Source organism: Lysinibacillus sp. FW301-JW8 (genome assembly GCF_058788755.1).
Genome location: NZ_JBYTBB010000041.1, coordinates 1 through 50458, shown reverse-complemented (window position 1 = coordinate 50458; position 50458 = coordinate 1). Strand labels below are relative to the sequence as shown.

Annotated in this window: 54 protein-coding genes, 1 pseudogene and 2 riboswitches; of the genes and pseudogenes, 38 read left to right on the top strand and 17 right to left on the bottom strand. The window is 37.2% G+C overall.

From position 1 onward, the window contains the following. Positions 1-256: 256 nt before the first annotated feature. The 4 genes from AC3WOM_RS16635 to AC3WOM_RS16620 are packed head-to-tail and all read right to left on the bottom strand — an operon-like array spanning position 257 to position 2889. Complete coding sequence (locus AC3WOM_RS16635) at positions 257-1096, bottom strand: energy-coupling factor ABC transporter ATP-binding protein (RefSeq protein WP_492447652.1); 840 nt, start codon at positions 1094-1096, stop codon at positions 257-259. After that, positions 1096-1866 carry a cobalt ECF transporter T component CbiQ gene (cbiQ, locus tag AC3WOM_RS16630; RefSeq protein ID WP_492447651.1) on the bottom strand — a complete coding sequence of 257 codons (771 nt, stop codon included), beginning with the start codon at positions 1864-1866 and terminating at the stop codon, positions 1096-1098. The genes AC3WOM_RS16635 and cbiQ overlap by 1 nt, the downstream gene beginning before the upstream one ends. A 2-nt stretch (positions 1867-1868) precedes the next feature. Further along, positions 1869-2141: an energy-coupling factor ABC transporter substrate-binding protein gene (locus AC3WOM_RS16625; RefSeq protein WP_427539171.1), complete on the bottom strand. Its 273-nt coding sequence runs from the start codon at positions 2139-2141 to the stop codon at positions 1869-1871. A gap of 1 nt (position 2142) precedes the next feature. Then, the gene (locus AC3WOM_RS16620) at positions 2143-2889 is read right to left on the bottom strand and encodes an energy-coupling factor ABC transporter permease (protein WP_427539168.1); all 747 of its coding nucleotides are present in this window, start codon (positions 2887-2889) and stop codon (positions 2143-2145) included. 138 nt (positions 2890-3027) lie between these two features. Then, a riboswitch (cobalamin riboswitch) is annotated at positions 3028-3212 on the bottom strand. Positions 3213-3457: 245 nt separating this feature from the next. Further along, positions 3458-3641, top strand: a riboswitch (cobalamin riboswitch). 141 nt (positions 3642-3782) lie between these two features. Here AC3WOM_RS16620 and AC3WOM_RS16615 point away from each other — a divergent pair. From AC3WOM_RS16615 to AC3WOM_RS16500, 24 genes are all read left to right on the top strand, one after another. Next, a complete protein-coding gene (locus AC3WOM_RS16615) occupies positions 3783-4154 on the top strand; it encodes a (2Fe-2S) ferredoxin domain-containing protein (RefSeq protein ID WP_492447650.1) in 372 nt (123 codons plus the stop codon). A gap of 4 nt (positions 4155-4158) precedes the next feature. Continuing rightward, positions 4159-5829 carry a precorrin-3B C(17)-methyltransferase gene (gene cobJ, locus AC3WOM_RS16610; protein WP_492447649.1) on the top strand — a complete coding sequence of 557 codons (1671 nt, stop codon included), beginning with the start codon at positions 4159-4161 and terminating at the stop codon, positions 5827-5829. 14 nt (positions 5830-5843) lie between these two features. After that, positions 5844-6767 carry a sirohydrochlorin chelatase gene (locus tag AC3WOM_RS16605; protein ID WP_492447648.1) on the top strand — a complete coding sequence of 308 codons (924 nt, stop codon included), beginning with the start codon at positions 5844-5846 and terminating at the stop codon, positions 6765-6767. Then, positions 6764-7546, top strand: coding sequence for a precorrin-6A reductase (cobK, locus tag AC3WOM_RS16600; RefSeq protein ID WP_492447647.1), 783 nt, complete (start codon positions 6764-6766; stop codon positions 7544-7546). Before AC3WOM_RS16605 ends, cobK begins: the two co-directional genes overlap by 4 nt. Then, on the top strand, positions 7536-8195 hold the full coding sequence (locus AC3WOM_RS16595; RefSeq protein WP_427539157.1) for a precorrin-8X methylmutase: 660 nt from the start codon (positions 7536-7538) through the stop codon (positions 8193-8195). The genes cobK and AC3WOM_RS16595 overlap by 11 nt, the downstream gene beginning before the upstream one ends. Continuing rightward, entirely contained in the window at positions 8195-9328 is a 1134-nt protein-coding gene (locus AC3WOM_RS16590; protein WP_492447646.1) for a cobalt-precorrin-5B (C(1))-methyltransferase, read from the top strand. Before AC3WOM_RS16595 ends, AC3WOM_RS16590 begins: the two co-directional genes overlap by 1 nt. Beyond that, on the top strand, positions 9285-10505 hold the full coding sequence (gene cbiE, locus AC3WOM_RS16585) for a precorrin-6y C5,15-methyltransferase (decarboxylating) subunit CbiE (RefSeq protein ID WP_492447645.1): 1221 nt from the start codon (positions 9285-9287) through the stop codon (positions 10503-10505). Before AC3WOM_RS16590 ends, cbiE begins: the two co-directional genes overlap by 44 nt. Next, positions 10498-11205 (top strand): precorrin-2 C(20)-methyltransferase, encoded by a 708-nt coding sequence (gene cobI / locus AC3WOM_RS16580; protein ID WP_492447644.1) that lies wholly within the window; start codon positions 10498-10500, stop codon positions 11203-11205. The genes cbiE and cobI overlap by 8 nt, the downstream gene beginning before the upstream one ends. Next, on the top strand, positions 11205-11990 hold the full coding sequence (gene cobM / locus AC3WOM_RS16575) for a precorrin-4 C(11)-methyltransferase (RefSeq protein WP_427539145.1): 786 nt from the start codon (positions 11205-11207) through the stop codon (positions 11988-11990). Before cobI ends, cobM begins: the two co-directional genes overlap by 1 nt. Next, positions 11983-13104 carry a cobalt-precorrin 5A hydrolase gene (locus AC3WOM_RS16570; protein WP_492447643.1) on the top strand — a complete coding sequence of 374 codons (1122 nt, stop codon included), beginning with the start codon at positions 11983-11985 and terminating at the stop codon, positions 13102-13104. Before cobM ends, AC3WOM_RS16570 begins: the two co-directional genes overlap by 8 nt. A gap of 11 nt (positions 13105-13115) precedes the next feature. Then, the gene (locus AC3WOM_RS16565) at positions 13116-14483 is read left to right on the top strand and encodes a cobyrinic acid a,c-diamide synthase CobB (protein ID WP_492447642.1); all 1368 of its coding nucleotides are present in this window, start codon (positions 13116-13118) and stop codon (positions 14481-14483) included. Continuing rightward, positions 14476-15114 carry a precorrin-2 dehydrogenase/sirohydrochlorin ferrochelatase family protein gene (locus AC3WOM_RS16560; protein ID WP_492447641.1) on the top strand — a complete coding sequence of 213 codons (639 nt, stop codon included), beginning with the start codon at positions 14476-14478 and terminating at the stop codon, positions 15112-15114. The genes AC3WOM_RS16565 and AC3WOM_RS16560 overlap by 8 nt, the downstream gene beginning before the upstream one ends. Then, entirely contained in the window at positions 15111-15878 is a 768-nt protein-coding gene (gene cobA / locus AC3WOM_RS16555) for a uroporphyrinogen-III C-methyltransferase (protein ID WP_492447640.1), read from the top strand. The genes AC3WOM_RS16560 and cobA overlap by 4 nt, the downstream gene beginning before the upstream one ends. 23 nt (positions 15879-15901) lie before the next feature. After that, positions 15902-16462, top strand: a complete 561-nt coding sequence (locus AC3WOM_RS16550) for a nitroreductase family protein (RefSeq protein ID WP_427539130.1) — start codon at positions 15902-15904, stop codon at positions 16460-16462. Between the two features lie 14 nt (positions 16463-16476). Further along, the gene (locus AC3WOM_RS16545; RefSeq protein ID WP_492447639.1) at positions 16477-17013 is read left to right on the top strand and encodes a cob(I)yrinic acid a,c-diamide adenosyltransferase; all 537 of its coding nucleotides are present in this window, start codon (positions 16477-16479) and stop codon (positions 17011-17013) included. Positions 17014-17079: 66 nt separating this feature from the next. Then, a complete protein-coding gene (locus tag AC3WOM_RS16540) occupies positions 17080-18579 on the top strand; it encodes a cobyric acid synthase (RefSeq protein ID WP_492447638.1) in 1500 nt (499 codons plus the stop codon). Beyond that, positions 18576-19412, top strand: coding sequence for a class I SAM-dependent methyltransferase (locus AC3WOM_RS16535; RefSeq protein ID WP_492447637.1), 837 nt, complete (start codon positions 18576-18578; stop codon positions 19410-19412). Before AC3WOM_RS16540 ends, AC3WOM_RS16535 begins: the two co-directional genes overlap by 4 nt. Before the next feature lie 95 nt (positions 19413-19507). Beyond that, on the top strand, positions 19508-20440 hold the full coding sequence (gene rnz, locus AC3WOM_RS16530; protein WP_492447636.1) for a ribonuclease Z: 933 nt from the start codon (positions 19508-19510) through the stop codon (positions 20438-20440). 370 nt (positions 20441-20810) lie between these two features. Next, complete coding sequence (locus tag AC3WOM_RS16525) at positions 20811-22805, top strand: methyl-accepting chemotaxis protein (RefSeq protein ID WP_427539115.1); 1995 nt, start codon at positions 20811-20813, stop codon at positions 22803-22805. Between the two features lie 89 nt (positions 22806-22894). Further along, complete coding sequence (locus AC3WOM_RS16520; protein ID WP_427539112.1) at positions 22895-23125, top strand: acyl-phosphate glycerol 3-phosphate acyltransferase; 231 nt, start codon at positions 22895-22897, stop codon at positions 23123-23125. 100 nt (positions 23126-23225) lie between these two features. Then, the gene (locus AC3WOM_RS16515) at positions 23226-24623 is read left to right on the top strand and encodes a hypothetical protein (protein WP_492447635.1); all 1398 of its coding nucleotides are present in this window, start codon (positions 23226-23228) and stop codon (positions 24621-24623) included. Between the two features lie 116 nt (positions 24624-24739). Beyond that, complete coding sequence (gene cdaS / locus AC3WOM_RS16510) at positions 24740-25360, top strand: sporulation-specific diadenylate cyclase CdaS (RefSeq protein WP_492447634.1); 621 nt, start codon at positions 24740-24742, stop codon at positions 25358-25360. Between the two features lie 98 nt (positions 25361-25458). After that, entirely contained in the window at positions 25459-25902 is a 444-nt protein-coding gene (locus AC3WOM_RS16505; protein ID WP_492447633.1) for a MarR family winged helix-turn-helix transcriptional regulator, read from the top strand. A gap of 54 nt (positions 25903-25956) precedes the next feature. Further along, complete coding sequence (locus AC3WOM_RS16500; RefSeq protein WP_492447632.1) at positions 25957-26898, top strand: ring-cleaving dioxygenase; 942 nt, start codon at positions 25957-25959, stop codon at positions 26896-26898. 46 nt (positions 26899-26944) lie between these two features. Here AC3WOM_RS16500 and AC3WOM_RS16495 read toward each other — a convergent pair whose 3' ends face one another. After that, positions 26945-27190, bottom strand: coding sequence for a tyrosine-type recombinase/integrase (locus tag AC3WOM_RS16495; RefSeq protein ID WP_492447655.1), 246 nt, complete (start codon positions 27188-27190; stop codon positions 26945-26947). A 6-nt stretch (positions 27191-27196) separates the two neighbouring features. Continuing rightward, positions 27197-27370: a hypothetical protein gene (locus AC3WOM_RS16490; RefSeq protein WP_427539097.1), complete on the bottom strand. Its 174-nt coding sequence runs from the start codon at positions 27368-27370 to the stop codon at positions 27197-27199. A gap of 221 nt (positions 27371-27591) precedes the next feature. Here AC3WOM_RS16490 and AC3WOM_RS16485 point away from each other — a divergent pair, with 221 nt between their 5' ends. Continuing rightward, on the top strand, positions 27592-28056 hold the full coding sequence (locus AC3WOM_RS16485) for a GNAT family N-acetyltransferase (protein ID WP_492447631.1): 465 nt from the start codon (positions 27592-27594) through the stop codon (positions 28054-28056). A gap of 315 nt (positions 28057-28371) precedes the next feature. Here the strand turns inward: AC3WOM_RS16485 and AC3WOM_RS16480 are convergent, their stop codons facing one another. After that, the gene (locus AC3WOM_RS16480; protein ID WP_492447630.1) at positions 28372-28815 is read right to left on the bottom strand and encodes a GNAT family N-acetyltransferase; all 444 of its coding nucleotides are present in this window, start codon (positions 28813-28815) and stop codon (positions 28372-28374) included. A gap of 509 nt (positions 28816-29324) precedes the next feature. Between AC3WOM_RS16480 and AC3WOM_RS16475 the strand changes: the two genes are divergently transcribed. Both AC3WOM_RS16475 and AC3WOM_RS16470 read left to right on the top strand, forming a co-directional pair. Further along, positions 29325-29639 (top strand): hypothetical protein, encoded by a 315-nt coding sequence (locus tag AC3WOM_RS16475; protein ID WP_427539088.1) that lies wholly within the window; start codon positions 29325-29327, stop codon positions 29637-29639. Positions 29640-29901: 262 nt separating this feature from the next. Further along, the gene (locus AC3WOM_RS16470) at positions 29902-30027 is read left to right on the top strand and encodes a hypothetical protein (RefSeq protein WP_427539085.1); all 126 of its coding nucleotides are present in this window, start codon (positions 29902-29904) and stop codon (positions 30025-30027) included. Positions 30028-30668: 641 nt separating this feature from the next. On the opposite strand, the gene AC3WOM_RS16465 is transcribed toward AC3WOM_RS16470, so the two are convergent. Together AC3WOM_RS16465 and AC3WOM_RS16460 are read right to left on the bottom strand one after the other, a co-directional pair. Continuing rightward, positions 30669-31313 carry an NAD(P)H-dependent oxidoreductase gene (locus AC3WOM_RS16465; RefSeq protein ID WP_492447629.1) on the bottom strand — a complete coding sequence of 215 codons (645 nt, stop codon included), beginning with the start codon at positions 31311-31313 and terminating at the stop codon, positions 30669-30671. A gap of 41 nt (positions 31314-31354) precedes the next feature. After that, positions 31355-31828, bottom strand: coding sequence for a carboxymuconolactone decarboxylase family protein (locus tag AC3WOM_RS16460; protein ID WP_492447628.1), 474 nt, complete (start codon positions 31826-31828; stop codon positions 31355-31357). Between the two features lie 186 nt (positions 31829-32014). On the opposite strand from AC3WOM_RS16460, the gene AC3WOM_RS16455 reads away from it, so the two are divergent. After that, positions 32015-32863 carry a sigma-70 family RNA polymerase sigma factor gene (locus AC3WOM_RS16455; protein WP_427539076.1) on the top strand — a complete coding sequence of 283 codons (849 nt, stop codon included), beginning with the start codon at positions 32015-32017 and terminating at the stop codon, positions 32861-32863. Positions 32864-33379: 516 nt separating this feature from the next. Here AC3WOM_RS16455 and AC3WOM_RS16450 read toward each other — a convergent pair. Beyond that, positions 33380-34048: a MerR family transcriptional regulator gene (locus AC3WOM_RS16450; RefSeq protein ID WP_492447654.1), complete on the bottom strand. Its 669-nt coding sequence runs from the start codon at positions 34046-34048 to the stop codon at positions 33380-33382. On the opposite strand from AC3WOM_RS16450, the pseudogene AC3WOM_RS16445 reads away from it, so the two are divergent. Both AC3WOM_RS16445 and AC3WOM_RS16440 read left to right on the top strand, forming a co-directional pair. Further along, positions 33996-34184 (top strand): annotated as a pseudogene (locus AC3WOM_RS16445) (hypothetical protein); the annotation flags it as partial. The gene AC3WOM_RS16450 and the pseudogene AC3WOM_RS16445 sit on opposite strands and share 53 nt — an antisense overlap. A 168-nt stretch (positions 34185-34352) precedes the next feature. Further along, entirely contained in the window at positions 34353-34886 is a 534-nt protein-coding gene (locus AC3WOM_RS16440) for a dihydrofolate reductase family protein (RefSeq protein WP_492447627.1), read from the top strand. A gap of 244 nt (positions 34887-35130) precedes the next feature. Here AC3WOM_RS16440 and AC3WOM_RS16435 read toward each other — a convergent pair whose 3' ends face one another. Continuing rightward, on the bottom strand, positions 35131-36543 hold the full coding sequence (locus AC3WOM_RS16435) for an MDR family MFS transporter (protein ID WP_492447626.1): 1413 nt from the start codon (positions 36541-36543) through the stop codon (positions 35131-35133). Positions 36544-36699: 156 nt separating this feature from the next. Between AC3WOM_RS16435 and AC3WOM_RS16430 the strand changes: the two genes are divergently transcribed. The 3 genes from AC3WOM_RS16430 to AC3WOM_RS16420 all read left to right on the top strand — a co-directional run bounded on the left by AC3WOM_RS16430 (position 36700) and on the right by AC3WOM_RS16420 (position 38680). Continuing rightward, positions 36700-37275 carry a TetR/AcrR family transcriptional regulator gene (locus tag AC3WOM_RS16430; protein ID WP_427539067.1) on the top strand — a complete coding sequence of 192 codons (576 nt, stop codon included), beginning with the start codon at positions 36700-36702 and terminating at the stop codon, positions 37273-37275. Positions 37276-37492: 217 nt separating this feature from the next. After that, positions 37493-38116, top strand: a complete 624-nt coding sequence (locus tag AC3WOM_RS16425; protein WP_492447625.1) for a TetR/AcrR family transcriptional regulator — start codon at positions 37493-37495, stop codon at positions 38114-38116. A 12-nt stretch (positions 38117-38128) separates the two neighbouring features. Beyond that, the gene (locus AC3WOM_RS16420) at positions 38129-38680 is read left to right on the top strand and encodes a GNAT family N-acetyltransferase (RefSeq protein ID WP_492447624.1); all 552 of its coding nucleotides are present in this window, start codon (positions 38129-38131) and stop codon (positions 38678-38680) included. Between the two features lie 192 nt (positions 38681-38872). On the opposite strand, the gene AC3WOM_RS16415 is transcribed toward AC3WOM_RS16420, so the two are convergent. From AC3WOM_RS16415 to AC3WOM_RS16405, 3 genes are all read right to left on the bottom strand, one after another. Next, a complete protein-coding gene (locus tag AC3WOM_RS16415) occupies positions 38873-39292 on the bottom strand; it encodes a DUF1801 domain-containing protein (protein WP_492447623.1) in 420 nt (139 codons plus the stop codon). Positions 39293-39402: 110 nt separating this feature from the next. Beyond that, the gene (locus AC3WOM_RS16410; protein WP_492447622.1) at positions 39403-39966 is read right to left on the bottom strand and encodes a GyrI-like domain-containing protein; all 564 of its coding nucleotides are present in this window, start codon (positions 39964-39966) and stop codon (positions 39403-39405) included. 65 nt (positions 39967-40031) lie between these two features. After that, on the bottom strand, positions 40032-40985 hold the full coding sequence (locus AC3WOM_RS16405) for a helix-turn-helix transcriptional regulator (RefSeq protein ID WP_427539052.1): 954 nt from the start codon (positions 40983-40985) through the stop codon (positions 40032-40034). A gap of 814 nt (positions 40986-41799) precedes the next feature. Between AC3WOM_RS16405 and AC3WOM_RS16400 the strand changes: the two genes are divergently transcribed. The 4 genes from AC3WOM_RS16400 (at position 41800) to AC3WOM_RS16385 (ending at position 45150) form a co-directional block, all read left to right on the top strand. Next, entirely contained in the window at positions 41800-42990 is a 1191-nt protein-coding gene (locus AC3WOM_RS16400; protein ID WP_492447621.1) for a serine hydrolase domain-containing protein, read from the top strand. Between the two features lie 117 nt (positions 42991-43107). Beyond that, a complete protein-coding gene (ant(9), locus tag AC3WOM_RS16395; RefSeq protein ID WP_492447653.1) occupies positions 43108-43914 on the top strand; it encodes an aminoglycoside nucleotidyltransferase ANT(9) in 807 nt (268 codons plus the stop codon). A 284-nt stretch (positions 43915-44198) separates the two neighbouring features. Beyond that, positions 44199-44642: a helix-turn-helix domain-containing protein gene (locus tag AC3WOM_RS16390; protein WP_492447620.1), complete on the top strand. Its 444-nt coding sequence runs from the start codon at positions 44199-44201 to the stop codon at positions 44640-44642. 19 nt (positions 44643-44661) lie between these two features. After that, positions 44662-45150, top strand: coding sequence for an AraC family transcriptional regulator (locus AC3WOM_RS16385; protein ID WP_492447619.1), 489 nt, complete (start codon positions 44662-44664; stop codon positions 45148-45150). Between the two features lie 746 nt (positions 45151-45896). Here AC3WOM_RS16385 and AC3WOM_RS16380 read toward each other — a convergent pair. The 3 genes from AC3WOM_RS16380 to AC3WOM_RS16370 form a co-directional block, all read right to left on the bottom strand. Beyond that, on the bottom strand, positions 45897-46415 hold the full coding sequence (locus AC3WOM_RS16380; protein ID WP_492447617.1) for a GrpB family protein: 519 nt from the start codon (positions 46413-46415) through the stop codon (positions 45897-45899). Positions 46416-46541: 126 nt separating this feature from the next. Beyond that, positions 46542-47639 carry a helix-turn-helix domain-containing protein gene (locus tag AC3WOM_RS16375; RefSeq protein ID WP_492447616.1) on the bottom strand — a complete coding sequence of 366 codons (1098 nt, stop codon included), beginning with the start codon at positions 47637-47639 and terminating at the stop codon, positions 46542-46544. 244 nt (positions 47640-47883) lie between these two features. Then, positions 47884-48513 carry a TetR/AcrR family transcriptional regulator gene (locus AC3WOM_RS16370; protein WP_427539035.1) on the bottom strand — a complete coding sequence of 210 codons (630 nt, stop codon included), beginning with the start codon at positions 48511-48513 and terminating at the stop codon, positions 47884-47886. A gap of 175 nt (positions 48514-48688) precedes the next feature. On the opposite strand from AC3WOM_RS16370, the gene AC3WOM_RS16365 reads away from it, so the two are divergent. Further along, on the top strand, positions 48689-50350 hold the full coding sequence (locus AC3WOM_RS16365; protein ID WP_492447615.1) for a M28 family peptidase: 1662 nt from the start codon (positions 48689-48691) through the stop codon (positions 50348-50350). Positions 50351-50458 lie beyond the last annotated feature (108 nt).

Below are 50458 nucleotides of genomic sequence, written 5' to 3'. Positions count from 1 at the left end.
GAAAGCAAAAAGCTCGGTTTCCCCCAAGAAACGCTCAGGTTAGAAAACAAAAAGCTCGGTTTCCCCAAGAAACGCTCAGGTCAGAAAACAAAAAGCTCGGTTTCCCCAAGAAACGCTCGGGTATGAAAGCAAAGAGCTCGGGTCTCCTCAAGAAACGCTCGGGTTCAAAAACAAAAAGCTCGGTTTCCCCCAAGAAACGCTCAGGTTCGAAAGCAAAAAGCTCCGATTCTCTCAAAAACAGCTCAGATACAAATACTCAAATCTGCTCAATCAGTTTCTGTAAATCATCTTTTGAACGAGGCAGCTTAATGTTTTCATTCAATAATTTTTTTCGCTGTAAAGCAAGCGCCATTTCAAAGACCCAGGGACGTTCCAGATGGGCTCGTTGAAGTAACTCCTCTTGATAAAACATCTCAACAGGGTCCCCGTTATAGATGATTTTTCCACCCTCCATAACAATTATTTGATCTGCCCATTCATAGGCCAATGGGATGTCATGGGTCGCCATTAAAATGGTACGATTCCCATTTTCTAATTTAGCTAAATACTGTAAAACTTGTGCAGCATAATAATTATCGAGTCCTGCGGTAGGCTCGTCTAATAATAAAACAGTTGGCTCCATCGCTAGTACGCCTGCCATAGCTACCCGCTTTTTTTGACCTACACTTAAAAAATGTATTGGTTTATCGAGTAGTGCTTCCACCTCAGTTTGTGCTACTGCCCAAGCAATTTTCTCTTCAATTTTTTCAGTGGTCCAGCAGAGGTTCAAAGGTCCAAATGCAATATCCTGCTTCACTGTACCAGAAAACAACTGATTGTCTGCATCCTGAAAAACTATGCCAACCTGTTGACGTAATTCTTTTAATGCTTTTCTACTATAATTAAGAGCCTTGCCACAAAAGGCTATATTTCCAGAAGTTGGCTTGAGAATGCCATTGAGATGCTGAAATAAAGTCGATTTTCCTGCTCCGTTATGACCTAGTAGGGCGATTTTTTTGCCCTTCGGAATTTGGAGGCTAATATTTGTTAGGGCGTGCGTTCCATCTGCATAGGCGTAAGAAAGCTGATTTAGTTCAAAGTATAAGTCTGTTGTCATTAGAAAAAACCTCCATACACGATGAGGAATAGTAAGATAGCGGCAATACCCAGCCAGTTTTTCATGCTATAGGTTGCATTCTCCTGCCAATAGACCGCTTCGCCACCACGTGCTTGCATGGCATTATTAAGCTCACGGCTTCGTTGGAACATTTCAGCAAATAAAGCGGCGATAAGCATAGATACAGAGCGTAGCCACTGGGCAGGTGAGTGATAACCAAGTCGAGCCTGCTGAGCAAGGTGAATTTTTTGCATACTGTCTAAAAAAATAAAAATAAATCGATATGTTAATTCTACCAGCTCAACAAACAAAGCAGGAATTCTACATTGTCTCAACACATGACAAATAGACTGTACAGATGTTGTTAGGATTAAAAAATATAAACAACTGACACTTCCAAGAACGATGAAAAAAAGTTGCTGTGCTGTCACTATGCTTGCGTTGCCTACAAAAATTGTCCAATTATTAATAGAAAATGACCAGATATGTGCAGGTAGCATGCTCGTCGCCGGGGCTATAGATATTAAAATAGATAATAAGCTAGATAGTAAAAAAAATCCGGGTAACAATAATAGTTTAAAATAATATTTAACAGGAATTTTTGCGCTTATAATGATAAAAGCACTCATTACAATAAATGTAATGAGTGAAATTCGTTCATCTCTCATGATAAGCGACAATAATAATAGTCCAAAAGAAAACATCATTTTTTCTAGCGGATGAACAGACGCTAGCTTATTCATATATGCATACTTATCAATGAGCAACATACTTAACCTTCTTTATGTTTGCCGCGCATTAAGCCGATAAAGTATCCGATAAATCCAGCACCTATAGCAGCTTGTAGTGCGAATAATAAGCTTTCAATTTCTCCACTTGGTGGTTCCCATAAGCTTTCAAACCATGGTTCGTATTCAGCATTTATTTCACCAATTGCCGCCTCCGCCTCACCATCTGCTCCTTCGAATTCAGCACCTTTTTGTATGAATAATGGGACAATGGCTAATAATACAACAATTGCAAGCAGTAATAAGTTTTTTTTCATCCTAATGTGCCTCCTTTGTTGAGAAAACACGTAAAGCTTTTAATTCGCTTACATTGTATTTTTTCAAGAAATTCATCACGACTACTGTTAAAATTCCTTCACTAACAGCTAGAGGGATTTGTGTTAATGCAAAAATACCCGCGAATTTTGAGAATGACGCCATAAAGCCACCAACCTCAGAAGGGAAAGCAAGAGCTAGTTGTACTGAAGTGACAATATATGTACCTAAGTCACCAAGCATAGCAGCTAAAAACACAGCTAAAGAAAATGATAGACCCATTTTTTGTGAGCCTTTAAATACATAATAAGCAATAATTGGACCAACAACTGCCATGGAAAAGGCGTTTGCTCCTAAAGTTGTAAGTCCTCCATGTGCTAAAAGTAAAGCTTGGAATAGTAATACAATTGTTCCAATTACGCTCATTGCTAATGGTCCAAACAGAACTGTACCAAGCCCAACACCTGTTGGATGCGAGCAGCTTCCTGTTACAGACGGTATCTTTAATGCTGATAGCACAAAAGCAAAAGCGCCTGATAGCCCTAATATCATTTTTGTTTCAGGGTTTGCATCAATGGTTTTGCGAATTGAACGTAATCCTAAAATAATAAATGGAATGGATACAACCCACCAAAAAATGGCCCATTCAATTGGCAAAAAGCCCTCCATTATATGCATGGCAAATGCACGATTTGGCACAAATAAAAATGCCAATAAGAAATAACTAAGTTTCCAGCCTGAGAATTTCAAAATTTCTCCTCCTCACTTATAGTTTTTGAAAAAGCGTGCGAAAATAAAAAAACACTTCTCCATATTGGAAAAGTGCATAGCTAAAAAACAAATAGAATTCGATTCTACTAAGCCGCACACCTATCCTCGTAGGTTGAAACGTTCACATTCTTTTCGGCAGGTCTCCTGGCTTTAGTTCCTCGTTTTATAGGCCTTCCCATCCGTTGGACAGTGGCATTCTCTATAAAACTCCCTAGTACAGTGGCGGGACCGCGCCGGACTTGAACCGGCTTCCCTTTTAAGCAAAATGATAAGCACTTCGCACCGAAAAAAGATGAAGTTGTGAGATTTCACGACAAAGTGTAACATGATTTTCCATCATGAGGCTATCTTTTTTAAGAAAAAAATTTTTTTAATTGAGGTGCAATGTAGAAAATTCTGATAAAATAAAAGAGAATTTTTCTTTATTCTATGAAATTTTTGATGAAATTTTAATAAAATTGTCATGATTTTAGTGAGAAATATTGAAATTTTAAAATTATAAGATATGATAGAGACAGTTTTCAATTCATGTAAAACATACAAATTTGATATATAAACATACATAAGTGCTTGAATATTTTCAAGATAATAGGGAAATTGGTGAAAATCCGATACAGCCCCCGCTACTGTAATAGCTGATGAAATCGCAAATGCCACTAGTGCAAACTTGGGAAGGCGCGAAAGTAAATGGAAGCTTAAGTCAGGAAACCTGCTTATGTAATAATGCATGCAAACTTTTCGGAGGGAGAAGTTGAAGCAAAGGCGAGTACCTGTAATTTATTCGACTTTATTTGGCTTCTACTAAACCTTTACTCTTCGATTAGAGTAAAGGTTTTTCTTTGTTCCTAAAAGTATTGAGGGGGAGAACAACGATGACTACTTGGAATTTAGAAGGGATGCAAACCCATCTTTTTATTTGCAATGGCAGCAGCTGTATGAAAAAAGAAGCGGAGGAAATTACACAAGCAATTCGTGATGAAATACAGTTGCAGGCACTTGATAAAAAAATACATACAACACGGACACGCTGTAACGGCAGATGTAAGGATGCCTGTGTTGTCATTGCTTATCCGCAAGGAAATTGGTACCGTGTGCCAACAACTGAGCATGCGAGGGCACTTGTGCAGGATTTATATCATGAGTCACTGCATCATGAACATGTTTTTACACTTCGGGAGGGTACATTGCAGCGGACAGCACAAACAACAGCCATTAAAGGCATCGAAAAGGTGAAAGAGGGGTAACAAAATGGCGCAACAAGGGAAGATTTTCGTAGTTGGCTTTGGGCCTGGTGATTTTAATCATATTACGCATCGGGCAGTGGAGGCATTGCAACAGAGTGATATGATCATAGGCTATAAAACATATGTAGAGCTGATTCAAGACTTAGTTAATGCAAAATCCATTGTTAGTACAGGTATGACGGAGGAAGTATCTCGTGCACAGGAAGCGGTACGCCAAGCAGAGGCAGGGAATATCGTATCTGTTATTTCCAGCGGTGATTCTGGTGTTTATGGCATGGCAGGATTAGTGTATGAGGTATTAATCGAGCTTGGTTGGACGGAAGCAACTGGTGTAGAGGTAGAAATTGTTCCAGGTATTTCTGCTATCAATTCATGTGCAAGTTTACTAGGTGCGCCAATTATGCATGACGCTTGTACGATCAGTTTAAGTGATCACCTAACACCTTGGAATTTAATTGCGAAGCGTGTGGAGGCAGCAGCAATGGCGGATTTTGTGATTGCTCTGTATAACCCAAAAAGTGGTCGACGTACAAGGCAAATTGTGGAGGCCCAACGCATTTTATTAGAATATCGTTCACCTGATACACCAGTGGGACTTGTCAAAAGCGCTTATCGTGATCGTCAGGAGGTTACAATGACAACTTTAGCAGAAATGCTAGAGCATGATATTGGAATGCTGACAACAGTTATTATCGGAAATTCATCAACGTTTTTCTATGATAATAAAATGATTACGCCACGCGGCTATCAGCGTAAATACACACTCGGTGAGGAAAAGCAGCCATTACGTCCACACCAACGTTTAAGGGGAGAAAATGAACCATGGGCAATGAATCAAGAAACTGGAGAGGCACGCAATGACTTTGCAGCAGATCCCAACGCCAATCGTATTGAGCCCAGTTTAGCCATTACACCTAATCCTAAGCAAAAAAAAATTTCACTTGAGATGGCGACAGCAGCGTTAGCTATGGTCAAGGGAACAAGTGAGGTAAAGATAATACCAAAGCTTGTGCAACAAAAAATCGAATCTATCTTTGAATTAGCTGTAAGCCCAGGAGTAGCCAATAAATTTTTCACTCCGCAACAGATGATGACGCTAGCAGAGGTTGTTGGAGAGGATGGAACGATGGAATACACACCTGACCATCAAATCCATTTAAAAATTCCAACAACGGAGCCAGAAGAAATTACAGCAAAGCTAAGTGAGGTTGGTTTTTTACTGGCGCCGATTGGAGATGTACTATCATTAAAGGCTTGTGACTTCTGTTATGGAGAAAAGGTTGATTCAATTCCATATGCGGAGGAGATTCAGGAGAAGCTTGGTGGAATGTCTTTACCAAAAACCTTGAATATTGGCTTTAATGGCTGCGGTATGGCGTGCTATCGAGCAGTATTTGATGATATTGGTATTGTTTATCGTAAAAGCAAGTTCGATGTATTTATTGGGGCAAAGCCAGTAGGTCGTACAGCACATGCTGCACAGCCAGTTGTAGAGGGCCTAGAGCCTGAACAACTTATTCCGCTCATTACGGACATCATTGAGGAGTATAAAGCAAATGCCCATCCAAATGAACGTCTGTTTAAGTATTTTAAGCGTGTGAAAAAGATTCTGCACTTCACGTATCAGGATATGTCTTCAAAAATAAAAGTAGAGCCCGCTCCATGCGGTGACTAGTGAGGAGTTATGAGATGAAAGCAATTTTATTTGTCGGCCATGGGAGCCGTTTAGCAGCAGGAAATGATGAGGTGCGTACATTTATCGAGCAAATGACACCTCGTATTGATGATAGCTTCTTAGTAGAAACGTGTTTCTTGGAGTTTGCTTCTCCAAACATTGAAGAGGGTATAACAAACTGTGTGAAGAAGGGTGCAACAGAGGTACATGTGATTCCAATTATTCTTCTTCATGCTGGGCATTCAAAGCTACATATTCCAGCAGAAATCGAACATGCGCGTGAGCATTATCCACATATTACATTCACATATGGTCAAACGATAGGTGTCCATGAAGAGATATTTGCTATTTTAGAGGATCGTTTAGCTGAAATCGGCTTCAATGCTACAGAGGAACAACAGGATACAGCTATTTTATTAATTGCACGAGGCGGCAGTGATCCAGCTGCAAATGGTGATTTTTATAAAATCACACGTCTGTTATGGGAAAAATTGCCTGTCAAATATGTTGAAAGTGCCTTTATGGGAGTAACGGACCCTCGTGTCGAAGAGGGAATTGAGCGCTGTGTTAAGCTAGGTGCTAAAAAAATCATTATGCTTCCATACTTTTTATTCACGGGCATCCTGATGGAGCGCATGAATGGTATGTGTAAACAATTTAACGACAAATATCCAGATTGTGATATTCAAATTGCTGACTATTTTGGGTATCATGAACGTTTGCAAAATGTGCTACTAGAGCGTATTGAGCAGGCTGTAAATGGGACATCAACAGGTATGCAGGATTTAGAAAATTATCGAGCTTATGCGGCGGTACATGGTCATGCGCATCATCATCACCATCATGACCACGATCATGATCACGACCATCATGATCACGACCATCATGATCATCATCACGAACATGACCACCACCATGAAGAGGAGTCTGTGAAATGATTTTCATGTTAGCAGGGACGAGTGATGCCAGAAACTTAGCTCTTGAAATACAGTCAGCAGGATATGATGTAACGGCAACAGTCGTTACTGAATCAGCAGCCTCTAGCCTTGCTGAGGTGGGTCTACCTCATTTAGTTGGACGATTAACAGCTGAGGAAATGACGACAATTTTGACAGAACAAGGGTATCGTTTAGTTGTAGATGCCTCTCACCCATTTGCTGAGGAAGCTTCCAAAAATGCCATGGCAGCAGCGGAGCAAGCAAATATACCATATATTCGCTATGAACGAGCACATGAACATTATTCTCATCCCCTTATTACAATAGTAAAAGATTATGAGGAGGCTGCTCACTTAGCGGCAGAAAAACGTGGTGTCATTATGCTAACGACAGGCAGTAAAACGCTTGCGACATTTACTAAGGTTTTACAAGGCTTAGAGAATACAAGAGTGATTGCACGTATGCTACCTAGACTCGATAACATGGAAAAATGTGAGGCACTTGGTGTGGCGCAAAGAGATATAGTCGCTATACAGGGACCTTTTTCAAAGGAATTAAACGAAGCGCTTTTTCGTCAATATGATGTGACATTGATGATTACGAAGGAGAGTGGCAAGGTTGGCTCAGTGGATGAAAAGCTAGAGGCAGCACTTGCATGTGGCATTGAAACAATATTAATTGCAAGACCAAATATAAAGTATGGCCAGCAGTATTCTACATTTACGGAAGTACTACAGGCTGTACAACACACTTTAGGAGGCAATTCAGATGGATTTTAAAACAGATTTCAAACCATTAACAGTAGACCCAGATAAAATTTACGATTACAGTTTTTCAATTATTGCAGAAGAAATGGGAGAGCATGATTTCTCAGAGGATGAGTGGAAGGTCGTTCGTCGTATCATTCATGCATCTGCTGATTTTGAGCTTGGTCGTAGCGTTATTATTACTCCAGAGGCAATTGAGGCAGGTATCAAGTCAATTCTTGCAGGTCGCCATGTGATAGCTGATGTGCAAATGATTGAAAGTGGCTCAGGCAAAAAACGCTTTCAAAAGCATGGTGGGGATCTACACTGCTATATCGCAGATGAAGACGTATCAGTAGAAGCCAAAAAACAAAACACAACACGTGCTATTATCTCCATGCAAAAAGCTTCTAAATTACATGAAGGTGGTATTTATGCCATTGGTAATGCACCAACGGCATTGCTAGAGTTAATCCGTTTAATTAAAGAGGGCTTAGCAAAGCCAGATCTAATTATCGGTATGCCAGTTGGCTTTGTATCTGCAGCTGAGTCAAAAGAGGAATTATTAAAACTAGAAGGTATTCCGTATATTACGAATGTTGGCCGTAAAGGCGGTAGTACAGTGACGGTTGCCGCTTTGAATGCCATCTCACTTTTAGCGGATGAACAGGCGAAAAAATAATGGAGCGGAAGCCAAAAAAGGATCCCAAAGACATGCGTCACGGTTATACAACGGGAGCCTGTGCAACTGCAGTGGCAAAGGCAGCATTGCTTGCCCTAATTACAAATGAAGAGCAGGAAACAAGTACAATTCATTTGCCAATTGGGCGAGATGCAACCTTTACAATCGAAAATTGTATGTTTGAAAACAATGCGGTAAGCTGTGAAACCATTAAGGATGCTGGGGATGATCCAGATGCTACACATAAAGCACTTATTATTGGCACAGTGAGCTGGGCAGATACACCCGGCATTCATCTTGATGGAGGAATTGGTGTCGGGCGCGTAACGAAGCCCGGCTTACCAGTACCAGTTGGAGAAGCAGCTATTAATCCCGTACCTCGTAAAATGATTCATAGTACTGTACAGGGTGTTCTTGACGATTTTCAAATAAAACGCGGCGTCAACGTTATTATTTCTGTCCCAGAAGGTGAAGAAATTGCGAAAAAGACCTTGAATGGTCGTCTGGGGATTATAGGTGGTATTTCCATTCTAGGCACAAGGGGAACCGTCGTGCCTTTTTCGAGTTCCGCTTATATGGCAAGCATAGTGCAAGCAATCAGCGTTGCTAAGGCAGCTGGCTGTGAACATTTAGTCATCACAACAGGGGGACGCAGTGAAAAGTACGGAATGGCGCAGTACCCTGATTTATCAGAGGAAGCATTTATTGAAATGGGCGATTTTGTTGGTTTTACCTTAAAGCACTGTAAACGCCTTGGCATTAAGCAAGTTTCTCTTGTTGGCATGATGGGGAAATTTTCGAAGGTCGCGCAAGGTGTGATGATGGTGCATTCCAAAAGTGCTCCGATAGATTTTAATTTTTTAGCACAATTGGCTAAGGATATTGGGGCAGACGAGGAAACAATAGCTGCGGTACAGGAGGCCAATACTGCTTCACAGGTAGGCGAAATTATGGCAGAAAAGGGCTATGATGCATTTTTTCGTCATTTATGTGAGGCCTGCTGCTACTCCTCCCTACACCATATTAAAGGCGGTTTAACGCTTTCCACATCGATTTATTCGATGCAGGGACAATTATTAGGAAGGGCTGATGACATTGCATCAATCAATGAAATTGATTGGGATCGGGGATAACGGACAAGAAAGCTTGTTGCCGCAATATCTACAGTGGATTGAAAACTGTGAGGTACTTATTGGCGGAGAGCGTGTTCTGGAATTTTTCCCGACCTTTAAAGGCGAAAAAATAATGATTAAAGGCGGCCTTTCTGCACTCGTTACTAAATTATCTGAAGAAACAAGAAATACGATAATCCTAGCATCTGGTGATCCATTATTTTATGGAATCGGCAGTTACTTAACTAAAAAGCTAGATATTGAGGTTTATCCGTATATGAGCTCAGTACAGCTTGCCTTTGCAAAGATGGGGGAAAGCTGGCAGGATGCCTATGTCACAAGTATTCATGGGCGCTCCATAAAGGGCTTAGCACAGCGTATTGATGGCAAAAAGAAAGTTGCACTTCTAACAGATGCGGAAAACAATCCGAATGTACTAGCAAGTTATTTAAAGCATTTTGGCATGACAGAATACCGAGCATTTGTTGCGGAAAATTTACAAGGTACAAATGAAAGATTCGGCTGGTATTCGCTTGATGAATTAGAAGAAGTTGATTTTTCTCCTTTAAATGTCGTTATTCTTCAGCAAATTTCAGAGCCAAAGCGTTATGTACTTGGCATTGATGATGAAGAATTCTCACAGCGTAAGCCAGATAAAGGGCTAATTACAAAAAAGGAAATTAGAGTATTAAGCTTGCAGGCAATGCAGCTTCAAAAGGATAGTATCATCTGGGATGTTGGAACTTGTACAGGTTCAATGGCGATTGAGGCTGGCAAGCTTTCGCCAGAAGGTCAAGTGTTTGCGGTGGAGAAAAATGCTCCAGATTTAGAAAATTGCCTGCAAAATCAGCAAAAGTTCCGTGTTGATATTACAGCTATTCATAGTAAAGCGCCAGCAGGACTTGAAGACTTTCCTGATCCGGATGCCATTTTTATCGGCGGTACAGGAGGAGAAATGGTGGAGCTTTTACAATTGTGCTGCACACGCTTAAAGCAAAATGGACGTATTGTCCTGAATGCTGCAACCATCGAAAATTTATATAAGGCAGTGGAAGCGTTTAAGGCATGTGGCTATGCTGTAGACATTTTACAGGCACAGCTTGCACGCAGTAAACCAATATTAGATATGACACGCTTTGTTCCATTAAATCCTATTTACATTATTTCTGCATATCGAAAGGAAGAAAATCATGAGTAATCTTGGAATTTTATATGGCTTGGGCGTAGGTCCTGGCGACCCAGAATTAATTACAGTGAAGGCATTTCGTGTTATCCAGGAATCACCAGTCATTGCCTATCCAAAAAAGTTAAGAGGCAGTAAAAGCTATGCACATCGAATTGTGGATGTTTATATTAATCCAGAAGAAAAGGATATGCTTGGCCTAGTATTTCCAATGACGAAGGATGAGGCTGTATTAGAGCGTGAATGGACAAAATCTGTTGAGCTTGTTTATGAAAAATTGAAAGAAGGCAAAGACGTCGCATTTGTTACAGAGGGAGATCCTCTATTATATAGTACGTTTATTCATATGATGAAGCTGATGCAGGACAAGCACCCAGAGGTTGAAATTCGTACAGTTCCGGGTATTTCTTCATTTAATGGTTCTGCATCACGCTTAGGAATTGCACTAGCGGATGGAGATGACAAAGTTGCTATTATACCTGCCCATGATGACTATAATGCAATGCGTGAGGCCATTGAAAGTCATGATGCAGTTGTGTTTATTAAAGTGGCGAAGGTTATTGATCTAATGCTACAGGTGCTACGAGATTTAGATTTACTTGATAAGGCATCAGTTGTAACAAAGGTAACGTCTGACGAGGAAGTTATTTGGGATGTGCGTGAGCTAGACGGTGTCGAGTTAGAATATTTAACATTAATGGTGGTGCGTAAATAATGAAGAAAATCTATATTGTCGGTGCTGGGCCTGGTGATCCAGATTTAATTACAGTGAAGGGCTTACATATGCTACAAACAGCAGACGTGGTGATGTATACAGATTCATTAGTCAATGAGGAGCTAATTGCAAAAGCTAAGCCAGATGCCGAGGTAATTCGTACAGCTGGTATGCATTTAGAGGAAATGGTAGCGGTCATGGTGGATCGTGTTAATGCGGGGAAGGTAGTAGCTCGTATGCATACAGGAGATCCTGCAATGTACGGTGCTATTATGGAGCAGGTAGCTCTATTAAAGAAGGAAGGCATTGGCTATGAGGTGATTCCTGGTGTGAGCTCTGTCTTTGCTTCTGCGGCAGCAATTGGTGCAGAATTAACAATTCCAGATTTAACACAAACACTTATTTTAACACGTGCTGAAGGGCGTACACCTGTACCAGAATTTGAAAAGCTACGAGATTTAGCAAGTCATCATTGTACAATTGCTCTCTTCCTTAGTGCAACATTAACGAAAAAGATTGTCAAAGAGCTCCAAAGTGCAGGCTGGGCAGATGATACGCCAGTAGCTGTTATTCAACGTGCATCTTGGCCAGACCAAAAAATTGTACGTACAACATTAGTTGAATTAGATGAAGCGATGCGTGTAAACGGTATTCGGAAGCATGCGATGATTTTAGCTGGCTGGGCTTTAGACCCAACTATTCATGATAAGGATCAATATCGTTCAAAATTATATGATGCAACCTTTACACATGGTTTTAGAAAAGGTGTGAAGACAAGTGATTGAATTACAAGAGGGCATTTTACCAGAGGTTGATCAACGCAATCCTTATGCTGTTGTAGCCATCACAAAGCATGGTGTTCAAATCGGACGCCGTTTGCAGCATACTTTCGCGGCAAGTGATTTATATTATATGAGTAAATTTGAGCAAGGTGATGAAGCAGAAAAGCATATTCAACTGTTTACAGGTACTGTGCGCTTGCTATTGCCAACTCTTTTTAAGCAATATAAAGGTTTAATTTTAATCATTTCACTTGGTGCAGTTGTACGCATGATTGCCCCAATATTAAAAGATAAAAAAACGGACCCAGGTGTTGTTGTCATTGATGATCGTGGTGAAAATGTGATTAGTGTGTTATCTGGACATTTAGGTGGTGCCAATGAACTGACACATGAAGTAGCTGCAGCACTGGGCGCCAATCCAATAATTACAACAGCTTCCGATGTACAAAAAACGATTCCTGTTGATTTATTTGGTGCCCGTTTTGGCTGGGTATGGGATAGTGCAGATAAATTGACACCTGTTAGTGCTTCCGTTGTGAATGAGGAGCATGTCGCTATTGTTCAGGAAGCGGGTGAACGTGATTGGTGGATGCGTGATACACCAATGCCAGAGCAAATTAAAATTTATCCATCCACACAGGAAGCAATAAAGGCTAAGCCACATGCGACTTTGTTAATTACAGATCGTATGATAGAGCCTGAAGAAGAAGTACTGCTTGAAAATGGTGTGATTTATCGACCACAATCGGTAGTGCTAGGTATGGGCTGTAATCGCGGGACATCTCTAGAAGAAATTGAGCAAGTCATTGATGAAACGCTGGCGGAGCTAAAGCTTTCGAAAAAAAGTGTGAAGGCATTATGCACAATCGATTTAAAGAAAGATGAGCTATGCTTTTTGGACATTACCAAGAAATATGATTGGGAATTTATAACCTATTCACCAGCTGAATTAAATGAAATAGATTTCCCAACACCCTCAGAAACAGTTTTTAAATATACAGGAGCTTATGGTGTCAGTGAACCAGCTGCTATGCGTTATGCTAAGGTGGATTCGCTTATTTTAGAAAAGAAAAAATCAGGCAATGCTACAATTTCTGTTGCTAGATTACTATTTTAAGGAGGAAGTCCATGCAAACAAATCGTTTTGTACTGGCTGGTACGGGCAGTGGCGTAGGTAAAACAACTTTCACTATTGGACTGATGAAGGCTCTACAAAATAAGGGAAAAGTTGTGCAGGGCTTTAAATGTGGTCCTGATTATATAGATCCAACCTACCACACAGCTGTAACGGGGAGAGTATCACGAAATATTGATAGCTGGATGTTTTCACAGGAGGCTGTACGAGATATTGTTGCGCGTGCAAGCATGGATGCAGATGTTGCCATTATTGAAGGCGTTATGGGCTTCTATGATGGTAAAAGTCCTTTATCTGATGAAGGCTCTGCTGCAGACATCAGTGTTGTCACAGAAAGTCCTGTCATTTTAATTGTTAATTGTGCAAGCATGGCTCGAAGTGTTGCAGCAGTTGTAAAGGGCTTCCAATTGCTATCTGATAAGCCGAATATAGTTGGTGTGATTGCGAATCAGGTTGGCAGTGTCGGTCATTATGAAATTGCGAAGGCTGCGATTGAACAGGAATGTGGTATCCCTGTTATTGGATACTTAAAGCGTGAGAAGGGAATTGATATCCCTAGTCGCCATTTAGGACTAGTGCCTGCAATTGAGCGTGGAGAACTGGATTCATTTTTTGAGAAGCTAGGTTCATTAATGGCAGAGACAATAGATCTAGACCAATTAATGAACTTAACAAAGGCTCCTGTTTTACAAGAAGCAGGGCAGCTATTTGCGGAAGAACCATCGCAAAATATTTGTATTGCTGTTGCAAAGGATGCAGCATTTAACTTTTATTATGAAGAAAACTTAGCGCTACTACGTGCAAAGGGAGCAACACTACAATTTTTCTCACCGCTTGCCAATGAAGCTGTGCCTGCTGAGGCTAACGGGCTTTATATTGGTGGGGGCTTCCCAGAGGAATTTGCGGAAACACTAGCAAACAATGTAGAGGCCAAAAATTCTATTCGTGAAGCAATTGCCAAAGGTTTACCAACATTAGCGGAGTGTGGGGGCTTTATGTATCTGACAGAGGCCATTTCAAATAAAGATGGTATGCGTTTTGATATGGCAGGTGTTATTCCTGGTGAAGTTGCCATGCAAACAAAGCTAGCAGCTCTTGGCTACCGTGAAATTTTTGGCACTCAAAATAATTTCTTAATAGGTACAGATGAAGAGGCTAAAGGACATGAATTCCACTATTCAACGTATAGCGGCTCACATAATACGCCTGCCTATCAAACAAAAGGGCGTTTTGGGAAAAAGCAAGAGGGCTATCAAGAAGGAAATCTAGTAGCTGGCTATACACATTTTCATTTTGTATCAAACCCAAAGCTTGTTGACAACTGGCTATCAGCTTGTAAGAAGGTGAAAAATCATGACTAATTATTTTCCAATCCATATTAATATTGAATACAAAACTGTAGTGATTGTTGGAGGCGGGCATGTGGCAACGCAGAAGGTAGCATCATTGCTTCCAGCTAAAGCAAATATCGTTGTAGTTAGTCCAACTCTAGACGACTCATTGCTGCCACTGGTGGAAGCAGGGCAAATTACATGGCGTGAAAAAGAATTTGAACCTCGTGATTTAGATGATGCATCACTGATCATTGCTGCGACAAATGATACACCAGTAAATGAGGCTGTACAAGAAGCTGCTCAGCATTGGCAGCTTATCAATCGTGCGGATGCGCAAGCTGAGAGTGATTTTATCACACCGGCAACTGTACGTCGTGGTCCCTTAGTGCTCACAGTATCAACGTCAGGTGCTAGTCCAGCATTAGCAAGAAAAATCAAAGCCGATCTCGAAGAACAATTTGATGAGATATATGATGACTACGTATGCTTTTTACAACAGGCACGATTGATGATTGCTGCAAAGTTTGAAAAAGGTCAGCAAAGACGTGCCGCGTTACAAGCATTACTAGAACCAAACTTACTTGAATGGACACGTCGAGGTGAGATTGATAGACGTGAAGCCTACTTACAACAATTATTGATGGGAGAAGTGCAATGAAGGATGGAATGGTTTATTTAGTGGGAGCTGGACCAGGAGACCCCAAGCTTATTACAGTGTATGGGCTTGAATGTATTCAGAAGGCAGATGTTATTGCCTATGATCGTCTTGTGAATCCTAAATTGCTAGAATTTGCAAAAAAGGATGTAGAGCTTGTGTACTGTGGTAAATTACCTGGCAAGCATCACCTTATTCAAGACGAGATTCATGCATTACTAGTTGAAAAAGCGCAGGAGGGCAAAATTGTCACACGATTAAAGGGAGGAGATCCATTTGTTTTTGGTCGTGGTGCTGAGGAAGCCGAGATATTAAAAAATCATGGGATTGCCTATGAAATCGTACCTGGAATAACTGCTGGAATTGCTGCTCCAGCATATGCAGGTATTCCTGTTACACATCGAGACTTTGCAACAAGCTTTGCGCTCGTAACAGGTCATGGTCGTGAAGAAAAGGGGCAAGACTTTTTAAACTGGTCTGCACTGGCAACAGGCATTGATACAGTTGCCTTTTATATGAGTGTTGGCAATATTGCCTATATTTCTAGAAAGTTAATTGAGCATGGTCGTAAGGCATCTACCCCAGTTGCTGTGATTGAATGGGGCACAACAGATCAGCAGCGTACCATTACAGGCAAGCTAGATGAAATTGCTAGCATTATTGAACGAGAGGGCTATCATAACCCTTCTATGATTATTGTTGGTGATGTCGTCAATGTTCGAGAAAAAATTCAATGGTTTGAAGAGCAGGGACTTGCTTTTTCGTAAAAGATTCAAATGGAGGGAACAGCATGACTGTAATAGAGGCATTAAAAAATCGCCGAGCGATTCGTAATTATACAACAGAGCCTGTTGAGAAAGAGAAAATTGAGCAAATTTTACAAGCGGCTACTTATGCACCAAATGACCGTATGCGTGAGCCCTGGCATTTTTATATCATCCAAGATGAGGCAATGAAACGTTATGAGGAAATGGCAAATGCTTATTTACAGGAACGTTTTCCAACTAAGCCTAATTTGGTAGAAAGTTCATTGAAAGTTGTGCAAACGACACCTGTAGCCATTGTGGTAACAGCAGATATTGTGGAAGATGATGCTGATGCAACAGAAGATAACGTCTTTGCTGTTTGTAGTGCGATTATGTCCATGTGGCTTGCAGCAGAGGAGCTAGGGCTTGGCTTTGTCTGGCGTACACGTGGCGTAGGGCTAGTTCATGATGAAAGAATGCATACCTTTATTGGAGCAAGTCAATCGCAAAAAGTAGTAGGTACTATTTTTATAGGCTATCCAGAGGAGCAGGAGCTTAAAGACAAGAAGCGTACCCCGTTTGAAGAAAAAACAACATGGCTTTAAGGGAGGCTTAAAAAATGGCTAGAAAAGGCTTGTTTTTAGTTTATACAGGTGAGGGGAAGGGCAAAACAACTGCCTCACTTGGCGTCACATTACGCGCAGTTGGAAGAGGCCTGAATGTTCGTTATATGCAATTTATTAAATCACCAGAGCGTACATATGGAGAGCAAATTGCACTAAGAAAGCTTGGCGTGGAAATGGAGCAGATGGGAATTGGCTTTACTTGGACCAAAACGCCAGAAGAGCATCGCGCTGCATTAGCAAAGGCTTGGAAAAAAACAAAAGCAGCTCTGCAAGACGACACGATTGATTTACTCGTTTTAGATGAACTGAACAATGCGCTGGCAATCACAAAGTTTCCAATTGATGATGTGCTACCCTTAGTAGAAGTTATTGAAGCCATACAACAGCGTCCTTCTACCATGCATTTAGTCGTAACAGGGCGCAGTGCAAATCCAGCACTTATTGCCATGGCAGATTTAGTGTCAACAATTGAGGCGACAAAACATTATTATGATGAGGGAATTCCAGCTGTCAAAGGTCTTGAATTTTAAGCATATAGAAAGCAGCAGAAATCTGTGTAAAAACCAGCTTCAATTATTAACATGGAGGAAAAGATGATGCCAGCAAAATCAATCATGATTCAAGGAACAGCTTCAGATGTAGGAAAAAGTATGATTTGTACTGCGCTATGCCGTATTTTCTCAGATGATGGTCTAAAGGTAGTACCGTTTAAATCACAAAATATGGCGCTTAATTCATTTGTGACGCAAGAGGGCGGCGAAATTGGCCGTGCACAGGGAGTACAGGCGGAGGCTGCACGTGTTGTTGCTACGACTGATATGAATCCTATACTGCTAAAACCGAAGCAGGATATGGTATCTGAAGTCATTGTGCATGGTAAGCATTTTTTAAATATGGACGCCAAAAGCTACCGCAATCAATTTGTTCAGGAAGCAATGCCCATTGTAGAAAAATCTGTACGAACTTTGCAAAATACATATGATGTCATTGTACTTGAAGGAGCGGGCAGTCCTGCAGAAATCAATTTAAAAGATCGTGATATTGCAAATATGCGAATGGCCCATTTAGCAGATGCAGCAGTTGTGCTAGTTGCAGATATTGATCGAGGTGGCGTCTTCGCCTCTATTGTAGGGACACTCGCATTGCTTGATGAGTCAGAGCGCGCACGTGTGAAGGGGCTCATCATTAATAAATTTAGAGGCTTGCGAGAATTACTCGATGATGGTATTGAATGGGTAGAACGTGAAACGGGCATTCCTGTATTGGGTGTTGTGCCATATGTCGATGTCAATATTGAAGCGGAGGATTCACTCGCATTATCTGCTCTTCGCTTTAAAAAGCCTAAACCTGGAGAGTTCGCCATTGATGTAGCCATGATTCGTTTGCCGCGTATTTCAAATTTTACAGATGTAGATCCATTTTTTGATGAGCCAGAGGTCGGTGTTCGTTTAATTGGTAACGTTCAAGAGCTAGGTACGCCTGATTTACTGATACTACCTGGGACAAAAAATACGATGGATGATTTAGTTTGGTTAAAGGAACAGGGCTTCGACCAAGCAATCGCTAACTTACGCCAGCAAGGAACAAAAATTATTGGCATATGTGGTGGCTTTCAAATGCTTGGCGAAACATTATTAGATCCAGAGGGTGTAGAAGGAAGCGGAGATTCAGCGCTGGGGCTAGCATTATTGCCAATGGAAACAGTTTTCGTTGGAGATAAAAAAACGGTGCAAATGACTGGAACAAGAGGTCAGGATACATTTTCTGGCTATGAGATTCATCTTGGACGAACAAGGATTTTACGTGATGAAGTGTCACCATTTTTACAATTAGCTGATGGGCGGGTAGATGGTGCAGTAAGTGCTGATGAGCAAGTAATAGGTACGTATTTTCACGGCCTATTTCATAACCGTCACTTTACACGACAGCTTATCAATGATTTGCGTATAAAAAAAGGGCTACCTGCTTTAGCAAGTGATGTTAAAAGTGATGCAGAGCGTCGGGAAGATGCCTATAATATGCTCGCTAAGCATGTTCGTGCGAATCTCGATATAAATAAAATATACGAAATCATGAATATAGAGGTATCTGTATGACAAGAAAAGGACCGTTAGCCATTGATTATGAGGCATTATGGCAGGAAGGTATGAAGGATTGGCATGGACAAATGCCTGAAAGAATGGTCGATGATCAGTTGGAAGAGCAATTCTGGGCACAGTCCATTGCACGTAAAAAAATAGGAAAGACAGATCCCTATGCTGCAAAGATTTTTCAAGAAATAAAAAAGCGTATTCAACCAGAGAACTCTGTATTAGAAATTGGTCCCGGCTGGGGCAATTATACATTTCCACTTGCTGATTATGTGCAAAGGCTAACGTGTGTTGATAGCTCAGCCAGTATTCTTCGCTATCTTCAGAATTGTATGCAGGACAAACAGCACGTTTCTTATATCCATACAAAATGGGAAAGTCTTGCGGAAGATGAGGTAGAGGCTCACGATATTGTGATTGGCGTCAATTGTTTTTATCGAATGTATGAAATTAAATCGGCACTTCATCATATGAATCGTCTCGCTAAAAAGAGAGCAATTATTGGAATGACAACAGGGCCAATTCAACCGCATTATGATATTTTGCATGAAAAATTTGGCTATGAAATTAAGTTTCCACGAAGAGATTATATAGAATTTTTAAATTTACTTTATGAAATGGATATATATGCTGAGTGTAACATCATCCCATTAGAGCGAGTTTATGAATATGAAAGCTATGAGCAGCTTGTCACAACTCAAAGTAAAAAAATATTAAATACTACGTTTAATAGAGCACATGTTGAGGAATCGCTCAAGCCCTTTATTGAGGAGAAGAACGGACGTTATTATTATCGCCATGATTTTCATGCGGCACTTGTATCATGGGAGCCGAAATAATTATCAAACCTTTGGAAAGCTTGTTACCAAAGGTTTTTCTTATTGTTCACAATAAGGTACAATAAAGTGATAGACATAGAAGTGAGGTGGCATATGTGCAACTACATTTTTTAGGAACAGGCGCAGGAATGCCTTCAAAGGAACGAAATACAAGCGCCCTGATGGTTAAACTTTTGGATGAGATAGGAGAAATGTGGCTGTTTGATTGTGGGGAGGCGACCCAGCATCAAATTTTGCATACTCCTCTAAAACCACGTAAAGTTACGAAAATTTTTATTACACATTTACATGGTGATCATATTTTCGGTTTACCAGGTTTTCTAAGCTCTCGATCATTTCAGGGCGGGGATGAGCCATTAACAATATTTGGACCAAAAGGTTTACAGCAATGGGTTGAGCAAACCTTTGCCTTATCAAAAACTCATTTAACGTATGCCATACAGTTTATTGAAGTTCATGAGGGTGTAATTTATGAGGATGCACATTTTAAGGTGATTGCAGGAGAACTTCAACATGTTGTTCCATGCTTTGGCTATCGGATTGAGCAAAAAGATTTGCCGGGTGAACTGTTAATGGATAAAGTGCAGGCTTTTGGTGTTCCCAAAGGTCCTTTACTAGGACAATTAAAAGGTGGAATAGATGTAGAGCTTGACAATGGCACAATTATTCATGCGAAGGATGTTGTTTCACCACCCAAAAAAGGCTTTACACTGACTATTTTAGGCGATACAAAATACTGTCAGGAGTCAGTGTTATTAGCAAATAAAGCCGATATTATTATTCATGAAGCTACGTTTGATGGCACTACATCGGGTCTAGCAGCCAGCTATGGACACTCTACAAATGTTGAGGCAGCAATGGTCGCACAACAGGCAACTGCAAAATTTTTACTATTAAACCATTTAAGTGCACGTTTTATGCTGGATGATTTACCAATTTTTTTAGCAGAAGCACAGGGAATTTTTCCTCAAACTGCTCTTACATCTGATCAGGAAGTGTTTACCTGGTATAACAATAAATTATTTTAATATAATATAAAAATGACAAGCACCTTTTGAATGAAGTTTCATTTAAAGGTGCTTTTTAATATTCATAGTTTCAAATATAGGTAAGAATTCATACCTAATATCTTTGTTAAATTACTTCCAAAAGCTCAAAAATAACAATCTAATAGAATTTAGCACTTTTATGAAATATTTAGCTCTGTTAAAAAAATAGACCAAACTATTTAGATTTTTTCATGGCTGAAAAATCGGACTATTTATTACAAAATTGTGACAATTTATTTTACCTATAAAATTATTATTCTAGATTTAATAAAAAATTAATGAAACCGCTTGAATTGATATTGTATGATGAAATGGAAATAATCGTATGTTTTTGGGGGGATTTATGGATATGCGGAAATCTATGAAATGGAAAATGCTACTAGAAATTATGGGTATTGTTGTAGTAATAATTGGTGCTTTTTCTATTTATATTTATCAGGCAACATACAAAAGTGTAAAAAACAATGGGGAGGCGCTTGCAAGCTCTATCGTCATGGGAATTGAGGGTGCTATTCAATCAAGAGAAAAGGCAGAAGAAATCATGGAAAAGGAAATGATTGCTGAGTCAGTCATGGCCTCTTATATTATTGATCAGGGCGCTACATATGAGGATTTAAAGGCTATTGCTGAGCGTGGAGGTATTGATGAAATATGGAGTACGGATGATAAAGGAAACACAACTGTTACTTCTGTAGCACCAACAGTTGACTTTAACTTCGGCTCTGATCCAAACGGACAGGCAGCAGAATACATGCAGCTTTTAGATGGTCGTGCAAATGAAATTGTACAAAAGGCGCAAGTTCGTGATGTGGACGATGAATTTTTTAAATTTGTTGGTGTAAGTAGTTGGAATCCAGCAACTCCACAGATTGTGCAAGTTGCACGGCATGGACAGCAATTATTAGACTTAGAGGCTAGTATTGGAAGTGAGTATTATATAAACCAGCTAAATAAATATTTATCCTCAACTGTTCTATTTGCAGCTATCGTGAATGACAAAGGTGAGACAATAACAGCCACGGCAGATAAAAATCTTGAATCCATTGGCTTTTCACCCGCACAATTTTCATCATCAGATGCAGCTGAATTTTCAGGCAAATATGATGGTACTCGTGTTACACAATATGTAAAGCCTCTTTCAAATGGCACTTATCTAGCTGTTGTTGTTTCTAATGTAGTACTTTCACATATTTTAATGGGGACAATTGTTGCTTCACTTATCGTTGTATGTGTTATTTTCTTAACAACAGGTATATCAATTTCAAGGCAGGTTACTCGAATTTTAAGTGTTCGTAACTCATTAGAAGAGATTAGCAAGGGTGAGGCTGATTTAACCAAACGTATCAACGTCAAAGCTAAAGATGAAATAGGTCAGTTAGTAGCATCGTGTAACGGTATGATGGAAAATTTCCAACTGATTATGAGTGACTTAAAGCAGGAGGCTAGCCAAATTAAAGAGGCTACATACATAATTCAAGAGAATGCTTATCAGACACTTAATTCATCTGAAACGATACAGGAAGAATCTAGTCAGGTTGCTCAAGCCTCGTTTCATCAGCAAAAAAATACGGAAGATAGTGCCCACTCTATGGAGGAATTGGCACGTAGTATTCAGCATATTTCAGAATCAATCACTGAAATATCTACGATTTCCCGTAATACGGAAGAAAATGCGAGTAACGGCTTGCAAATAATGAATAATCTCCAAAATCAATTAGTTCAAATTCATGATAAAACAAATCTTTCCGTTGAGAGTACGCATGAATTAGAAAAATTATCAGGCATGATTGGTGAATTTACAAATGTTATTACTGGCATTTCAGACCAAACAAACTTATTGGCACTAAATGCATCTATTGAGGCGGCACGTGCTGGAGATGCAGGTAAAGGATTTGCGGTAGTGGCAGAAGAGGTACGCAAATTGGCTGAGGATTCAAAAGTAGCGGCTGATCGAATATCTGAAGTCGTGATAAATGTTCAAAGGGAGACAGCAAATATTGTATCTGTTATCCATTCAACTGCAGAGGTTTTACAGGCTGGTCGTGACATTGTCCATGAAGTACAGCATTCTTTTGAGGGCATTACGAATGATGTACAAGTATTAGCGGAACAGGTAGATTTAGTGTCTAGTTCTACTGAGGAAATTGCAGCAAGTACAGAGGAAGTGACGGCTACGATGGAAGATGTTTCATTACTTGCAAAACAGACGTCTGAAAGTGTTGATGCAGTTGCTCAAAAGGCAAAAGTTCAAACTACGAGCATGAATGAAATGACAACAATTATTGATATGCTAAATACAACAGCAGAGAATCTACAACATTCAGCAGGAAGATATAAGGTTTAAAATAGCTGACAAACATTTGGTATAAATAAGAAATATAGTGAAGTTAATAGATGATTTTCGTATAATGGAGTGAAAGGGGAGTGGTTTATATGAATCAGCAAAAAATGCCACCAGCACTTTTACGATTAATCGTTATTTTTCCAAATGTGCTGAGCTATTTATTACTAATTGGCCTTATCATTTTTGTTATTACAAATTATGAAACATTAAAAACTACGGATAATTTAACAGTTTGGCTTATTTTTATTGTAGTACTTGCACCTGCTGCAGCCTACACAACCTTTAGTATTGTAAAGAAAATTCGTGCTGGACATATGTAAATGCAATCACGTGTCATCGTTTAATTGGCGAACGACACGTGATTTTTCATTTGCTATACTAGTAAATGAAAAAACTTAGAATATTATTGGTGGAGGTCAAATGAAAAAATATAGTCTAGCGCTGCTCATTCTTGTTGTCTTCTTTATTATCCCGCCCAAATCCAATGCGCAAGTTAACTGGGATGGAGCAGAAATCGTAAAGGGACAAACAGGAAAAATGACATTTTCAAAGGATGTTAAAGTCTATAAGAAAAATTCTAATGGTACATACACCTCTATGACAGTTAAACGAAATAATTTTTTCCGCGTCTATAATATAGAGAAATATGACCAAAAAACGTTTTATTGGATGAGCTCAGGCTACCGCGTACAAGCTACAGATTTAGTCATTTTTAAGGAAGTGCCTACAGAAATTCGCTCTTCCTTTTATAACAATCCCGCTTATATTGTGAGTAATCGTCAAGGAACAAAAGCCTATTTTGAAGAAAAATACCCAATGATAGATTTAGCATATGGGCAGCATTTATTGAGCGAGCATGTACCAGGAAATTATTCTGCAGAGGTTTATTTTGACAAGGGGAAATTAAATTATGTTTATAGTTTGGAAGAAGGAAATATAGTTAGTGGTACTGTTGATGGTACTGATATTAGAATTGTAGAAACAACGACAAGAGATAAAGGCTATTATGCAGTAACAACAGATACACAATTGCTAATGGGTCCAATGAATGGAGCTAGAACAATCGAATGGAATCCACCGTCTACATTAAATGATGTTAATTCCCTGAATAAAATGTTTGCTTATCCAAAGGGTTCTGCTATTCAATCTTTAGGGATAGAGGTCAACGGTTACCTTAGGGTACAATTCATGACAGGGGAAAGAGGCTATATGCCAGCAAATCTATTGAAGCCTGTGAATAATCAAGGCAAACGTTATATCCGCTACGGTGTTATTGCTAAAGGTATAGATCATTCTCAACAGGTAGAGCTGAAACGATTTGATGAAGTATCGTTCTATACAGAAAATGAATATATCGCATTAATCGCGGTTAATGGAAAAATGTATACTGTTCCTAAAAATGTGCTAGCCATAAAAATGCCAAATGAATCTCCAGTGATTACGTCCTTTTTACCAAATGATAGGCTACAAAAGCTAGAATATCAGAATATTGCAGGAAAAAGAGTCTACAAAAGAACAGCCGATGATCACTTTAAGGCTGAGGATTATTACTACATTACGTACCAGGAAACAGATCAAGCCTTTAATTTTGAAATGGATGGTGTCAAATACTCTTTTACAAAGCCTTTAAAGGAAGGGGCAATCATTACTCGCTTAAGCGGAACGGCTCAAGATCAAGGATATGTACGTGCCATTCATTACTCGCTCATGACCCCAGAAGGAATGTTTGAAAATGTAGTTGAAACATCCTTTGACCAGTTTTTTGCACCAGGCTATGGATTACTAGCAAATACTAGTGATCGGTTGATATTTTTTTAAACTGAAGCAAGGTAGTTTTTTGTTTAACAAGAAACTGCCTTTTCTTTGTTATGAGCGAATAAAAACAATCTATCTAGAGAAACTAAAAAAGATATTTGAAAGTGAGGTATGTTTTTATGAATCCAATAAATTGTGATCTTTCTCCAATGAAACAAACGTTAAAAGATGAGCTTTTGCAGGTCATCGTTACATTACAGCAAAGTGTAGAAGCTATGGATATAGATACAAATTGTCTGCTTGGAAATTTTGAAAAGATTAAAGAGAAATTTATTTCAATTGAAATGAAAGCAGCAACTTTTTATTTAAATTGTTATCTTTCCCCGTTTACTGAAAAATATCCAGAGCTATCGCATTGTGTACAAAATATGTCGATGCGAAGACATGGAGGATTAATTGTTATTGAAAGGGAAGATTCTTTAAAATCATTCATACAGCCTGGGGTTCATATAGGAGCAGAGTTAACCCATTCCTTATTAGAGACTATTTTCTTTCCAGGAAATCCTCTTCATGATGGCGCCGTTTTAGTAAATCAAAATCTAATTGACTCGGCTGCAAATGTATTACCACTTTCAGAACGTTATACGGGGGAGAAGAAATTAGGAACAAGGCATAGAGCAGCATTAGGATTAAGTGAAGTAAGTGATGCATTAATTATGGTGGTATCTGAAGAAACAGGAAGGATTTCGTTCGCCTTTAAAGGTAATTTATATCCGATTACTACACATGGCATTATATAGTGTGAGCTTCACACTGATATTTATCTTGAATTCAAGATATTTTTCTTGCCTGTTTATCACTTGCGTTGTAAAGTGATAAATGAAAGGAGGATGGAGCGATGCGAAAACATACACTTGGGTCACTGACTTGGATTAGAATGATGCGTTTTACAACACAAAGTAATCAGCTATCTAATGAATTTTTAAAGCGATTTGATTTAACAACAGCCCAGTTCGATGTTCTTATTCAAATTAAGACCTATGCACCAATTACACAATCACAATTGGCAGAGAAAGTAACTGTCACGCAAGGTGGAATGTCTCGAATGCTTGCGAGGCTTGAAAAAGAAGGGCTTATTGAACGCAAGCAAAATTGGAAAACGAAAACAATTTCATTAACTGCAATGGGCGAGCAAATGATCGATGCTGCGACACCAAGTCAGTTGCACTTTCAATCCTCATTTTTTGAAGAGGTACTAACAGAAGAAGAAATGAAATCTTTATATACACTTATGTCAAAGCTTGAAAAGCATAGTCGTGAAAAAAAATTACCACCTCTATGATTTTTTTTAGATTATCACTTGCTTAGTCAAGTGAAAACTGGGAGGAAATAAATTATGAATAAATTAAGTGGACACCACCATATATCCATGCTAACGAAAAATGGCAAACGCAATAATGACTTTTATACAAAAATTTTAGGTTTACGAAGAGTGAAAAAAACGGTGAATCAGGATTCGCCATCGATGTATCACTTATTTTATGGAGATTTAACAGGAGCAGCAGGTACTGAATTAACGTTTTTTGAGATGCCTGTAGCAGGACGTACCGTTCGGGGCACAAATGCCATTACCCGCATTGGCTTACTCGTGCCAAGCAGTGCTAGTTTGCAATATTGGAAAGAACGTTTTCAACAGTTAGAGGTCAAACACAGTGATATTACAACCTATGCAGGAAAAGATGCATTGTTTTTTGAAGATCATGAAGGCTTACGGATGGTGCTTTTAAACTATCATGGTCACGAAATACCCACTCATTGGCAGTCTTGGGATGGCACTGAAATTCCTGAAGAGCATCGTATTCTAGGAATGGGTACGGTTGAAATAACAGTTCGTTACTTACAAAGAACGGTAAATTTATTAAAGAATTTATTTGGTTATACAGTTATTACAGAAGGTGAAAAAGAGGTAGTGCTGCAATCCATTGCAGGTGAAGTACTAGGCGAAATTATTGTCAAAGAATTAGAAGGACCAAGTGAAAAACCAGGGCGGGGTAGCATTCATCACCTTGCACTACGTGTGGCGACGGTTGAAGAATTACAGGAATGGGATGCCAAAATTAAGGAGCAAGGCTTTGATAGTACGGGTGTTGTGGATCGTTATTATTTCCAAAGTCTTTACTTTAGAGATCGCAATGGTATTTTATTTGAAATGGCTACAGACGGTCCAGGATTTACAGTTGATTCAACAGTAGAGGATCTTGGCAAGGAGCTTGATCTTCCACCATTTTTAGAAGAAAAACGCACAGAAATAGAAGCTATTCTAGAGCCATTAGAATAATAATGCTTTGATAATGCCTATATATTGCGGTTTAAGTAGGGGTTAGTTATGAACTAGCCCCACTTTTAGCCCCATTTTCAATCACACGGTCAAATATATCGATAATTTTATCTTCCATTTCTCTCAATACATGCCCGTATGTTGTATGAATTATTTCAGGTGTATTCCCTAATCGTTCGGCAATGGCTTTCACAGGAATATCATTATTCATCAAAATTGTAGCGTGTGTGTGCCTTAATCCGTGTATAGTGGTAGCTGGCAATCCAGCTGCTGCTACAATACGGTTGAAAATGGCATTTCATCCTGTAGAAACAAAAGGTTCTGCAGTGTTTGGCGATATAAAAATAAAAGAACTATCTTTCGAAATATCGTCTTGTAATTTCCGACCATGCGACAGTAACAGTGCTTTAACAGCTGTTCGATAACTCTTTAACTGCTGTAAAACAACAGCGTCTATTTTTATGGATGCCAACTGGAATGTATCAACCACATATAGAGGAGTATGTTAAAGACGGCATTATTCAGGAATAACATTTAAAAGATTTACAGAATGGTACAATGACCACTGATCGTTTAATTGGTCTGTATATTACAATTCAACAATGAAGTAGTAAATAAATGAAGTGAGAGCAATTATTATTAAGAAATTTTAAAAAATGCTAAGATTGAAAAATAGAGTGGGAGGAAAATAAATTGATTACATTAAAAAATATGAACCAAGAAGAGTTCAAACAATATATCAGTTTCGCAGTAGAAGATTATGCAAAAGACAAAATCGCTTCTGGAAACTGGAGTGAAGATGAAGCAATTGACTTGTCGAAGAAATCATTTGATCAACTGCTACCAAAAGATGAGAAAACCGAGAATAATCATTTATTCTCTATCTTTAACAATGATATTTTAGTTGGAATGATTTGGATTGCACAAAAAGGTCCTACAAAACCTAATGAAGGTTTTATTTATGATTTTATGATTTTTGAACAATATCAAGGACAGGGTTATGCTAAGAAAGCAATGAAAGAAATTGAAACTATTGCTAAAGAGTTAGGTATAAATAAAATTGGTTTAAACGTTTTTGGTCATAACAAAATTGCACGTGGCTTATATGAAAAAATGGGTTATGAAATTACGAATATAACAATGGCTAAAACAATTTAATATTATACCAGAAGAGCCCAGGTAATTTAATTTTGAGCTTGAGCTTTTTTCTTACCAAATCATTCTACATAATGTTTCAACATTATTGATGGACAACTTAATACTCCACACTTAAAGGATTTACAGAATGGAACAATGACGACTAATCGCTTGATGGGGTTGGATATTACGATTCAGCAACGTAGAAGTAATATAATAATTTGTAGAGCTTGTCTATTTAATTACTTCAAGCCTTGTATTAGTGTTATTCAAATATATAAATTAATTTATGACAAAAGGCTGTCGAAAAGAAATATTGCGACAGCCCCACTAAATTTAAACTAGATGTTTTACCATTGTGTAATAGCTGCTTCCAGGAGGATAATCTTTTATTTCCCCAACAACTTGATAGCCCTTTGCTTCATAAAATGTACGTGCTTGGAAGTCATATGTAGTTAACAATACCTTCGTAGCCCCCATCTGCTTGGCTGTTTCTTCAGCTTTCGTCAATAGTTGTCCACCGATACCTTTTCCACGGTATTCTTTACTAAACCAAAACTTGTTGATTTCTACCCATCCCCAATAAACATCAGCTGTGATGCCACCAATCCATTGTTTATGAGAATCTGTGACGATTAGGTTTAACGGACGAATAGAACCTTTTTGTCTACTTTCTTTATGATATGATGAATGTTCATTATTGTACTCTTTTATCTTGGTATTTAAAAATGTAGTAAAGTTATCGTGATTTTCTAGTAAGACTTCAACTTGATATTCCATATTAATCCCCTTTCAATTTACATTATTATCCTTTATAACGATTTATTAATTATTACCACTTATGCCCCATGGCTGAATTCTAGTTTATTACTCTATTATTACCCCTATTCCTTAAATCTTTTTGCTTTAGCATTTTTTTAGGGAATTTAACTTAAAAAACTAGGACTAACTTAGTAGTATTATAAAGCTTCACACAGTGTGAAGGTCAAGTTTTTTATTGTTTTAAAACTAATATATAGGAGTATCATTATCAACTTTGTACTATCTCCAAAATTAAATTTGCTAGAAATATCAAAAGAGTTGTATTTGTAGGGGCGCAAGGCTGTAGAGGGTTTAAATATGAAGCCTAGTTAAATCATCAAATATAGAAGAAACCCAAAAATGTCCAGTGCCTTTCTATAATTGGTTATAGTATCGATAATAACCCAAAAAATGTTCAGTATAGTATTAGCCTGATTCCAAATACTAAACTTGTTTCAAAAATATTTAGCATAAGGAGGCTTTTGTTAATGAGATTTCTTACATGGGGTGTAATTGGAGCTGTTATTTTAGGTGTAGCTAGAGGATTGCAAAATGGTAATCTTCAACAGTTCACAAAAAATATTTCGAATAAATTAAATCTGCAGAATGCTCAACAAATGATGCAGCCATTACAACAAATGGCACAACCATTGCAGCAAATAACTCAGCCTTTGCAACAGATTAACCAATCTTCACAACAGACGAAGCAACCACAACATCAAACAAATCAATCGTCACAACAAATGACACAACCATTACAAGCTGTAGCAAATAATTTAACTGGTAATTCATCAAAACAATAAGGTATAAGTCCAATTCTTCTTCTATAGACCTGAACAAATATTGTTTTGGTCTATAGTTATTACATAAATTAAAAAGTACCAATCGTAGGGGAGACTTGTGAAAGTTCGATTAGGGAATTTCATAACGATTGGAAATACATAATTAAGTATTTACATTGTAAGTCTTATTTAGACTCACAAAATACTCCATGTTTACAATGACACTTTTGAATAGAAGTTTAAGGGTGTAAATGTAACTTTTCTGTTACTTAAAAAATATCGTATGCGAGAAATAATTTGGATATTGTTTGGATGTGGTACACCTAATGATGAACAAGAGCCAGATCCAACTGAAGAGCCTTCTGAACAACAAGAAGATCAAAATCAAAATGATAACCAAAATAATTAAAAAGACGAAAACCAATAGAATTTTGTATTTTCTCTAGCTAAATATCTCAAAAAAACCATTCCTGTGTGGTCTTAATTTTTTATGGTGTTACATTGTGTGGTATGCTAAATACAATTGGGAAGTACGTTTGAAGCATTGATACATAAGCAAAGTAATTGTCTCGAGTACTAGTAGCATGAGTTTTATTAAACGAAATAATGAAATGACCAGGACCTATTTTAAATGAGTGCCTGGTCATCCAGCTTATGATTCGAAGCATGATCGTGATAACTTGTGAAAGATAGTTAAATGTTAGGAGATAGTTTCAATGACTTTTCGTAGATGAGATTCAAAAAAAGAAAGAACAGAATATGGATGATTAAACATACTAAGACTAGTAGTACAAACCATGGCCTTGGTTTGTACTACTAGTCTTAGTGTATGTTTTACTATTTAATTCTAAAGATTGAGTGCGAGAGCCTTCCACAATCTATTAAAGTATGTAATTCGAATTATACTAATTAAGGTATTTTTTCTTAGATTATATTTCTTGCAAAATATTTAATAAATGAAGTAATGAAGGTGGTATGGTGTGGGTAAAAAAGACGATAAAAAAGAAAAAGGAAGCCTTTCAGCTTCCCAAATCTTAAGAATTCCTTCGCTTAGAAGTTTTCCGCTATTTTGTGGGCTTGTCGGATGGCCTTTTCTTTTAACTGTGAGGCTTGTTCAGGATACTCGGCCATCCCTTCAACAAAGATGCCTTTAAAGTCAGTTATTCCAACAAACTCCATAATGACTTTTAGGTGACGGTGCCCCATTTCAAAACTTTCGGCGGGCATATTTGAGCCAGGTGATAAAACACTTCCGCTAGCTTGAATAAGGAGCGCTTTTTTATCACCGAGCAAACCAACCCTACCAACATCAGGAAGATATTTGAATGTCTTACCTACAATACAGAAAGAGTCAATATATGCTTTCATCACTGGAGGATAGGAATAATTCCATATAGGAGTTACAAAGATATATTTATCTGCGGCCACAAATTGATTGGCAAGCTCATTAATACGACCGATTTTCGTTTGCTCCGCATGCGTTAATTCCTCGAAAAGAATTCCACTTTTAAGCTTGTCCCACCCGTTTAAAACATCAGAGTCCAGATGGGGGATATTCATTTTATACAAATCGAGATGGATCACCTCATCTTGCGGATGAGCTGAACGGTAAGCTTGCATAAATTCTTTGCCTACCGCCATGGAATAAGATTGCTCATCGCGTGGATGAGCTGTGATATAAAGTACTGTTGACATAATAAAAAAACCTCCTGTTTCTACAAGTAGTGACTGCCGATTTATTTGCGGGACAAAACGTCCACTATTTGGCGTGTTGAGACGTTAAGCCTGTTGTAAAGATTAGCTGTGGAGATACCAGTAATGAGCGTAGCCAGTGCAGCTTCATCATAGTGAAGAGATGCTTCCATATACACTTTGTCTGGTACCGAATCGGTCTGGTTATATAGTCGAGTTATCGATTCACTGAGCGCTAGAGCAGCACGTTCCGCGTCTGTGAAATTTGATGTTTGATGCCAAGCAGATACGGCTAGAAGTCGCTCGACTGATTCGCCAGCAGCCATTGCGATACGGGAATGAAGATCCACACAGACACTATCACCGTTGATTTGACTGGTACGAAGATAGGTAAGGTAAAGGGTACCAACTGGCACACCGTTTTTCTCGGCTGACGCAAATAAAGCATTGCCCAACGCTTGCAAGGATTGGCCCACTTCAGGCAAAAGCATAACTGGATTTCTCATTCTTGATTGCATAGTAAACACTCCTTTGTAGATATAATAGAAACCCTTAAATTGGCCTCTCACTATAATGACGTGTCAAATGGAGAGAGTGTGACCGACACAGATGATTGGCTTTTTGTCACATTGGCTGAACTTCAATCGTCAATATGATGTAAAATATTATTAATGATAAAAGATAATGAAGGAGAATTCAGTCTTATGGAAGAACAATTCGAATCGTACCGAAATCATTTGCAGGCATTGGCTTACCGAATGCTTGGGTCTTTGACAGAAGCGGAGGATGCGGTGCAAGAAACTTGGTTACGTCTTCATCGTTCAGAAAGAAGTGAGATTGAGAATTTAGGAGGATGGTTGACCACAGTCTTATCGCGGATTTGTCTCGACATGTTACGTTCAAGAAAAGCCAAGCATGAGGAATTCATGAACGAAGCTTTGCCCAAAGTTTTTGCTAACTCTGAAGACCGATACAATCCAGAACAAGAAGCACTGTTGGCTGAATCAGTTGGACTTGCACTACTTGTTGTAATTGACAAACTAAATCCAGCGGAACGAATTGCCTTCGTGCTACATGATATCTTTGCCATGCCATTCAACGAAATTGCACCCGTTGTGGGGAAATCTGAACTTGCCACTAGAAAGCTTGCGAGCCGTGCGCGTCAAAAGGTAAGAGGAAAAGAGATGAGTTCACAGGCCGATTTGGATCGTCAGCGTATACTTGTTGATGCTTTCCTTGCTGCGGCATACGCTGGAGATTTCGATTCGCTGGTAGCGGTACTAGATCCGGATGTAGTGCTTCGAGATGATCGTGAAACAGGCACTCGAACTGAAACTCGAGGAGCCATGACCCTAGCCAAGAAGGTAGCAGGGCGCGCCAAAGCTGCGCAGGTGGCCCTTGTGGATGGATGCATCGGGGCGATTGCAGCTCCAAACGGGAAGTTAATTTACGTGATTCAATTCACAATAAAAGATGAGAAAATTGCCGAGGTAGACTTGATCTCAAACGCTACTCGCCTTGAGCAACTTGACTTAACGATATTGAGTGATTGAAAGACCAACTACATTCCTTTTACTGTTAAATGAGATATAGATAACCCATTCCAAATTGTGCAAGCTTTAGCGAAAAATAAGGGTATACATGTTATAGCAATTGAGTTTACTGACGGGAAAAAATCCTTAGTTGAAATTAATGAAAAATTTTATAAAACTTTAATCCAAACAATATTTTAATTCTAACACTCATTTTCTGAGTGTCTTTGTTTTGATAGTAAATTTGAAGAAGTATTAAAGAACCTAGGTTTTGAACAGTCGAATATTGAAAAGTATGTATACGGCAAAGAGAAGAAATTTGTATTAACAAAATAAGGTATAAATAAGTGTAAGCCTGTTATCTTCATAGATAGTGGGCTTTTTTGTAAAAAAAAAACAGACGACTGTGTTGGTTATCTGTTTAGAATAAGTTTTATCTGTACTATTTGCTCTCTATTGGGAAAAATACTGCAACTTCGTTTTTTTCTGGTGAAGTGGTATTCGGATCTGTCATGTATATATCGAATGGAACACCCGCTAATTTAAAATTATGTTCATCAATCCATTTTGTAGTTGTACATATACTTTTGGCACTTCATCATATAAGCCAATATAATTTACTTTTGCACATTTATGGGGTTCGCAAATTCTGGAACCCTCGTTGCTTTCTAAAACAGGAACTGCAATTTCCATATCATAATTTTCTGGGATATAGTCTTCGCTATGAAAAAATGTCATTGGTGGGCCCACTGGAGTAAGTTTTTTTGCTCTAATTTGTATGAATAACTCACCAAGAACATTCCCATAATCCTTAACATTCATTTTCTTTCTGATATAAAAAATATTCATTTTCTGATTATCTACAATCTCTACGACAAAATTCCTTGCATTCAACATTAAATTTCCTCCCTTAGTTAAGTTATTTACATCTGTCTTCATCCGAGTTAGCAAATAGGAGTATTTTTGCATTAATTGGGTAGTTTCATAAATTTCCATCTCAATCAATGGTTTAAGGAACTGGCTATCAGCGATAACTGCTTTAATCTCATTTAATGAGAAATCATATTCTTTAAGTCTTTGGATAAATAGAACATCTTCTAATTGAGAGGTTGCATAATATCTATAACGATTTTCTTTATCTAAATATGCTGGTTTCGGGAATGGTTGCGAAAAACATACTCCAGCATTGGATATGCTCCCACTCAAGGGCGATACAATTATTGGGAATGATGTGTGGATAGGAAAAGATGTAACCATTATGCCTGATGTAACTATTGGGGGCGGAGCAATTTTTGCAGCAAATTCTCTTGTAGCAAAAGATGAGCCCTTCATATTGTTGGGGAAACCCTTCTAAAGAAATATAAAAACGATTTTCTAAAATGATAATGTAATCTTAAAAAATTTTCTCTTTTTTATTTAAACATGCCATTACTTGTCATGTTTTATGGTTAAAATAGTTTTGTTCCTTGATAATAAGGAAAGTATATAACATAAAAGGAGAGATTATCGTATGTCACGTGAAGTAGTATTATACATTGCTACAAGCTTAGATGGATTTATTGCAAAGGAAGACAATGACTTACAATGGTTAACTGAGACAGAAGGAGAGGGTGATGCGGGATATGAAGATATGTATCAATCAATAGATACAACGATCATGGGGAAAAAGACTTATGATTATGTGATGAAAAACTCAGAATCTTTCCCATATCCTGAAAAGAAATGCTATGTCTTCAGTAATTCTGAAAAAGATTCAAATGAATATGTGGAGTTTGTCAATGAAGATGTAGTAGAGTTTACGAGAAAGTTAAAGGAACAACAGGGTTCTAAAATATGGATGGTTGGTGGAGCGGGTATACTTGATGCTTTTATAAAGGAAAATTTAATTGACGAGTATATTATTACTGTTACACCTCATATACTTGGCTCTGGTATTCCGTTGTTTAAAGAAAAAAATCCACAAATCGATTTAATTTTAATTGATACTAAACGGTATGGTCAGTTCGTACAGATGCATTATAAAGTGAAGCAGGACAAGAAATAGCATATTTGGGTGTGCAATAGATTCCTTAAACCAAGCTTTTTGTATTACAACACTAATTAGGACAACTTTGCCCGTGAGTGAAGTTGTTCTTTTACATTTAAAAACACTATTTTTTACTACGACAAGATTTGACATAGTAAAATAGTATGGTTTTTTAGGGGACAGAGCTTAACCTCTATTTTTAAAGACTGCTTTGATAAATTTTCAAAGCAGTCCTTGAAATTTAGAGTTCAATTCACTTGTTTTATTTTTTATTTTTTCTAAGGAATAGGGATAGTACTACGGCAATCATAGAAATTACAAAGCCTAACATGAACGTGTCGCTATACCCTGAAACAGATGCTATTAATTGTTGGGCTACATCATTTTGATCAGCAGACTGCTCTAGATGACTACGGGAGCGTGCAGACATCGTAGCGATAAACAAGGATGTACCAATCGCTCCGGCAACTTGCTGCAATGTACTAAAAATCGCTGATCCATGTGGATAGTATTCTGGCGTAATTTGATTCAGACCATATGTTTGAACAGGAACTAGAACGAGCGCAACTCCCAGCATTAACAAGCAATGAGTTAAGGTTATTTGCAAGGTTGTCGATTCAAGTGTGAATTTTGTAAAGAGATACATCGCAATACTGACAATTAGTAGACCAGGAATAATAATGATTCTAGCGCCAAATCTATCAAATAATTTTCCTGTAATAGGTGACATTAAACCGTTGACGACACTTCCAGGCAACATAGTGAGACCCGACTGAAAAGCTGTCACAAGTAACACACTCTGCATAAACATTGGTAGTAAGGTAGTCGTTGCGAACATCGACATCATTACAACAATTAAAAGCATAATAGAGAGTGAGAACATCGGAAATTTGAATGTACGTAATTCCAAAATTGGGTTTGAAATACGTAGTTGACGAACTACAAATATAATCAGTGCCAGACTTCCAATAACAATTGGCCAATAAACTTGCGGGTCAGACCAACCATCATTACCTGAAGCACTAAAACCATACACTACACCACCAAAACCTAATGTTGATAAAATAATGGAAAGAAGATCAACTTTGGATTTTGTGAGTTCTGTTACATTGACAAGATAATAATACCCAATGATAATGGAGAGCAGTGTAATTGGAATAACGATATAGAATAGCCAGCGCCAATCCAATGCCTCAACAATAACGCCTGAAAGGGTAGGTCCGATAGCAGGGGCAAATGTAAATATTAAAAATAGCACACCCATAATGGAACCTCGTTTTTCAGCAGGGTAAATCATTAACAACGTATTCATCAGTAGCGGGATGATTAATCCCGTACCAATGGCTTGAACTATACGGCCAACTAGCAGCAGCATAAAAGTAGGTGCCAATGCAGCGATAATTGTACCAATTAAAAAGGTAATCATTGACATGAAAAAAAGTTGTCTCGTAGTAAACCATTGTTGAATTAAAGCTGTTACAGGAATTAGTGCGCCAACAACGAGCAGGTAAGCTGCAGTTAGCCATTGTATTGTAGTTGCCCCAACATGGAATTCATTCATTAGAACAGGCAAGGCATTTCCTAGTAATGTTTCGTTTAATGTTGCTACGAATGCTCCCGTCATTAGAGCAACCATGATGGGTGTTCGTTTTACATTTTGCAAATGTAAGTTCATGTAGTGTTCCTTCCTCTCATACAAATGTAGTTGTTGCGTTTTCAATTATAGAAGTATATTTCATAGTGAAATATAGTCAATTTTTCTACTTTGGGTAGTTAGGAGACAAAATTGAATAAATGTTGGAGTAATTGATTAAAAGGAAGGTGAATGCGGATGGATTTAAGAAAACGTCGCTCCATGCAATTGCTATGGAAAGCAATGTTTGACCTTATGACAGAAAAGAAGATATTGTTTTCTAAATTGACAGTCGATCAAATCTGCGAAAAGGCAATGGTTCATCGTTCTACGTTTTATAAACATTTCGATGACAAATTTAGATTGCTAGAGTATGGATTAAATGAAATTATGGAGGGCTATTGGGATATTCCATTGGAAAAAAGAATTTTACAGCCATTTTTTTGGTCCAGTGAATTCTTTGAAGACTCCAAATCCGATAAGCTAGTTCATGCACAACGAGGTGATGAGCTTTTCTTTGACTGTATGACAACTTACTCTATGCGATTACTGAAAAAGGACTCATTAAAATTTATTCAAAATTCTAAAACCATTGATATTCCGCATGATTTGTTAGCTGAATTCCATGTGGCTACAATGGTTGCTTTAAGCGAATGGGTGCGTAAAAATCCGAATCGAGTAAGCGTAGAGCAACTAGATGAATATTTTCATACATTAGTGAATGGGAATATATTTGAAAATTGCCTGCTTAATAATAATGAGGCACTAAAATAATCACAACAATTAGACCCTCTATAACCATAAAACCATCCAAAATGTGCTGATTAACCACATTATTTTACAGAATATTGTGGATTTTTATGACTGTTGCACATGTTATTTTAATATAAAAGGTTGAAACTATACACTGATGTCGGTATAATATGAAATATAAACGACGATAGTGTATAGTTTTTTATTTGCATTTTGTCACTCATTAAGGAGGTGGCTTATGGTACCAAAAGTTAGTGAAGAATATAAAAAAGAGAGAGAAAGGGAGCTGATAGAAGCAGCCAAGAAGGTGTTTATCGAGAAGGGTTTTGTTCGTACATCTATGCAAGATATTATGGACAAAGCTGGAATATCCAGAGGTGCATTGTATAGTTATTTCAATAATATTAATCATGTTTTTATCGAAGTTTTAAAACATGATGATCAAAAAGACATTCAATATTTTGTGCCATCTAAGGAAGGCCCACTTTGGCCACAATTAAAAAACTGGATTGAAGAACAGCAAATTTATATTGAGGCAATTGACCAAACATTGGTCTATGCAAAGGCGGAATTCTTTTTATCATATAATTACGCAAATAATAAAGATAATTTCCCTTACATTTCTGAACGCTACAATCGAACTACTGAAGCTATAGAAGAAGTATTAAATGAAGGTATGCGTAAGGGAGAATTTAGACTTCAACAATCTACTCATTCTATTGCTAGGTATATCCTGTCATTTATAAACGGTTTAATGTTGGATACGTTTCAACTGGGACATGAACAAACAAAAGTAAAGGATCAGTTATCCGTCTTACTTTTCTCTTTAGAAAAATTAATTAATCCAAAATCCGCAAAATAAGGAGTGAATTTTATGTTGTTTGAATCATCAAGAGTAAGACTAAGAAAAATGACAAAGGAAGATACAGAACTATATCACAAATGGAGAAATGATGTGGAAGTTATGCATTCCACTAACCCATCTTTAGATGTTTATCCGATGGAAGAAACTAAAGAATTTGTAGATCATGTTATTTTAGGATCTCATACAGCCAAGAGCTACATCATGCTTGAAAAAGGAAATGAAATACCAATTGGCATTGTATCATTAATCAACATTGATTATAAAAATAGAAATGCTGAATGTATAATTGACATTGGGGAAAAGAAATATTGGGGAAAAGGATTTGGTTCAGAGAGCTTGGAATTACTGCTGCATTATGCTTTTTACGAAATGAATCTTCACCGTGTTTACCTTAAAGTATTTTCGTTTAATGATAGAGCTATTCATTTGTACAATAAGATTGGTTTTCAACAGGAAGGAAGCAGTAGACAAAGTCTATTTAGAGATGGTGAATGGCATGACATCATTCATATGGGGATTTTGCAAAATGAATACTTTGAGAAACAAGTAAAGAATGTGTAAAAATTATTCCACCGTCAAATAGAGGAGCAGGAATGGAGTGACGTTGGAACAACAAAAGGATCAAAGGTTGCTATAAAAACAAAACATTAAGACAAGTAGTGAGTGAGCTAAGATACAGCTCACTCCTTTTTGACTTGCTAAAAAATATAAACATCACCATACTTTACCAAAAAAGATATCTTATAAAAATGTTTATATCCCGAGCATTGGTAGATGCTTTCGAGTATGATAAGTGAGTGCCAATGCAATACACTGTTTTAATTCATCTACTGGTATTTCATCATTCACAGCAAATACAATTGCTCGATTACCTTCATAGTTGAATAAATCACTATAAATCTCTTTAAACGTATCAACTAGCATTGTATTACAGTTAAAATACATGGCATATTGATCTGGGTTTGACTGTTTCCAGCCTATTCTAATTGTACTGCCTTTTTTTGTGATATAACTAGGCTCTCCCCATTTTAGCGTTTCATCCACATGATTAACGCCTTCAATCTCTATTACCGTATCCAAAATTAACTGACGAAGAATCAATAGTCTCGACTGAATATGTTCAGGATACTGTTCGAATACTTCCTCCACCTTAGTGTTTTCAATTGCACTCATATTGATCATTCCTTTTTTAGAATTACAAACTAGTCCAACAAATATTTTTAGGTACTTTACTCTATCGAAATTTCTAAAAGTGATTCAAGTTGACTGATGTTTCATAAAAGCTATTTTATCGAAATATAAATTTCTGCTTGTCCAACCTCTGGATTAATATCCTTGCTATAATATTCAAAATCACCTGTGAATGCTCGGTTATTGCCTGGCTGTTGTGACCATTGCCAAATATCAGCCCAAGCACGCTGTACCATCTCTATAATTGGTCCTCGTTTAGTGACAAATACAGCATATTTTGCAGCAGGAACAGTAAATACTTTTATCATATCTAGCTTTTGAAGCTGCAATGATTCCTGTACATGTACGCTAACCATTACTTCATAAAGTCCCGCATCGCCCTGTTCATAGTTGAAGTAACAGCTATAATGACCAACCTCTTGTATATTAACACCTAGCTTTTTACCAATATTTTGAGAATGAAACTGTTCAAATAACTTACCAATTTTGCCATCTTTGCTTTGTTCGGCTTCATTTGTTGTAACGGTACTAATTCCAGCTAACGTGAAGGAGGGTAATTCCTCAATTCGGGTAGATTCAATTTGTTTTGTAGTAATTTTGTCTTTAGACGATATATGTTCCCATCCAGTCATACTTTTTTGTTCGTTTTGTTTCAACTTTAATCATTCTCCTTATTTATAGAATGAACCCAGTATAAAACAACAAACCTGACAACTGACTGTCAAGTTGCATGATCATTTTTATAAATTTTTGCTATTTTTGCAGCACGACTAGCAATGATTTTCCGTAAATGTTGAGGCTCAAGCACCTCTACATGATGTCCTAAGCTAAGAATGAAACTATAGAGCCATTCATTTTCAGGATACGCCTTTTTTACTAACCAACTTCCATCCTCAACTGGCAAAAGTTCTTCAATGCCAAACCATTCTTCTGCTATATGACGAGCTTCACCCTGGAATCGAAAGACAACTTCTGGTACATTTGATGGTTTGAATTTACTCTTGCCTTCAATATGCTTCTGATTAGCGGGATTTCGACGAATGAAGGTTCTTTCATGGTCTATTCTGAGCTCTTTCATTCTTTTTAGTTTAAAAAGGCGGAACTGTTCTTTCTCTAAACAATAAGCTTGTAGATACCATTGTCTTCCTTTGAGAATGAGCATATGAGGCTCTACTATTCGCTGGGAAACTTCACCTTCAGCATTAGAATAGGTGAAGTTAACTAATACACAGCTATCTAATGCTTCGTCTAACAGTTGTAGTTTCAGACGGAGATGTTTACTACCACCCCAAGGAGAGTAATCGATTAGTAAGCGATTTGTCTTATGTTGAAATTCTTCTTCATGTGCTGGCAGTACGACACTATTTATTTTTTCTACTAGTCGTTGATGTTGCTCTTTGTCATATGAAGTGGAGATACTACGGAGGGCAGTAACGATAGCAGCAAGCTCGTCATTTGTTAGTATATTTCGATCCAAGCGGTAACCTTCTGACAAACCAATGCCACCGTTTGTTCCTTGGTAGGTGACGATCGGGATGCCAGCTGCATTAATTGCGTCAATATCTCGGTATATCGTTCGAATGGATACCTCAAACCGTTCCGCCAACTCCTTAGCCTGCACCATACGACGGTTCAGCAGTAGAATAATGATGGATAAGAGTCTTTCCAGTTTCAAAATATGTAACCTCCATTTCAATGAATAAGCAAGAAACTATTTATTTGAGATGTCTGAGATATTTGACAAGATGAGTCTTAACCTCAAGGTTTGGAATTATAAGAATAATAACCATCTCTAATATGCTAAAAAAAAATACATATCACTTAGATGAAGTGCGAACCTAAATGTTAAAATATTTTACACTTTTTATAGATACTATATATTGTAAGATAACTTGGATTATAAATCTATTTCAATTGCCTTTGATTAGTTATCTATTTTTCAGTTTTTTGTATTACTTTCTCAAAGGCAGCGTGTGGGACTACGGCTTTCCCAATATCGCATGTAGGGACCATTTAGCGGAATAATGTTTTTAGCATTTTAATCAGTTCTGGGTATTTTATTAGCTATTTTCTTGGATGAATTCTAAACGGCTTATTCTTTTTATAATTGGCTAACTGGCAAATGGACTTATTTTGATCTTGTGCTTTTTCTTTATAACGAAAAGAACAACTTGGTGAAGGCTTGAGTTTCACACTGTGTGATGGATTATAGTGTGGCCATACTCCAACTAGAGCTAGTAGTGTGTACTCTTTGCAAGAGGTGAAGTTGTTACTAAAGACTAAGGCAAAGTCTGAAAGGAGAGGAACAAGGCTTATAGGGCTGGCGTATAAAAAACTGGAGATATCATATGAGGAATTGGATAAATTTCCTAGTGCAGTTGGGCTATGCATATTAATTATTAGTGAGCGATTGTGCACAAACGAAAGAAAACTAGTTGAAGTATCTTTTAAAAAAACAACAATAACAATAATAAACGGAGGTTTTTCGTATGTCTCAACTGCCTGGTTTTGGATCAGGATACATCTTGAATTCAACTGAAAAGGAGAAAAAAGAATCTGCTGATGTTACTGTATCTAAAGAAAAGCAGCAATTCGACAACCAACTGACATCACTTTTTGAATCGCTTAAAGTTCCAGGCGTAGCTGTACTTGTATTTACCAAAGATAAAGTATTATACAAGAAAGAAATCGGTTATGCCAATATTGAAAAGAAAATTCCTTACACGTTGGACACAGTTACCAATATCGCTTCTATAAGTAAAACCTTTATTGGGGGATCATTGGCAAAAGCTCAGGAAGATGGCTTGATTAGCCTAGATGAAGATATCAATGTCATACTTCCTTTCAAAGTAGTAAACCCATATTTCTCAAATGAGAAAATTACTTTAAAAAATCTTGCTTCACATACATCCGGAATAAAGGATGACGACACTAAATATATCAATTCATACAGTGCTTATGGCGCCAAGAATATGACCTTGAAAGATTTCTTATATAACTATCTAAATCCTGAGGGCAAATGGTATTCAAAGGACAATTTCTCAAACAAAAAACCAGGGACAAGCTTTTCTTACAGCAATATAGGGTCTGCGCTTGCAGGATACTGTATCGAAGTAAGAAGCAAGATGACATATGCCGATTATGTCAGGAAAAATATATTTAAAAAGCTGTCTATGAGCAGCAGCGGATGGAATAGGGATGAATTCACTCCAGCAAACATAGCTTTAGATTATTCTAAACTGAGGATTGATTTTACCAACCATACGGAATCCATGGGTGCCACGCTTGAGCCATTGCCTGCTTATGAGTTAATTACATATCCCGACGGCGGGGTTATGACAACAGTAAATGATCTATCGAAATATTTGCAAGCTGTAATGAAAAGACAAGATACATTTATTACCGCGAAAAGCATTGATTTAATGCTGCAAAAACAATTTAACGACACTAATGTTCCTCCAGAATGTAAAGAAACTGATGAAAATATAGGATTATTCTGGAGTTATAATGGCGAAAAGGTCTGGGGACATACCGGCAGTGATCCCGGAGTAGATACATCTATGTATGTAAATTTAAACAACGTAGGCATAATAACTTTTATAAACACGGACAACTCTAGTTTGGATGGAGAGAAATATGATGAATTAGTAAACTTGTTGATAAATTGCCCAATTAAGTAAAAATTAATTATTCATTTGTTTCTTTAATTCAGTAATCAATCCATTTAATTGAATACCAATAAAACCAATATAAACGTACATTATGTGAACATAATTAGAGGGGAGATTTTGTAGTTGGTGAGCGATTTGAGTAATGAAGAAATTCCAAAGCAAGCTATGCAAGCATTAAAAATCGTAGAGGAGTTGCTTGGAAGTTCGATAGTCGGGGTATTTTTATTTGGTTCTGCAGTTAATGGTGGTTTACACATTAACAGTGATGTAGATATCCTAGTGGTCGTGAATCATAGTTTACCTGAAGGAACCCTAAAAAAACTAACGGACAAACTAATGACTATATCTGGAAAGATAGGGAATACAGAATCTATGAGACCACTTGAAGTTACGGTGATAAACCATAGCGATGTCGTACCTTGGCGATATCCACCCAAAAATGAATTTATCTATGGTGAGTGGCTCAGAAGTGAGTTTGAGAAAGGACAAATCCAGGAACCAACCTATGACCCTGATTTGGCTATTGTTTTAGCACAAGTGAGCAAGAATAGCATTTCTCTATTTGGTCCTAATGCTTCAGATATACTTGATCCCGTTCCGATGATAGATATTCGAAGAGCGATTAAGGAGTCTTTGCCAGGGTTGATTGAGGGTATCAAAGGTGATGAGCGTAATGTAATTTTAACCTTGGCTCGAATGTGGCAGACAGTGTCTATTGGTGAAATTTCTCCAAAAGATGTGGCTGCAAAATGGGCTTTACCTCGGTTACCCAAAGAATATTCGACTTTACTCAACTTAGCCAGAAAAGCATATCTAGGAGAATATGTTGATAAATGGGAAGGACTGGATTCTGAGGTGACAGAGCTCGTTTATCATATGAAAAATTCTATAGAAACTTGTCTTAGTCAAACCGAGGAAAAGCGAAAACAATAATAGAAATTTTGTACACATTTTATTGAACAATCTTCAAAAAGAAAGAATCCATTTTCACAATCTTTTTATCAAAACGGAAAATGGATTCTTTTTTTTATAGTAAATTGTGAGCTTGGGAGGTGCTTTAAATCAAACTTTATTACAAACCTATAGTAGGACAATAATTTAATATTGAACAACTTCTTAAAAGGGAATTTTAATATTTATGTTAAAATATAGTGTGAATATAGTGGTTTGAATTTAAATTAAGAGTTAAAATTTCAATCTATTTAAGATTGTCATACTTGAATAAACAAGATTATTACTTTCCTAGGTTAATCAACACATGTGTTATGATGAATAAAAGACTTGATTGGCGTGAAGACATGGATGAATACATTCGATTGGTGAACAAATCTGAAGATTATATTGAAAGCCATCTGAGTGAAAAAATCTCACTAGATGAATTAGCAAATAATGCAGCTATGTCCAAATATCATTTCCATCGTATATTTAGCAAAAACAGTGACGAGACGGTGAAACAGTTTGTTACCAGAATAAAAGTGGAGCGAGCGGGAATATTCCTCACTGTCCGCAAGGATTTAAGCATCACAGATATTGCTCTCCAATATGGTTACAATGATGCGAGTACCTTCAACAAATCTTTTAAGAAGTATTTTGGAATGTCTCCATTAGAATACAAAAGCAAGAAACGACAAGAAATAACAGATAGTCTCCCCTATACTTAAGTTAAAGGAGATGATATTAATGGAAAAACCAACGATCACAGTAGAAAATATAGAAATGAAAGTAATCTATGTACGCTTTAAAGGAAATTATGTCGAGTATAGAAAAAATAGTCGCAAGATGTTCAATGAACTATTCAAATTCGCAAATAAATATGATTTAGTCAAAGAGAATGTCACAAAGGTAATAACTATATACCATGACAACCCTTTCGTAACTGATTCAAAAAATTTACGAACTAGCGTAGCAATGACGGTTCCATTAGATGCGGTGATTGAAGAAGAAGGACAAATCGGTACGATGATTTTTGGTGGAAAATATGCAGTATTACATTATGACCTAACGTTGGGTGAGTATGAAGAAGCTTGGAAATATGCTTATTCTGATTTGTTACGGACTAACAGCGAATACACACTAAGAGATTCATTCCCATTTGAATTATACGTTACTGAGCCACCAAAAAACTTCAAAGCTAAGAGCAAGACAGATATTTATGTTCCTATTGAGTAAAAATACAATATGTGAATAAATCCACTTAAAATAAAGGGATTTTAACTTAATAAGGAAAGGACTTGCGTTTATGATTAAATTTCATATATGCTAGTCCTTTTGTTTTACTTCTCTTTAGCCACTCCTGTAACTTTACACATGAGCTTTGTAGCGATAATTAGACAATATTTGTAAATGATTCCTCTGCTCCACTATCAAAGTTCACAGAATCGCTAAACATTTTAATGAGCTTGCTCTGTTGTTGTTAAACATTTGTTGGTCACGAAGTTGTCACAGGACGTGACGCATTTAGCCTTTGTTCCTTTAGCGGAGGAAGCGGCTCGACGCTCGCTCGCAGCCTTGCTCTGCGCGAAAATGAAGCGTCAGCGACAAGGTGAGTAGCCCGTAGCGGAAATCAGTTTCTTCTAATTTAACATAATGGATAAAACTGGTTAATCAATAAGAATACTTATTTTGTAAAGAAACATTTCTAGAATGGATTATGAGAAAAATTACAAATGTAGTAGAAGTATTTTTTTGTTACTCTCAAAGGAGATTTTATAGCAGTTTTTAGTGGAAAAAATTAAATCTAATAACCCTAACCGCAAAACTAATTCATAAAACAGCGGTGAGTATCTGTGAAGAAACAGAAGAAATATAGTATTTTTCTTCTGTACAAATATAGCCGGTAATAATAGGTAAAAGGTTATTATGCTAATAGCAGTCATATAAGCAAAATAAAAAAATCCTTTTCAGCTCAACCAATACTAACGGACAGTCCAATACCATTTTATAGCATCTTTTTCAACATTCTTTACAAAATCGTCTTTCCCATCTCCATAGCCTTCTATATCATTTGGATATTCTTTGGCGAGTTGGCTCTTTAATTCCCCATACTGCCTACACACTTCGGGATGCTCTCGAAGGTAATCTCTAAATGCTAAATGTCTTTCAATTTCTTCGATTTTGTTATATTGAAAAGCGTGAATTTGGTGTGTGCGATGAGCGCCACCTTTGCGGAAATATCTCCTTCCAGTTATCCCGAATTCCCCCATAACTTCATAGCCGATCTCTTGAAATTGATTAGAAAATGAATCTAACTTATGAATATCATTGACTACTAGTAAAATATCAATAATTGGTTTTGCTTTTAGACCTGGAACTGATGTGCTTCCGATATGAAAACTTTTCACTAATTCTTCTTGAAGGATAGTCCTAATAGAATGCTCCTCTTTTTGATAGTCGCTGATCCAATTCTGATTATAATCTACAACTTTTATTATCATTCAATACACCCCATTCTCTTATTTTGTGCATTATTACAAGATATATAAAATTTAATGTGTTGTCAATGAATGATTTTGTGAATTTTTGTAAATAAAAAGTGGGAGTAAAGAGCTATGCTGCACTCCTCACCAGTCACCTTTCCTCCTTATCGTTGCTTTCATTAATTTTAAATATTGAGAGTCCCCTAGACCGTATTGGGGGAAGAGGTGTAGTAGGTTTCGAACGATTTCATTGTGAGGTAGATTTTGATGTGTTTGAATATATTTTGTAATTTCATTATCCTTTTCTAAAAGTCCTAAATACAATTTGATTCCCTGATACATAACAGGCATCAATTCTACTTCGGGCATACGATGGTCTAATAACACTGCCTCATAAATATCATAATAGTTACTTAATGTTATTTCGCTTTCTTTCACATCATACGTTTCCTCTCTAACTGCATGATAATAAATAGTCCCTTTAAATGATATTTGTTCTAAATAAGCTAAAATGGTTAATAAATTCATCTGGCAGAACATATCTTCACCAAACCAAAGAACGATACATTGATAATTTTTCAAAAATAAACTGTTTAAGAGTGGCGCAACTGTAATTGCTTCATATTCTGCTAATGAGACTTGATGCCCCTTTGCTCGAATTTCTTTGAATGAGTCGCTAAAAATTGTTCTAACAGTGTCATTTACACACATCGCTTCATTAAAAGGTGCATAATCGCTTTTTCCCATTAATTGTTGGGAACTAAATTCTTCATACATCCGTTGTCCATTTAAAATGTTCAATACCTCGTGATCAAAATACACATCTATTCGCTTTTGTAAATCTTCAATTCTTAATTTTTTTGAAATGTCCATATAATAACTCCTCGCTTCATTCATAGTGAGTTTTACATATGATTGCAATGGCTCAGGACATAAACGAAAGGCATTGGGGCTAACACCTATTATTTCCTTAAACGCCCTGGAAAACGCTTCTTGGGACGAATAGCCATGTTTTATTGCTATCTCAATAATCCTTTCATCTGTTTCAATAAGGGCGATTGAAGAAAGATATGTTTTTCTAAGGGTCCTATATCGTTTAATGCTGATTCCTGTTATTTGATGAAATTTAAAGGAACAGTAATAAGAAGAGTAGCCCATTGCTTCACTTAATTTTATCAAAGAAAACCCCTCAAACAAATGCTCTTCAATCCAATCAATCATATCTTGAATCATATTGTTCATCATGTATCACTCCCTATTTTTAATTATAGTGAAGAATTAAAAAGGGGTTTTGATATTCGTTGTGCTTTTTGAATGAACCGAATTTATCATTAAGATGAAATTGAAGAAACTAAATAAAGAACGAATCTATCAATATACGTATTAATAGATTCGTCAGTTTGTCGAATTAATGTGTATCTTACTTCTCCTTTGAGTGAATGCTTTTTATCATGCACATCGCGCGTTTTGTAAGTTTACTTTTAAATTATTTCTTGTCGATAAGGGATTGAATATAGATTTCAGTCATTTTAATTTGTTCTTTCCATAATGAAATAATCCATTCTCTGTCTTCCAAAGAGATTAAAAAAGTCGCAAATCCATTTAAATAAGTAACTATTAAATCATTTATTAGCTCAATGTCAGAAGGAGTTAATTGATCCCCATAAAAATCATTTAATAAAACCTCAAATAAATCAAACGGTGTCTTATCTCTGTCTTGATTGAAGATAAGATCATCAAACTCTTTATCGTATGAAGATTTCACTACAAATTGTAATTGAACATTAATTAGATGTAAGTATTCTTTATTTTTTTCATCAATAAAAAAAAGAAAATATTTTAGCATAATATCAGAAAAAGAATCTGTTTCTTTAGATTCATTATAAATTTGTTCTAAAGCTTCATTCATGAGTATATCAGATAAAATAAAAGCCTCTTGTTGAATTGTTTCCATAGAACCGAAGTGATGAAATACACTTGCTTTACTAACATTGGCTCTCTTTGCAATGCTGCTAGCACTTAACGCCTCTATACCATTTTCTGCAATTAAAGAAATAGTAGCATTTAGCAATGCCTCTTTTGTTTTATTTCCCTTTTTTTCCCTACCATCAATCATTAGAGTACCTCCTAGAGAATGGTTGTTACATTTTTTATCATTATATCATAAATTAAATTACTTGACCGATTGGTTAGTTTTGAGTACAATTTTATTGACCGTTCGGTTAGTTTTAAGTGTTAGAAGTGTTTGTATGAAACTTCATTTCAAGTAATAGATAAGGAGAGGGGAATAGATGAAAAAAAGAAAGTTACTTATTTTTGCGATATTACTTGCATTGTTAACGTCTTTTATAAGTTTTAGTCAATTTTTAAGTCCTTCTCAAGAAGAAGTAGGGGAAACAGAAAAGGATTTTTCATCTGACCGAGCTCTTAATTATTTAAAAGAAGTAGCAAAGGAACCACATCCTATAGGCTCTTCTGCGAATAAAAAGGTAAGAGACTTTATTGTCAAACACTTTCAAAATATAGATATTCCAGTTGAAATTCAATCGAAGCAAGTGAAGGATATAAGTGGTGGGGAGTATGCTATAGCAATAGGTGCAGAGAACGTTGAAAATATTATTGCAAAAATCCAAGGAACATCCGGTGATGATAATGCGATTTTATTAACAGCTCATTATGATTCTGAAATAGAAACTCCTGGAGCATCAGATGATGGTTACGGCGTTGTCACAATTATGGAGGCAGCAAGAGCTTTAAAACAAATGCCAGCACCTAAAAATACAATTTATTTTGTTTTAACAGACGGTGAGGAGCAAGGTTTACTCGGAGCGAGTGCTTTACATGATCGAACGGATATTTTAGACGAAGTACGTGTTATGCTAAACTTCGAAGCAAGAGGTAATACAGGGGTACCGATTATGTTTGAAACGAGTTCAAATGATTTAAAGTTGGTGCAATTGTATAAGGAGATTGTTCCATACCCTGTAGCATACTCTTTTGCTTCTGAAATGTATAAAAAGATGCCGAATGATACAGATTTTACGGAATTAAAAATAACAAAAAAATTAGGATATAACTTTGCAAATATGGGTGGCTTAGAGGCATATCATGCAGCGATAGATCGTGTAGAGAATAGTGACGAGGAGACGATTCGTCACTTTGGTGATTATGCCCTTCCTTTAGTGAAAAAGTTTATGATGATGGACGCAAAAGAGTTTCAAGCTTTAGAAGATAGTAAAGGTAATGCGATTTACTTCCCATTAATGAAAAAAACATTAGTTGTGTACGCCGAAAAGTTTGTAATTCCATTAATGGTTGTTTTACTTCTCTTAACAGTCGCAATATTCTTCTTCAGCTTTAAAAAGCAAGTGATACAGACTAAAGGATTTACTTTTAGTTTAATAGCGTCGATTGGTAGTCTTGTCTCTATTTTCATTTTCTATTTCCTTCTAATTCGTCTATTAACAATTGTATTCAACGTTGGAATAGATGAAGATGGGATAGTTATGTTTGGTACTTATGATTCGTGGATCCTTACATTGTTGGTGATACTAGCTATTGGGCTCTCGTTCTTTTTGGCGAAGTGGATTTCAAAAAAGTGTGGTACTGTGAATTTTACCATAAGTACGCAAGTTTTATGGATCGTATTGGCTGTGATGTCGAGTCTTACTTTCAAAGGTATTAGCTACGCATTTACTATCCCAGCAATCATTAGTTTACTGTTGCTTTTACCAATCCTAGTAAAAGTAAAATGGGCAAAAGGTGTGTATCATTATGTAGCAGTTGCAGGATGGACAGTAACTAGTATTCTATTACTCGCGCCAATTATGTATCTGATTTATATAGCAAAAACAATTAGTATAGCACCTATAATAGTAGTTATTACAGCATTAATTACATTCCCTATAGTAGGAATCGTGAATTGGTTAACGACAGATGATGGTAAGGCATAAAAAAGAGGAGAAAAACGATTTAGTTTTTCTCCTCATAGTGTTGAAAAACTAAATGGTCAAGGGACTCTTTGTGAATACTACTAATTCAAATGAAGGTGATTTCCGTTC

Excerpts from the sequence above, each read along its gene's own strand:
- AC3WOM_RS16635 (WP_492447652.1), bottom strand. The coding sequence starts at position 1,096 with ATGACAACAGACTTATACTTTGAACTAAATCAGCTTTCTTACGCCTAT.
- cbiQ (WP_492447651.1), bottom strand. The coding sequence starts at position 1,866 with ATGTTGCTCATTGATAAGTATGCATATATGAATAAGCTAGCGTCTGTT.
- AC3WOM_RS16625 (WP_427539171.1), bottom strand. The coding sequence starts at position 2,141 with ATGAAAAAAAACTTATTACTGCTTGCAATTGTTGTATTATTAGCCATT.
- AC3WOM_RS16615 (WP_492447650.1), top strand. The coding sequence starts at position 3,783 with ATGACTACTTGGAATTTAGAAGGGATGCAAACCCATCTTTTTATTTGC.
- cobJ (WP_492447649.1), top strand. The coding sequence starts at position 4,159 with ATGGCGCAACAAGGGAAGATTTTCGTAGTTGGCTTTGGGCCTGGTGAT.
- AC3WOM_RS16605 (WP_492447648.1), top strand. The coding sequence starts at position 5,844 with ATGAAAGCAATTTTATTTGTCGGCCATGGGAGCCGTTTAGCAGCAGGA.
- cobK (WP_492447647.1), top strand. The coding sequence starts at position 6,764 with ATGATTTTCATGTTAGCAGGGACGAGTGATGCCAGAAACTTAGCTCTT.
- AC3WOM_RS16595 (WP_427539157.1), top strand. The coding sequence starts at position 7,536 with ATGGATTTTAAAACAGATTTCAAACCATTAACAGTAGACCCAGATAAA.
- AC3WOM_RS16590 (WP_492447646.1), top strand. The coding sequence starts at position 8,195 with ATGGAGCGGAAGCCAAAAAAGGATCCCAAAGACATGCGTCACGGTTAT.
- cbiE (WP_492447645.1), top strand. The coding sequence starts at position 9,285 with ATGACATTGCATCAATCAATGAAATTGATTGGGATCGGGGATAACGGA.
- cobI (WP_492447644.1), top strand. The coding sequence starts at position 10,498 with ATGAGTAATCTTGGAATTTTATATGGCTTGGGCGTAGGTCCTGGCGAC.
- cobM (WP_427539145.1), top strand. The coding sequence starts at position 11,205 with ATGAAGAAAATCTATATTGTCGGTGCTGGGCCTGGTGATCCAGATTTA.
- AC3WOM_RS16565 (WP_492447642.1), top strand. The coding sequence starts at position 13,116 with ATGCAAACAAATCGTTTTGTACTGGCTGGTACGGGCAGTGGCGTAGGT.
- AC3WOM_RS16560 (WP_492447641.1), top strand. The coding sequence starts at position 14,476 with ATGACTAATTATTTTCCAATCCATATTAATATTGAATACAAAACTGTA.
- cobA (WP_492447640.1), top strand. The coding sequence starts at position 15,111 with ATGAAGGATGGAATGGTTTATTTAGTGGGAGCTGGACCAGGAGACCCC.
- AC3WOM_RS16550 (WP_427539130.1), top strand. The coding sequence starts at position 15,902 with ATGACTGTAATAGAGGCATTAAAAAATCGCCGAGCGATTCGTAATTAT.
- AC3WOM_RS16545 (WP_492447639.1), top strand. The coding sequence starts at position 16,477 with ATGGCTAGAAAAGGCTTGTTTTTAGTTTATACAGGTGAGGGGAAGGGC.
- AC3WOM_RS16540 (WP_492447638.1), top strand. The coding sequence starts at position 17,080 with ATGCCAGCAAAATCAATCATGATTCAAGGAACAGCTTCAGATGTAGGA.
- AC3WOM_RS16535 (WP_492447637.1), top strand. The coding sequence starts at position 18,576 with ATGACAAGAAAAGGACCGTTAGCCATTGATTATGAGGCATTATGGCAG.
- AC3WOM_RS16525 (WP_427539115.1), top strand. The coding sequence starts at position 20,811 with ATGCGGAAATCTATGAAATGGAAAATGCTACTAGAAATTATGGGTATT.
- AC3WOM_RS16520 (WP_427539112.1), top strand. The coding sequence starts at position 22,895 with ATGAATCAGCAAAAAATGCCACCAGCACTTTTACGATTAATCGTTATT.
- AC3WOM_RS16515 (WP_492447635.1), top strand. The coding sequence starts at position 23,226 with ATGAAAAAATATAGTCTAGCGCTGCTCATTCTTGTTGTCTTCTTTATT.
- cdaS (WP_492447634.1), top strand. The coding sequence starts at position 24,740 with ATGAATCCAATAAATTGTGATCTTTCTCCAATGAAACAAACGTTAAAA.
- AC3WOM_RS16505 (WP_492447633.1), top strand. The coding sequence starts at position 25,459 with ATGCGAAAACATACACTTGGGTCACTGACTTGGATTAGAATGATGCGT.
- AC3WOM_RS16500 (WP_492447632.1), top strand. The coding sequence starts at position 25,957 with ATGAATAAATTAAGTGGACACCACCATATATCCATGCTAACGAAAAAT.
- AC3WOM_RS16480 (WP_492447630.1), bottom strand. The coding sequence starts at position 28,815 with ATGGAATATCAAGTTGAAGTCTTACTAGAAAATCACGATAACTTTACT.
- AC3WOM_RS16475 (WP_427539088.1), top strand. The coding sequence starts at position 29,325 with ATGAGATTTCTTACATGGGGTGTAATTGGAGCTGTTATTTTAGGTGTA.
- AC3WOM_RS16470 (WP_427539085.1), top strand. The coding sequence starts at position 29,902 with ATGCGAGAAATAATTTGGATATTGTTTGGATGTGGTACACCTAATGAT.
- AC3WOM_RS16465 (WP_492447629.1), bottom strand. The coding sequence starts at position 31,313 with ATGTCAACAGTACTTTATATCACAGCTCATCCACGCGATGAGCAATCT.
- AC3WOM_RS16460 (WP_492447628.1), bottom strand. The coding sequence starts at position 31,828 with ATGCAATCAAGAATGAGAAATCCAGTTATGCTTTTGCCTGAAGTGGGC.
- AC3WOM_RS16455 (WP_427539076.1), top strand. The coding sequence starts at position 32,015 with ATGGAAGAACAATTCGAATCGTACCGAAATCATTTGCAGGCATTGGCT.
- AC3WOM_RS16440 (WP_492447627.1), top strand. The coding sequence starts at position 34,353 with ATGTCACGTGAAGTAGTATTATACATTGCTACAAGCTTAGATGGATTT.
- AC3WOM_RS16435 (WP_492447626.1), bottom strand. The coding sequence starts at position 36,543 with ATGAACTTACATTTGCAAAATGTAAAACGAACACCCATCATGGTTGCT.
- AC3WOM_RS16430 (WP_427539067.1), top strand. The coding sequence starts at position 36,700 with ATGGATTTAAGAAAACGTCGCTCCATGCAATTGCTATGGAAAGCAATG.
- AC3WOM_RS16425 (WP_492447625.1), top strand. The coding sequence starts at position 37,493 with ATGGTACCAAAAGTTAGTGAAGAATATAAAAAAGAGAGAGAAAGGGAG.
- AC3WOM_RS16420 (WP_492447624.1), top strand. The coding sequence starts at position 38,129 with ATGTTGTTTGAATCATCAAGAGTAAGACTAAGAAAAATGACAAAGGAA.
- AC3WOM_RS16415 (WP_492447623.1), bottom strand. The coding sequence starts at position 39,292 with ATGAGTGCAATTGAAAACACTAAGGTGGAGGAAGTATTCGAACAGTAT.
- AC3WOM_RS16400 (WP_492447621.1), top strand. The coding sequence starts at position 41,800 with ATGTCTCAACTGCCTGGTTTTGGATCAGGATACATCTTGAATTCAACT.
- AC3WOM_RS16385 (WP_492447619.1), top strand. The coding sequence starts at position 44,662 with ATGGAAAAACCAACGATCACAGTAGAAAATATAGAAATGAAAGTAATC.
- AC3WOM_RS16380 (WP_492447617.1), bottom strand. The coding sequence starts at position 46,415 with ATGATAATAAAAGTTGTAGATTATAATCAGAATTGGATCAGCGACTAT.
- AC3WOM_RS16375 (WP_492447616.1), bottom strand. The coding sequence starts at position 47,639 with ATGAACAATATGATTCAAGATATGATTGATTGGATTGAAGAGCATTTG.
- AC3WOM_RS16370 (WP_427539035.1), bottom strand. The coding sequence starts at position 48,513 with ATGATTGATGGTAGGGAAAAAAAGGGAAATAAAACAAAAGAGGCATTG.
- AC3WOM_RS16365 (WP_492447615.1), top strand. The coding sequence starts at position 48,689 with ATGAAAAAAAGAAAGTTACTTATTTTTGCGATATTACTTGCATTGTTA.